At 72.7% G+C, this 56,168-nt stretch carries 54 protein-coding genes (1 of these 54 cut by a window edge); 37 read left to right on the forward strand and 17 right to left on the reverse strand.

The window, feature by feature from the left end:
* On the forward strand, positions 1-623 hold the 3' portion of the coding sequence (gene whiG, locus AC1DWH_RS09675) for an RNA polymerase sigma factor WhiG (protein ID WP_456845531.1). The gene continues 316 nt to the left of window position 1, outside the view; only the last 623 of its 939 coding nucleotides appear in the window; the start codon falls outside the window, past its left edge; its stop codon occupies positions 621-623.
* Positions 624-771: 148 nt separating this feature from the next.
* Here whiG and AC1DWH_RS09680 read toward each other — a convergent pair whose 3' ends face one another.
* Complete coding sequence (locus AC1DWH_RS09680) at positions 772-1,548, reverse strand: murein hydrolase activator EnvC family protein (protein ID WP_477093486.1); 777 nt, start codon at positions 1,546-1,548, stop codon at positions 772-774.
* Positions 1,549-1,940: 392 nt separating this feature from the next.
* Here AC1DWH_RS09680 and rpsB point away from each other — a divergent pair, with 392 nt between their 5' ends.
* From rpsB to AC1DWH_RS09715, 7 genes are all read left to right on the forward strand, one after another.
* Complete coding sequence (gene rpsB, locus AC1DWH_RS09685; RefSeq protein WP_477093487.1) at positions 1,941-2,966, forward strand: 30S ribosomal protein S2; 1,026 nt, start codon at positions 1,941-1,943, stop codon at positions 2,964-2,966.
* Positions 2,967-3,076: 110 nt separating this feature from the next.
* A complete protein-coding gene (tsf, locus tag AC1DWH_RS09690; RefSeq protein WP_477093488.1) occupies positions 3,077-3,922 on the forward strand; it encodes a translation elongation factor Ts in 846 nt (281 codons plus the stop codon).
* A gap of 112 nt (positions 3,923-4,034) precedes the next feature.
* On the forward strand, positions 4,035-4,778 hold the full coding sequence (gene pyrH, locus AC1DWH_RS09695; RefSeq protein ID WP_477093489.1) for a UMP kinase: 744 nt from the start codon (positions 4,035-4,037) through the stop codon (positions 4,776-4,778).
* A gap of 51 nt (positions 4,779-4,829) precedes the next feature.
* Entirely contained in the window at positions 4,830-5,387 is a 558-nt protein-coding gene (frr, locus tag AC1DWH_RS09700; RefSeq protein ID WP_456846770.1) for a ribosome recycling factor, read from the forward strand.
* Positions 5,387-6,229, forward strand: a complete 843-nt coding sequence (locus tag AC1DWH_RS09705) for a phosphatidate cytidylyltransferase (RefSeq protein ID WP_477093490.1) — start codon at positions 5,387-5,389, stop codon at positions 6,227-6,229. The genes frr and AC1DWH_RS09705 overlap by 1 nt, the downstream gene beginning before the upstream one ends.
* A gap of 44 nt (positions 6,230-6,273) precedes the next feature.
* A complete protein-coding gene (gene rlmN, locus AC1DWH_RS09710; protein WP_456846772.1) occupies positions 6,274-7,401 on the forward strand; it encodes a dual-specificity RNA methyltransferase RlmN in 1,128 nt (375 codons plus the stop codon).
* The gene (locus tag AC1DWH_RS09715; protein WP_456846773.1) at positions 7,398-7,952 is read left to right on the forward strand and encodes a DivIVA domain-containing protein; all 555 of its coding nucleotides are present in this window, start codon (positions 7,398-7,400) and stop codon (positions 7,950-7,952) included. Before rlmN ends, AC1DWH_RS09715 begins: the two co-directional genes overlap by 4 nt.
* An 86-nt stretch (positions 7,953-8,038) precedes the next feature.
* On the opposite strand, the gene AC1DWH_RS09720 is transcribed toward AC1DWH_RS09715, so the two are convergent.
* From AC1DWH_RS09720 to AC1DWH_RS09730, 3 genes are all read right to left on the reverse strand, one after another.
* Positions 8,039-8,854, reverse strand: coding sequence for an ABC transporter permease (locus AC1DWH_RS09720; RefSeq protein WP_456846774.1), 816 nt, complete (start codon positions 8,852-8,854; stop codon positions 8,039-8,041).
* Entirely contained in the window at positions 8,851-9,843 is a 993-nt protein-coding gene (locus AC1DWH_RS09725) for an ATP-binding cassette domain-containing protein (RefSeq protein ID WP_477093491.1), read from the reverse strand. Before AC1DWH_RS09725 ends, AC1DWH_RS09720 begins: the two co-directional genes overlap by 4 nt.
* A gap of 64 nt (positions 9,844-9,907) precedes the next feature.
* Positions 9,908-10,585, reverse strand: a complete 678-nt coding sequence (locus tag AC1DWH_RS09730) for a PadR family transcriptional regulator (RefSeq protein WP_477093492.1) — start codon at positions 10,583-10,585, stop codon at positions 9,908-9,910.
* Between the two features lie 31 nt (positions 10,586-10,616).
* Here AC1DWH_RS09730 and dxr point away from each other — a divergent pair, with 31 nt between their 5' ends.
* Positions 10,617-11,786 (forward strand): 1-deoxy-D-xylulose-5-phosphate reductoisomerase, encoded by a 1,170-nt coding sequence (dxr, locus tag AC1DWH_RS09735; protein WP_477093493.1) that lies wholly within the window; start codon positions 10,617-10,619, stop codon positions 11,784-11,786.
* A 13-nt stretch (positions 11,787-11,799) separates the two neighbouring features.
* On the opposite strand, the gene AC1DWH_RS09740 is transcribed toward dxr, so the two are convergent.
* The 3 genes from AC1DWH_RS09740 to AC1DWH_RS09750 are packed head-to-tail and all read right to left on the reverse strand — an operon-like array spanning position 11,800 to position 15,019.
* The gene (locus tag AC1DWH_RS09740; RefSeq protein ID WP_477093494.1) at positions 11,800-13,164 is read right to left on the reverse strand and encodes an NAD(P)/FAD-dependent oxidoreductase; all 1,365 of its coding nucleotides are present in this window, start codon (positions 13,162-13,164) and stop codon (positions 11,800-11,802) included.
* Complete coding sequence (locus tag AC1DWH_RS09745; protein WP_477093495.1) at positions 13,161-14,546, reverse strand: aspartate aminotransferase family protein; 1,386 nt, start codon at positions 14,544-14,546, stop codon at positions 13,161-13,163. The genes AC1DWH_RS09740 and AC1DWH_RS09745 overlap by 4 nt, the downstream gene beginning before the upstream one ends.
* Positions 14,543-15,019, reverse strand: a complete 477-nt coding sequence (locus tag AC1DWH_RS09750; RefSeq protein WP_370505240.1) for an Lrp/AsnC family transcriptional regulator — start codon at positions 15,017-15,019, stop codon at positions 14,543-14,545. The genes AC1DWH_RS09745 and AC1DWH_RS09750 overlap by 4 nt, the downstream gene beginning before the upstream one ends.
* A gap of 173 nt (positions 15,020-15,192) precedes the next feature.
* Here AC1DWH_RS09750 and AC1DWH_RS09755 point away from each other — a divergent pair, with 173 nt between their 5' ends.
* The 7 genes from AC1DWH_RS09755 (at position 15,193) to AC1DWH_RS09785 (ending at position 23,879) form a co-directional block, all read left to right on the forward strand.
* A complete protein-coding gene (locus tag AC1DWH_RS09755) occupies positions 15,193-16,641 on the forward strand; it encodes a gamma-aminobutyraldehyde dehydrogenase (protein WP_477093496.1) in 1,449 nt (482 codons plus the stop codon).
* 155 nt (positions 16,642-16,796) lie between these two features.
* Positions 16,797-18,020 (forward strand): ABC transporter substrate-binding protein, encoded by a 1,224-nt coding sequence (locus tag AC1DWH_RS09760; RefSeq protein WP_477093497.1) that lies wholly within the window; start codon positions 16,797-16,799, stop codon positions 18,018-18,020.
* Positions 18,017-19,192, forward strand: coding sequence for an ABC transporter ATP-binding protein (locus AC1DWH_RS09765; RefSeq protein WP_477093498.1), 1,176 nt, complete (start codon positions 18,017-18,019; stop codon positions 19,190-19,192). Before AC1DWH_RS09760 ends, AC1DWH_RS09765 begins: the two co-directional genes overlap by 4 nt.
* Positions 19,189-20,112, forward strand: a complete 924-nt coding sequence (locus AC1DWH_RS09770) for an ABC transporter permease (protein ID WP_477093499.1) — start codon at positions 19,189-19,191, stop codon at positions 20,110-20,112. The genes AC1DWH_RS09765 and AC1DWH_RS09770 overlap by 4 nt, the downstream gene beginning before the upstream one ends.
* Positions 20,113-20,195: 83 nt before the next feature.
* Entirely contained in the window at positions 20,196-20,972 is a 777-nt protein-coding gene (locus AC1DWH_RS09775) for an ABC transporter permease (protein ID WP_477093625.1), read from the forward strand.
* A gap of 29 nt (positions 20,973-21,001) precedes the next feature.
* Entirely contained in the window at positions 21,002-22,285 is a 1,284-nt protein-coding gene (locus tag AC1DWH_RS09780) for a saccharopine dehydrogenase family protein (RefSeq protein WP_477093626.1), read from the forward strand.
* A 19-nt stretch (positions 22,286-22,304) separates the two neighbouring features.
* A complete protein-coding gene (locus tag AC1DWH_RS09785; protein WP_477093500.1) occupies positions 22,305-23,879 on the forward strand; it encodes a glycoside hydrolase family 43 protein in 1,575 nt (524 codons plus the stop codon).
* On the opposite strand, the gene gabT is transcribed toward AC1DWH_RS09785, so the two are convergent.
* Complete coding sequence (gene gabT, locus AC1DWH_RS09790) at positions 23,876-25,222, reverse strand: 4-aminobutyrate--2-oxoglutarate transaminase (protein WP_477093501.1); 1,347 nt, start codon at positions 25,220-25,222, stop codon at positions 23,876-23,878. The genes AC1DWH_RS09785 and gabT overlap by 4 nt on opposite strands.
* 208 nt (positions 25,223-25,430) lie before the next feature.
* On the opposite strand from gabT, the gene AC1DWH_RS09795 reads away from it, so the two are divergent.
* The 3 genes from AC1DWH_RS09795 to AC1DWH_RS09805 all read left to right on the forward strand — a co-directional run bounded on the left by AC1DWH_RS09795 (position 25,431) and on the right by AC1DWH_RS09805 (position 28,994).
* A complete protein-coding gene (locus AC1DWH_RS09795) occupies positions 25,431-26,741 on the forward strand; it encodes a M50 family metallopeptidase (protein ID WP_477093502.1) in 1,311 nt (436 codons plus the stop codon).
* A 106-nt stretch (positions 26,742-26,847) separates the two neighbouring features.
* The gene (ispG, locus tag AC1DWH_RS09800; RefSeq protein ID WP_456845189.1) at positions 26,848-27,984 is read left to right on the forward strand and encodes a flavodoxin-dependent (E)-4-hydroxy-3-methylbut-2-enyl-diphosphate synthase; all 1,137 of its coding nucleotides are present in this window, start codon (positions 26,848-26,850) and stop codon (positions 27,982-27,984) included.
* Positions 27,985-28,064: 80 nt separating this feature from the next.
* Positions 28,065-28,994 (forward strand): GNAT family N-acetyltransferase, encoded by a 930-nt coding sequence (locus AC1DWH_RS09805; RefSeq protein WP_477093503.1) that lies wholly within the window; start codon positions 28,065-28,067, stop codon positions 28,992-28,994.
* Positions 28,995-29,012: 18 nt separating this feature from the next.
* On the opposite strand, the gene AC1DWH_RS09810 is transcribed toward AC1DWH_RS09805, so the two are convergent.
* Entirely contained in the window at positions 29,013-29,903 is an 891-nt protein-coding gene (locus AC1DWH_RS09810) for an Fpg/Nei family DNA glycosylase (protein WP_477093504.1), read from the reverse strand.
* Positions 29,904-29,968: 65 nt separating this feature from the next.
* On the opposite strand from AC1DWH_RS09810, the gene AC1DWH_RS09815 reads away from it, so the two are divergent.
* The gene (locus tag AC1DWH_RS09815) at positions 29,969-31,765 is read left to right on the forward strand and encodes a proline--tRNA ligase (protein WP_456845182.1); all 1,797 of its coding nucleotides are present in this window, start codon (positions 29,969-29,971) and stop codon (positions 31,763-31,765) included.
* A 60-nt stretch (positions 31,766-31,825) separates the two neighbouring features.
* On the opposite strand, the gene AC1DWH_RS09820 is transcribed toward AC1DWH_RS09815, so the two are convergent.
* Positions 31,826-32,851 carry a DUF4439 domain-containing protein gene (locus AC1DWH_RS09820; RefSeq protein ID WP_477093505.1) on the reverse strand — a complete coding sequence of 342 codons (1,026 nt, stop codon included), beginning with the start codon at positions 32,849-32,851 and terminating at the stop codon, positions 31,826-31,828.
* Between the two features lie 129 nt (positions 32,852-32,980).
* Here AC1DWH_RS09820 and AC1DWH_RS09825 point away from each other — a divergent pair, with 129 nt between their 5' ends.
* The 5 genes from AC1DWH_RS09825 (at position 32,981) to rbfA (ending at position 38,563) form a co-directional block, all read left to right on the forward strand.
* Positions 32,981-33,559 carry a ribosome maturation factor RimP gene (locus AC1DWH_RS09825; RefSeq protein WP_477093506.1) on the forward strand — a complete coding sequence of 193 codons (579 nt, stop codon included), beginning with the start codon at positions 32,981-32,983 and terminating at the stop codon, positions 33,557-33,559.
* Between the two features lie 2 nt (positions 33,560-33,561).
* Positions 33,562-34,623, forward strand: coding sequence for a transcription termination factor NusA (nusA, locus tag AC1DWH_RS09830; protein WP_456845185.1), 1,062 nt, complete (start codon positions 33,562-33,564; stop codon positions 34,621-34,623).
* Positions 34,624-34,739: 116 nt separating this feature from the next.
* Complete coding sequence (locus AC1DWH_RS09835) at positions 34,740-35,015, forward strand: YlxR family protein (RefSeq protein ID WP_477093507.1); 276 nt, start codon at positions 34,740-34,742, stop codon at positions 35,013-35,015.
* A 148-nt stretch (positions 35,016-35,163) separates the two neighbouring features.
* Positions 35,164-38,037 (forward strand): translation initiation factor IF-2, encoded by a 2,874-nt coding sequence (gene infB, locus AC1DWH_RS09840; RefSeq protein WP_477093508.1) that lies wholly within the window; start codon positions 35,164-35,166, stop codon positions 38,035-38,037.
* Between the two features lie 82 nt (positions 38,038-38,119).
* The gene (gene rbfA, locus AC1DWH_RS09845) at positions 38,120-38,563 is read left to right on the forward strand and encodes a 30S ribosome-binding factor RbfA (RefSeq protein ID WP_456846688.1); all 444 of its coding nucleotides are present in this window, start codon (positions 38,120-38,122) and stop codon (positions 38,561-38,563) included.
* Positions 38,564-38,613: 50 nt separating this feature from the next.
* Here the strand turns inward: rbfA and AC1DWH_RS09850 are convergent, their stop codons facing one another.
* A complete protein-coding gene (locus AC1DWH_RS09850; RefSeq protein WP_477093627.1) occupies positions 38,614-40,035 on the reverse strand; it encodes an MFS transporter in 1,422 nt (473 codons plus the stop codon).
* Between the two features lie 86 nt (positions 40,036-40,121).
* On the opposite strand from AC1DWH_RS09850, the gene AC1DWH_RS09855 reads away from it, so the two are divergent.
* The 6 genes from AC1DWH_RS09855 (at position 40,122) to AC1DWH_RS09880 (ending at position 46,982) form a co-directional block, all read left to right on the forward strand.
* On the forward strand, positions 40,122-40,715 hold the full coding sequence (locus AC1DWH_RS09855) for a TetR/AcrR family transcriptional regulator (RefSeq protein ID WP_477093509.1): 594 nt from the start codon (positions 40,122-40,124) through the stop codon (positions 40,713-40,715).
* Positions 40,712-41,656 carry a tRNA pseudouridine(55) synthase TruB gene (gene truB, locus AC1DWH_RS09860; protein ID WP_477093510.1) on the forward strand — a complete coding sequence of 315 codons (945 nt, stop codon included), beginning with the start codon at positions 40,712-40,714 and terminating at the stop codon, positions 41,654-41,656. Before AC1DWH_RS09855 ends, truB begins: the two co-directional genes overlap by 4 nt.
* Positions 41,657-41,750: 94 nt before the next feature.
* Entirely contained in the window at positions 41,751-42,809 is a 1,059-nt protein-coding gene (locus tag AC1DWH_RS09865; protein WP_477093511.1) for a bifunctional riboflavin kinase/FAD synthetase, read from the forward strand.
* A 92-nt stretch (positions 42,810-42,901) separates the two neighbouring features.
* Positions 42,902-43,171, forward strand: a complete 270-nt coding sequence (gene rpsO / locus AC1DWH_RS09870) for a 30S ribosomal protein S15 (RefSeq protein WP_028049909.1) — start codon at positions 42,902-42,904, stop codon at positions 43,169-43,171.
* A 215-nt stretch (positions 43,172-43,386) separates the two neighbouring features.
* On the forward strand, positions 43,387-45,633 hold the full coding sequence (locus AC1DWH_RS09875) for a polyribonucleotide nucleotidyltransferase (protein ID WP_477093512.1): 2,247 nt from the start codon (positions 43,387-43,389) through the stop codon (positions 45,631-45,633).
* A gap of 2 nt (positions 45,634-45,635) precedes the next feature.
* Positions 45,636-46,982 carry a M16 family metallopeptidase gene (locus AC1DWH_RS09880; protein ID WP_477093513.1) on the forward strand — a complete coding sequence of 449 codons (1,347 nt, stop codon included), beginning with the start codon at positions 45,636-45,638 and terminating at the stop codon, positions 46,980-46,982.
* Here AC1DWH_RS09880 and AC1DWH_RS09885 read toward each other — a convergent pair.
* The gene (locus AC1DWH_RS09885) at positions 46,938-47,909 is read right to left on the reverse strand and encodes a hypothetical protein (protein ID WP_477093514.1); all 972 of its coding nucleotides are present in this window, start codon (positions 47,907-47,909) and stop codon (positions 46,938-46,940) included. The two genes, AC1DWH_RS09880 and AC1DWH_RS09885, sit on opposite strands and share 45 nt — an antisense overlap.
* Positions 47,910-47,976: 67 nt before the next feature.
* Between AC1DWH_RS09885 and AC1DWH_RS09890 the strand changes: the two genes are divergently transcribed.
* From AC1DWH_RS09890 to AC1DWH_RS09900, 3 genes are read left to right on the forward strand one after another with little or no spacing between them, the layout of a single operon-like run.
* Positions 47,977-48,804: a hypothetical protein gene (locus AC1DWH_RS09890; RefSeq protein WP_477093515.1), complete on the forward strand. Its 828-nt coding sequence runs from the start codon at positions 47,977-47,979 to the stop codon at positions 48,802-48,804.
* Positions 48,805-48,821: 17 nt separating this feature from the next.
* On the forward strand, positions 48,822-49,577 hold the full coding sequence (dapB, locus tag AC1DWH_RS09895) for a 4-hydroxy-tetrahydrodipicolinate reductase (protein WP_477093516.1): 756 nt from the start codon (positions 48,822-48,824) through the stop codon (positions 49,575-49,577).
* 2 nt (positions 49,578-49,579) lie between these two features.
* Positions 49,580-50,044: a hypothetical protein gene (locus AC1DWH_RS09900; protein ID WP_477093628.1), complete on the forward strand. Its 465-nt coding sequence runs from the start codon at positions 49,580-49,582 to the stop codon at positions 50,042-50,044.
* Between the two features lie 10 nt (positions 50,045-50,054).
* Here AC1DWH_RS09900 and AC1DWH_RS09905 read toward each other — a convergent pair whose 3' ends face one another.
* The 5 genes from AC1DWH_RS09905 to AC1DWH_RS09925 all read right to left on the reverse strand — a co-directional run bounded on the left by AC1DWH_RS09905 (position 50,055) and on the right by AC1DWH_RS09925 (position 53,808).
* Positions 50,055-50,618, reverse strand: a complete 564-nt coding sequence (locus AC1DWH_RS09905) for an N-acetyltransferase family protein (protein WP_477093517.1) — start codon at positions 50,616-50,618, stop codon at positions 50,055-50,057.
* Positions 50,618-51,193 (reverse strand): TIGR00645 family protein, encoded by a 576-nt coding sequence (locus AC1DWH_RS09910; protein ID WP_456844854.1) that lies wholly within the window; start codon positions 51,191-51,193, stop codon positions 50,618-50,620. Before AC1DWH_RS09910 ends, AC1DWH_RS09905 begins: the two co-directional genes overlap by 1 nt.
* 103 nt (positions 51,194-51,296) lie before the next feature.
* Complete coding sequence (locus AC1DWH_RS09915; RefSeq protein WP_477093518.1) at positions 51,297-51,617, reverse strand: AzlD domain-containing protein; 321 nt, start codon at positions 51,615-51,617, stop codon at positions 51,297-51,299.
* Entirely contained in the window at positions 51,614-52,306 is a 693-nt protein-coding gene (locus AC1DWH_RS09920) for an AzlC family ABC transporter permease (RefSeq protein WP_477093519.1), read from the reverse strand. The genes AC1DWH_RS09915 and AC1DWH_RS09920 overlap by 4 nt, the downstream gene beginning before the upstream one ends.
* A 29-nt stretch (positions 52,307-52,335) precedes the next feature.
* Entirely contained in the window at positions 52,336-53,808 is a 1,473-nt protein-coding gene (locus AC1DWH_RS09925; RefSeq protein WP_477093520.1) for an NAD-dependent succinate-semialdehyde dehydrogenase, read from the reverse strand.
* An 85-nt stretch (positions 53,809-53,893) separates the two neighbouring features.
* Between AC1DWH_RS09925 and AC1DWH_RS09930 the strand changes: the two genes are divergently transcribed.
* Genes AC1DWH_RS09930 through dapA form a run of 3 tightly spaced genes read left to right on the forward strand, consistent with a single transcriptional unit; the run spans position 53,894 to position 56,168 of the window.
* Positions 53,894-54,703, forward strand: coding sequence for a thymidylate synthase (locus tag AC1DWH_RS09930; protein WP_456844850.1), 810 nt, complete (start codon positions 53,894-53,896; stop codon positions 54,701-54,703).
* The gene (locus AC1DWH_RS09935; protein ID WP_477093521.1) at positions 54,700-55,200 is read left to right on the forward strand and encodes a dihydrofolate reductase; all 501 of its coding nucleotides are present in this window, start codon (positions 54,700-54,702) and stop codon (positions 55,198-55,200) included. Before AC1DWH_RS09930 ends, AC1DWH_RS09935 begins: the two co-directional genes overlap by 4 nt.
* Positions 55,201-55,250: 50 nt before the next feature.
* Positions 55,251-56,168: a 4-hydroxy-tetrahydrodipicolinate synthase gene (dapA, locus tag AC1DWH_RS09940; protein WP_477093522.1), complete on the forward strand. Its 918-nt coding sequence runs from the start codon at positions 55,251-55,253 to the stop codon at positions 56,166-56,168.

The raw sequence follows: 56,168 nt of genomic DNA on the forward strand, positions 1-56,168 counted from the left end.
AGGCCGACCTCGTCTCCTACGGCATGTTCGGTCTCATCGACGCCATCGAGAAGTACCAGACCGACCGTGCGGTGAAGTTCGAGTCCTACGCGTCGTCCCGCATCCGCGGCGCGATCATCGACGAGCTGCGCGCGATGGACTGGGTCCCGCGCTCGGTCCGCACGAAGGCTCGTTCGGTCGACCGCGCGTATGCCGAGCTCGAGGCCAAGCTGCACCGGACCCCGACCGAGGACGAGGTCGCCCGCCACCTCGAGATGCCGGTCGAGGACCTCCGCGCCATCTACTCCCAGCTCTCGACGGTGAACGTGGCCGCCCTGGACGAGCTGCTCGGCGGCGGCGACGACCGCCCCGGCGGCGTCTCGCTGGTCGACACCCTCGGCGACGAGCGCACGCTCGACCCCGCCGGCTCGATCGAGGCCGCCGAGACGAAGTTCCTGCTGGCCCGCGCGATCGAGTGCCTGGGCGAGCGCGAGCGCATCGTCGTCGTCCTCTACTACTACGAGGGCATGACCCTCGCCGAGATCGGCCGCGTGCTCGGTGTCACCGAGTCGCGCATCTCCCAGATGCACACCGCCGCCATGATCCGGCTCCGCACCCGCCTGCTCGAGGCCGAGCGCGTCTGACCGCGCCCGGCGGGCTCGGCCCGCCGGCGTCGGACCCGTTCGTCGCCCGTCCTGGACGGGCGGCGGCGTCTCTCGGATCGGTCAGCGTCCGAGAGGCGTCGCACCAGGTCGTGGTCGAGTCGCCGCACCAGGCCTCGACCGCGCTGTCTCACTGGGACCCGCGCGGTCCAGCGGTCCCGTCGACGCGACGAGCGTCCAGGGGCAGCAGCACCGCCGGGCCCGCGCCCGGCAGCAGCGTGAACGGGTCGACGTACTCGTCGCCCACCCGCACGCCCCAGTGCAGGCACGTGCCCGGCGCGCAGTGCGACCCCTCGGGTGTCACGAGACCGAGCGGCTCGCCGCCCTCGACGGCGTCGCCCGCCCGCACTGCGGCCAGCACCGGCTCGATGCTCGACCGGCGACCGCGCGCGTCGGTCACCGTGACGACGCCCCGACCGGCGACGGTGCCCGCGAACGAGACGACTCCGGCGACGGGGGAGAGGACAGGGGCTCCGGGAGTCGTGCGCAGGTCCACGCCACGATGGCCGACCGCCCAGGGCTGCGGCGGAGCCTCGAACGCGCGCGCAACCTGCGGCGGTCCGGGAAGCGGGAGGCGGTAGGTGCCGGCCGTCGTGGCCGGCGGGTCGGGCGGACCGGCGGAGCCCGTCGACGCGAGCCCCGCGACCGCCAGGGCGACCAGCAGCGCGATCGCACCGAGCGAGGCGACCGGGCGGGTGACGCGGGCGGGGGCGGGGGCGGCCGAGCGGCCGAGGCCGCGGCGAACGGGGGCGCCTGGGCGGGCGGTGCCGCGGAGGGCATGAGCGACCGGGCCGGCGATGCCGCGGCGGGCCGGGGCAGCCGAGCGGGCGGTGCTGCGGCGGGCCGGGGCCGCCGGGGAGAGGGCCGGTCCGGGGTCGTGCGGGCGGGAGGCGGGAGCTGGCGTCATGGCGCCGATCGTCGGGTCTCGCGGGCGCGCCGCCGTGGGCTCGGCACGATCGTGTGGACGCCCAAGGCGGCGCCAGGGGCTGTGGGCGGGCCGCTGGTCGGGACCAGTCCCGGCGATCGGCTAAACTTCTGGTGCGACCGGTCCGTACCGGTCGACTTCGCGCGTCATCCACCCGATCAGGGCACTCGACGGCCATCGTGCCGGCGAGGACCAGGACGGGGTCGATCGCCGCAGCGGTCCGGGCTCCTGCACCAGTGGCAGTCCCCGGAGCGGACGACGACATGACGCCAGGGGCGCCGACCTTGCGGTCGGAGCCGACAACCGAGATGCGGGCCCGCAGACGGGTCCGCCTTGACGCGTGCACCCTGCGGTGCGCGCCGGAAGGACGTGCCATGGCCGTCGTGACCATGCGCCAGCTGCTCGAGAGCGGTGTCCACTTCGGGCACCAGACTCGCCGCTGGAACCCCAAGATGAAGCGCTTCATCTTCACCGAGCGCAACGGCATCTACATCGTCGACCTGCAGCAGTCGCTGTCGTACATCGACAACGCCTACGACTTCGTGAGCCAGACCGTCGCGCACGGCGGCACCATCCTCTTCGTCGGCACGAAGAAGCAGGCGCAGGAGCCGGTCGCCGACCAGGCCGCGCGTGTCGGGATGCCGTACGTGAACCAGCGCTGGCTCGGTGGAATGCTCACCAACTTCAGCACGGTGCACAAGCGTCTCCAGCGCCTCAAGGAGCTGGAGCAGATCGACTTCGACGACGTGGCGGGCTCGAACCTCACGAAGAAGGAGCTGCTCGTCCTGCGCCGCGAGAAGGACAAGCTCGCGAAGACGCTGGGCGGCATCCGCGACATGGCCAAGGTTCCCTCGGCCGTGTGGATCGTCGACACGAACAAGGAGCACCTCGCCGTCAACGAGGCGCGCAAGCTCGGCATCCCGGTCGTCGCGATCCTCGACACCAACTGCGACCCGGACGTCGTCGACTACCCGATCCCGGGCAACGACGACGCCATCCGCGCCGTGCAGCTGCTGACCCGCGTCATCGCGGACGCCGCGGCCGACGGTCTGCTGAAGCGTCACTCGGGTCGCACCGCGGCCGCCGAGGGCACCGAGGCCGACGCCGAGCCGCTGGCCGAGTGGGAGCGCGAGCTGCTCGCCGGCGCCGAGGCCGACCTGGCCGCCGAGGCTGTGGCCGAGGAGGTCGTGGCCGAGGCCGTGGCCGAGGAGATCGCCGAGGAGGTCGTGGCCGAGGCTGTGGCCGAGGAGGTCGTGGCTGAGGTCATCGCCGAGGAGATCGCCGAGGAGGTCGTGGCCGAGGCCGTGGCCGAGGAGATCGCCGAGGAGGCCGTGGCCGAGGTCATCGCCGAGGAGATCGCCGACGAGGCTGCCGCCGAGGGCGACGCCGACTCCAAGTGACCGTGCCGGTGCCGGTGGCCCCCTGACGGGCCACCGGCACCGCAGCACGTCACCGGACCCCCAGGGGTCCCGCACGACACGTCACGACACACGAGGAACGGACACGACTGATGGCGAACTACTCGCTCGCAGACATCAAGGCGCTGCGCGAGAAGACCGGTGCCGGAATGATGGACGTCAAGAAGGCGCTCGAGGAGGCCGAGGGCGACTCCGACAAGGCGCTCGAGCTCATCCGCGTCAAGGGCCTCAAGGGCGTCGGCAAGCGTGAGGGCCGCGCGGCCTCCGACGGCCTCGTCGTCGCTCACGTCGGCCCGACGGCCGATGGCGAGGGCCAGACCGGCGTCCTGGTCGAGATCAACTCGGAGACCGACTTCGTCGCCAAGAGCCCGAACTTCGTGGGCCTCGCGGCGCGCGTCCTCGCGGCCGCCGTCGACTCGCCCGCCCGCGACGCGGACGCGCTGCTGGCCACCGAGGCCGAGGGCTCGACCGTGCAGAACATCGTCGACGAGACGGCCGCCACCCTGGGTGAGCGCGTCGTCGTGCGTCGTCTGGCCGTGCTCGCCGGCGMGCACGTCGAGGTCTACCTGCACAAGGTCAGCAAGGACCTGCCCCCGCAGGTCGGCGTCCTCGTCGCCACCGACGCCGCGGGCGCCGGCGTGGCCCGGGACATCGCGACGCACATCGCGGCGTTCTCGCCCACGTACCTGTCGCGCGAGGAGGTCTCGGCCGACGTCGTCGCCAACGAGCGTCACATCGCCGAGGAGACGGCCCGCAACGAGGGCAAGCCCGAGGCTGCGCTGCCGAAGATCATCGAGGGCCGCCTGAACGGCTTCTTCAAGGAGAACGTCCTGCTCGAGCAGGCGTTCGCCAAGGACAACAAGAAGACGGTCGCCCAGGTCCTCTCCGAGGCCGGCGGCACGCTGACGGGCTTCGTGCGTTACCGCGTGGGAGCCTGACCCCATGTGATCGACGGTGGCCCCGGCCCTACGGGGTCGGGGCCACCGTCGCTACCAGCTCGATCCGGGCGTCCTGACCAGGCCGCGCGGACCACTCTCTTCTGGAGGCGCCGTGACCCAGCACCCGGACTCGACTCGCGGGGCTGTGCCGGAGCGGCGTGTCCTGCTCAAGTTGTCGGGCGAGACGTTCGGCGGCGGTGACGTCGGCCTGGCCGCCGACGTCGTCCAGCGCGTCGCGGCCGAGATCGCGGTGGCCGTACGGGCGGGCGTGCAGGTGGCGATCGTCGTCGGCGGGGGCAACTTCTTCCGCGGCGCCGAGCTGTCGCAGCGCGGCCTCGACCGGGCGCGTGCCGACTACATGGGCATGCTCGGCACGGTCATGAACTGCCTGGCGCTGCAGGACTTCCTCGAGCAGGCCGGGGTGAGCACGCGTGTGCAGACCGCGATCGCGATGGGCCAGGTGGCCGAGCCGTACATCCCGCTGCGCGCCATCCGGCACCTCGAGAAGGGCCGCGTCGTGATCTTCGGCGCCGGCGCGGGCATGCCGTACTTCTCCACCGACACGGTGAGCGTCCAGCGCGCGCTGGAGACCCACTGCCACGAGGTGCTGATGGGCAAGAACGGCGTCGACGGCGTCTACTCGGCGGACCCGCGCACGGACCCCGACGCGGTGAAGCTGGACCACCTGACCTACACGGACGCGCTGGTCAACGACCTGGGCGTCATGGACGGCTCGGCGCTCAGCCTCTGCCGCGACAACGACGTGCGGATGCGCGTGTTCGGCCTGGAAGAGGCCGGCAACGTCACGCGCGCGCTGCAGGGTGAGAAGATCGGCACGCTGATCACGGCAAGCTGAGCACCACCCGCTCGACGACCTGACCATGACGAACCGCACGAAGGAGCTCCGGTGATCGACGAGACCCTCTTCGAGGCTGAAGAGAAGATGGACAAGGCCGTCGAGGTCGCCAAGGAGGACTTCTCGACGATCCGCACGGGCCGCGCCAACGCTGCGATGTTCTCGAAGGTGTTCGTCGACTACTACGGCAGCCCGACCGCGCTGCAGCAGCTGGCGTCGTTCAACGTGACCGAGGCGCGCACCATCCTCGTCTCGCCGTTCGACAAGTCGTCGACCGCGGCCATCGAGAAGGCGCTGCGCGACTCGGACCTCGGGGTGAACCCGACGAACGACGGCAACGTCATCCGCATCGTCCTGCCGGCCCTGACGCAGGAGCGACGCAAGGACTTCGTGAAGCTCGCCCGGAGCAAGGCCGAGGACGCGCGCATCTCGGTGCGCAACGTGCGCCGCCGCGCCAAGGAGGAGCTGGACCGCATCGTGAAGGACGGCGAGGCGGGCGAGGACGAGGTCGGTCGTGCCGAGAAGGAGCTCGAGTCCCTGACGAAGAAGCACGTCGACCTCATCGACCACCTGCTCTCGTCCAAGGAGAGCGAGCTCCTCGAGGTCTGATGAGCCAGACAGCCATCGCCGCCACCCGGACCCCACGCCCCGGTCGCGACCTGCCGGTCGCGATCGTCGTCGGCGTCGCCATGCTCCTGGCGGTGGTCGCCTCCCTGTTCATCCGCAAGGAGGCCTTCGCCGTCGTCGCGGTGCTCGCCGTGTGCGCCGGGCTCTGGGAGCTGGCGCAGGCGTTCACGCGGCGGGCGATCCACCTGCCGCTGCTACCGCTGCTGGTCGGCGCGATCGGCATCCTGGTGTCGGCGTACACGGCCGGGCCGGAGGCGCTGTTCGTCGCGTTCATGCTGACGGTCGGCGGTGTCGTCGTCTGGCGCGTGCTCGACGGGAGCGGCCAGCCCGCGTTGCGGGACGCCACGGCGGGAGCGTTCGCCGCCGCGTACCTGCCGTTCCTCGGCGGGTTCGTCATGCTCATGCTCGCGGAGCCCGACGGGCCGTCCCGCGTGATGCTCTTCATCCTGCTCTGCGTCGCCAACGACGTCGGTGGGTACACCGTCGGCGTGCTGCTCGGCCGGCACCCGCTCGCCCCCTCGGTCAGCCCGAAGAAGACATGGGAGGGCCTGGCCGGCTCCGTCGTGCTGGCCTGCGTGGTCGGCGTCGTCGGCGTGCAGGTCGCGTTCGGCGGCGAGCCGCTGGTCGGGGTGTTCCTCGGCGCGGCCACGGTCGTGACGGCCACGCTCGGCGACCTGGCCGAGTCCATGCTCAAGCGCGACCTCGAGCTCAAGGACATGGGCCGGCTCGTGCCGGGACACGGCGGGCTCCTGGACCGGCTCGACTCGCTCGTCCTGACCGCCCCCGCCGTGTACGTCGTCCTCACGGTCCTCCAGCCCGCCTGACCTCTGCTCCTCTGCGCAGCCCGACCTGAGAGGGGGTACCTGCAATGACCGGTACACCCGTCCGCCTCGACCTGTCCTCGCCCAGCCGTGGACCTCGCGGCAAGCCGCCCAAGCACTTCGTCGACCTCACGCCCGAGCAGCGGATCGACGCCGTGACGGAGCTGGGGGAGAAGCCGTTCCGCGCCAAGCAGCTGGCGACCCACTACTTCACGCACCTGACCAACGACCCCGCGCAGATGACGGACCTGCCCAAGGCGACCCGCGACAAGCTGGTCGAGGGGCTCTTCCCGCAGCTGCTCACGGCGCACCGGACGCAGACCGCGGACAAGGGCACCACGGTCAAGACGCTGTGGCACCTGTTCGACGGCGCCAAGGTCGAGTCGGTCCTCATGCGCTACGCCAATCGCACGACCCTGTGCGTGTCCAGCCAGGCGGGCTGCGGCCTGGCCTGCTCGTTCTGCGCGACCGGCCAGCTGGGCCTGACCCGCAACCTGTCGACCGCGGAGATCGTCGAGCAGGTGCGCGCGGCGGCCCGGTCGCTCGCCGACGGTGAGGTCCCCGGCGGCCCGACGCGCCTGAGCAACGTCGTGTTCATGGGCATGGGCGAGCCGCTGGCCAACTACAAGTCGGTCATGGAGACGGTCCGCCGCCTCGTGGCGCCGACGCCGGACGGCCTCGGCATGTCCGCGCGCAACGTGACGGTCTCGACCGTCGGCATGGTGCCGGCCATGGACCGGCTGGCCAAGGAGGGCATCCCGGTCACGCTCGCCCTGTCGCTGCACGCGCCCGACGACGAGCTGCGCAGCGAGCTCGTGCCGGTGAACACGCGGTGGAGCGTCGACGAGGCGCTCGACTCCGCGCACCGCTACTTCGAGGTCACGGGCCGCCGGGTCTCCATCGAGTACGCGCTCATCCGGGACATCAACGACCACGCCTGGCGCGCGGACCTGCTGGGCGAGAAGCTCAACGCCCGCGGCCGCGGCTGGGTGCACTGCAACCCGATCCCGCTGAACCCGACGCCCGGCTCCAAGTGGACGGCGAGCGATCCCCGGGTCGAGCAGGAGTTCGTGGCACGCTTGCGTGCGCACGGGATCCCGACCACGATCCGAGACACCCGCGGCAGTGAGATCGACGGCGCCTGCGGCCAGCTCGCAGCGGAGGAGGACGAGTGAGCGACGGGATGTTCCGGACCGTCTCGGGTCTGAAGCAGGGGTACGACCCGGACGAGGTCGACGACTTCTTCTCGCACGCCCGGTCGGTCTACGAGCAGGGCCCCGCCGGTGGCCTGGCCAGCAAGGACGTGCGCGGCGTCGCGTTCGACATGGTGCGCGGCGGCTACGTCACCGCGGCCGTCGACGCGGCCCTGGACCGGCTCGAGGCGGCGTTCGTGGCGCGGTCGCGGGCGGAGTACATCGCCACCCAGGGCCAGCAGGCGTGGATGGGCCGCCTGAGCGAGCAGGCCCGCACCCTCTACGGGCGGCTCGGCCGTCCGGACGGGGACCGGTTCGCGGCGCCCGACGGCCGGCACCAGGGCTACGAGCCCGCGGACGTCGACGAGCTCTGCCAGCGGTTGGTCGCCTACTTCGACAAGGGCACGCCGCTGTCGGCCGCCGAGGTCCGGTCGGCCACGTTCCGCCGCCGCAAGGGCCGCAACGCGTACGCCGAGGGACCGGTCGACGCGTTCCTCGCACGCGCGGTCGAGGTGCTGCTCGGCGTCGAGTGAGACGTCGAGTGAGACCTCGACCCACCTGAGACGAACGAACGGCCGCGCCCCGACGAAGGGGTGCGGCCGTTCGCGTAGCCGAAGGGTCAGCCGTCCTCGCGCTTGAACGTGCGCGTGCCGAACCAGATGCCCAGCGCGGCGAGCACGAGGGTCAGCGCGGAGCCCCACAGCGCGGTCGGCGTGCCGATGTCGCCGGCGAACTGGGCGCGGATGCCCGAGACCACGTGCTTGACCGGGTTGAGGTTGGACAGCGTGTTCAGCCACGCCGGCGCGGACGCCGCGGTGATCGGCAGGAGGATGCCGGACAGCAGCAGGAGCGGCAGCGCGATGCCGTTCATCAGCGGTGCGAGGGCGTCCTCGCTCTTGAGCGTGAGCGCGACGGCGTAGGACGCCGAGGCGAACGCGGCGGCGAGCAGCGCGGCCGTGACGATGCCGAGGACGATGCCCCAGAACGGCGCCTCGAGGCCGAACAGGAACGCCACCGACACGAGGACGACGCCCTGCACGGCCACGACGATCACGTCGCGCAGCACGCGGCCGAGCACCAGCGCGGACCGGGGCGCGGGGCTGACCCGCTCCGCCTCGATGACGCCGTCACGCCACTCGCCGATGAGCCCGAAGCCGACGAACAGCGCGCCGAACATGCCGAGCTGCACCAGCAGGCCGGGCACGAACAGCTGGTAGGCGTTCGTCGCCCCGAGCTGCGGGGCCAGCGGCTCGAGCAGCGGGCCGAACAGCGTCAGGTACAGCACCGGCTGGAGCAGGCCCATGACGGACCAGACCGGGTTGCGCAGGGAGATCCGCATGGCGCGGCGGAAGACGGTGAGCGTGTCGCGGACGAACGTGCTGCGGCCGCGCTGCTCGTCGGCGAACGTGCGGGGAGTGGCGGTGGTGGCGGTCATGCTGCTGCTCCGTCGGTCTGGTCGGTCCCGCGCGGGCTCTCGCCGTCGCGCAGGGACCTGCCGGTCAGGGTGAGGAAGACGTCGTCGAGGGTCGGGCGGCGCAGCTCGACGCCGTCGAGCTCGAGGCCCTCGGCGTCGAGCGAGCGCAGCAGGCCCGCGAGCAGGGTGCGGCCGGCGGGGACGCGGACCTCGACCAGCGTGCCGTCGACCGTGGGCGTGTCGGCGCCGGGCAGCTGAGCGGCGACGGCGGCGATGCGGGCGACGTCGGCGGGCTGGGCCGCGGTGAGCAGGACGGCGTCGCCGCTCACGCGCTGCTTGAGCTCCTCGGGGGAGCCCTGGGCGACGATCTGGCCGTGGTCGATGACGAGGATGCGGTCGCACAGGGCGTCGGCCTCGTCGAGGTAGTGCGTGGTGAGGAACACGGTGCTGCCGCGCTCGTCGCGCAGCCCGCGGACGTGCGTCCAGAGGTTGGCGCGCGCCTGCGGGTCGAGGCCCGTCGTCGGCTCGTCGAGGAACACCAGCCGGGGCGTGTGGATCAGGCCCATCGCGATGTCGAGGCGGCGGCGCTGACCGCCGGACAGCGAGGAGCACTTGCGCTCCCAGAGCCCGTCGAGCTCGAGCTGGTCGAAGAGCTCGCGGCCGCGGGCGGCAGCGGTGGAGCGCTCGACGCCGTAGAGCAGCGCGTGGTCGATGACCTCCTCGCCGGCACGGGCCTCGCCCGAGGTGGAGCCGGACTGGGCGACGTAGCCGATGCGTCGGCGGACGGCGCCGGGGTCGCGCAGCAGGTCGGCGCCGGCCACCGTCGCCTCGCCGCGGGTGGGCCGCAGGAGGGTGGTGAGCATGCGCAGCGTGGTCGTCTTGCCGGCCCCGTTCGGGCCGAGGAAGCCGACGATCTCGCCGGCGTCGACGTCGAGGTCCACGCCGCGCACGGCGTCGACGTCCCCTCGACGGGTCTTGTAGGTGCGGGCCAGGCCGCGGGCGTGGATCATGCGGGGTCTCCTTCGGGTGGAGACCCAGTATTCAAGATGAACTATTACTCGTCAACCTTGACTATTACGTGTCTTCGTCCGCCATCGCGTAGACGACCCAGGGACCGACGCCCGCGGCACGGGCGACCTCGAGCTGCTCCGGCGTCGGGTTCCACAGCGGCGGCTCGCCCTGGAACGCGTACGCACCGCCGCGCACGCGGTCGAGATACCCCCGCGCCCAGTCGAGCTCGCCGCGGGTCCGGGCGGTGATGAGCCGGGCCACCTCGGTCGCCGTGTCGGGCGTGTCCTTGGCCGCGAGGATCTCCTCGATCTGCGTCGCCAGCTCCGTGACCAGGTCCTCCATCATGCCGACGCGCTTCTCGATCGCCTGGACGACCTCGTCCCGGGGGAGCGCGAAGGCCATGTTGACCGCCGTGAGGAACAGCGTGGGCTCGTCCGTCGTGAGCAGGCCCGTGCGGACCAGGGAGAGGAACTCGTCCTCGCCCGCCGAGGTCAGGCGGTACGTGGTCCGGGGCGGCCGCGGGCCCTCGGCCACCACGCCCACCTCCTCGAGGAGGCCGGCCCTGGTCAACGACTTGAGCGCGTTGTAGATCGACCCCGGGTGCACGTGCGCCCACCGGTCGACCTCCCAGCTGACCAGCTCGCGGCGCAGGAAGTAGCCGTGCACGGGCTGGAAGATCCGCACGCACCCCAGCACGAGCAGGCGGGTCGAGGAGCCCTGGGGCGTCGCGGGAGCGGGCATGCGGCGATCCTGCCACGGGGGATGCACGAAGATGGGCAGCGTGACACAGCGCAGCGTCGTCCTCCTCGGGTCCACCGGGTCGATCGGCACCCAGGCCGTCGACGTCATCACGCGCCACCCGGACCGGTTCCGCGTGACCGGGCTGAGCGCCGGCGGCGGGCACGTCGGGCTGCTGGCCCGGCAGGCCCGCGAGCTCGGGGTGTCCGCGGTGGCGGTCGCCGACCCGAGCGTCGAGGGGCCGCTGCGCGAGGCGCTCCCCGCGGGCGTCGAGGTCCTCGTCGGCCCGCGGGCGTCCACCGAGCTGGCGGGGCGCGGGGCGGACGTCGTGCTCAACGGCGTCACGGGCTCGGTCGGACTGGGCCCGACGCTCGCCGCGCTCCGGGCCGGCAGCACGCTCGCGCTGGCCAACAAGGAGTCGCTGGTCGTCGGCGGTCGGCTGGTGCACGCTGCGCGGCAGCGACCCGACCAGATCGTGCCGGTGGACTCCGAGCACTCGGCCATCGCCCAGGCTTTGCGCGGCGGCACGCACGCCGAGGTCCGTCGCCTGATCCTGACGGCGTCCGGCGGGCCGTTCCGGGGGTGGACGCACGACGACGTCAAGGCGGTGACTCCCCAGCAGGCGCTCGCGCACCCGACGTGGTCGATGGGTCCCGTGGTGACCATCAACTCCTCGACGCTGATGAACAAGGGGCTCGAGCTCATCGAGGCGCACCTGCTGTTCGACGTCCCCGTCGAGGACATCACCGTGGTCGTGCACCCGCAGTCGGTCGTGCACTCGATGGTGGAGTTCGTCGACGGGTCGACGCTTGCGCAGGCCTCCCCGCCCGACATGCGGCTGCCGATCGCGCTCGGGCTCTCCTGGCCGGACCGGCTCGGCGACGTCGCGCCGCCGTGCGACTGGACCCGGTCGACCGCGTGGACCTTCGAGCCCCTCGACGAGCAGGTCTTCGGCGCCGTCCGGCTGGCCCGCGAGGCCGTCGTCGCGTCCGCCACGCACCCGGCGGTCTACAACGCGGCCAACGAGGAGTGCGTCGAGGCGTTCCTCGCCGGCCGCATCGGGTTCCTCGACATCGTCAGCACGGTCGAGCGGGTGCTGGGCGAGCACGACGGCACGGCACCGGACGCCCTGAGCCTCGGCGCCGTGCTGGCCGCCGAGACCTGGGCCCGGGCCCGCGCCCAGGAGCTCCTCGCGCGGGTCTGAACGCCGACCGGGGTCAGTGCCCCAGCACGTGGCTCAGCAGGTCGCCCACCCGGCTCGGACGACCCGTGCGGTTCTCGGTGCGGTCCGCCCACGCGGTCGCCCGGCGGGTCACCGTGATGCCCGCCCAGCGGATCGGCTCGGGCTCCCACGCGGGGGAGCGGTGGTCCACCCACGGCAGGCGCACCAGGTCGCTGTCCGCGCCCGTGATCAGGTCGGCGAGCGTCCGGCCGGCCAGGTTGGTCAGCGCGACGCCGTCGCCCACGTAGCCACCGGCCCAGGCGATGCCGGTCTCCGGGTCGAGGCCCACCGAGGGGTGCCAGTCCCGGTGGACGCCGAGCGGGCCGCCCCAGTGGTGGGTGATCTCCGCGCGGTCGAGCACGGGGAACAGGTCGACGAGCTCGCGATGCAGGTGCGCCGCGGTCGACCGGGTCCGGTCGTACGACGGCTCGATTGCCGAGCCCAGGTGGTACGGCGCGCCGCGGCCCCCGAAGGCGAGCCGGTCGTCGGTGGTCCGCTGGCCGTACACGATGAGGTGCCGCGCGTCGGTGAACGTCTGGGCGCGGGCCAGCCCGATCTGCGCCCAGACCTCGGGCGGCAGGGGCTCGGTCGCGATCATGTGCGAGTACACGGGGGCGACGTCGCGGCGCGAACCCGGCAGGTGTGCCGCCCACGCCTCGGTCGCGCGGACCACGAACCGGGCACGCACGATCCCGTGGTCGGTCACGACCGCCCGGGGCGACAGGCGCAGGGCCCGTGTCCCCTCGACCACGCGCGCCCCGCGGGAGAGCACGACGTCGAGCAGGCCCCGGACCAGCCGGACGGGCTGGATCCGCGCGCAGTCCGGTGTGTACGAGCCGCCCACCACGCCGGCGGCGCGGACGTGCTGCTCGACCCCGGCGGCGTCGAGCAGCTGCGACTCGTCGCCCCACGTCGCGTCGGCGGCGACGTCCGAGGCCACGCGCTCCAGCTGCGGCGCGTTCCGGGCCAGGGTGACGGTGCCCCCGAACGCGAAGCCGCAGTCGATCTGCTCGGCGGCCGCGACGCCACCCACCTCCACGACGGTGTCCCGCATCGCGGCGCGCATGGCCGCGGCGGCGTCGTGCCCGTGCCGGCGGGCCAGCTCGTCGCCGGAGACGGGCAGGAGCGCGGAGCACCAGCCGCCGTTGCGCCCGCTGGCGCCGAACCCGGCGACCTCGGCCTCGACCAGCAGCACGTCCAGCGACGGGTCCGCCTCGAGCAGGTAGTACGCCGTCCACAGACCGGTGAGCCCGGCGCCGACGATGACGACGTCCGCCTCGGCGTCACCGTCGAGCGGGTCGAGCGGGGTCCGGTCCGGGACCTGGTCGAACCAGAGGGAACCGGGGCCGGCAGGGCTCACAGGCGCGCCCAGGCCTCGGTCAGCACGCCCCGCAGGATCCCCGTGATCTCGTCGAACTCGGCCTGCCCGCAGGTCAGGGGCGGGGCGAGCTGGATGACGGGGTCGCCGCGGTCGTCGGCGCGGCAGTACAGGCCCGCGTCGTACAGCGCGCCCGAGAGGAACCCGCGCAGCAGGCGCTCGCTCTCGTCGTCGTCGAACGTCTCGCGGGTGGCCTTGTCCTTGACCAGCTCGATCCCGTAGAAGAAGCCCTCGCCGCGCACGTCGCCGACGATCGGCAGGTCCAGCAGGCCCTCGAGCGTGCGCCGGAACGCGGGGGCGGTCTCCTTGACGTGCTGGTTGAGGCCCTCTCGCTCGAAGAGGTCGAGGTTCGCGTTGGCGACGGCGGCCGAGACGGGGTGCCCGCCGAACGTGTAGCCGTGCGCGAACGACGCGTTGCCCTTGGCGAACGGCTCGTACAGGCGGTCGGAGGCGATGAGCGCGCCGATGGGGGAGTACCCCGACGTCAGGCCCTTGGCGCAGGTGATCATGTCCGGGACGTAGCCGAAGTCGTCGCACGCGAACATCGACCCGATGCGCCCGAACGCGCAGATGACCTCGTCGGACACCAGCAGCACGTCGTACTGGTCGCAGATCTCGCGCACGCGCTCGAAGTACCCGGGAGGCGGCGGGAAGCACCCGCCGGCGTTCTGCACGGGCTCGAGGAAGACGGCCGCGACGGAGTCGGGGCCCTCCATCTCGATGGCCTCGCCGATGCGGTCCGCGGCCCAGCGCCCGAACGCCTTCGGGTCGTCGCGCAGGTGCTCGGGCGCGCGGTACTCGTTGGTGTTCGGCACCTTGTGCGCGCCCGGGACGAGGGGCTCGAACTGCTCCTTGAGCGCCGGCAGCCCGGTGATCGACAGGGCGCCGTGCGGGGTGCCGTGGTACGCGATCGACCGCGAGATCACCTTGTACTTGTTCGGCTTGCCGGTGAGCTTGAAGTAGTTCTTGGCCAGCTTCCAGGCGGTCTCGACGGCCTCGCCGCCCCCCGTCGTGAAGAAGACGTGGTTCAGGGTGCCGGGCGCGTAGGTGGCCAGCCGCTCCGCGAGGTCGATGGCCTGCGGGTGCGCGTAGGACCACAGCGGAAAGAACGCGAGCTTCTCGGCCTGCACGCGTGCGGCCTCGGCCAGCTCGGCGCGCCCGTGGCCGGCCTGCACGACGAACAGGCCCGAGAGCCCGTCGATGTACTTGCGGCCCTGGTCGTCCCAGATGTGGTGGCCCTCGCCGCGCACGATCGTCGGGACGCCGCGGTCCCAGCTGCTCTGCCGAGTGAAGTGGCCCCAGAGGTGGGCCTTGGCCGCCTCGGAGCGGTCGGTGCCGAGTGGCGTCTGAGATGTGGTGCTCATCTGGTCCCCCAGTTGTAGAGCTGCTTGCGCAGCCGCAGGTACACGAACGTCTCGGTGGTCCGGACGCCGGGCAGCGTGCGGATCTTCTGGTTGAGAACCTCGAGCAGGTGGTCGTCGTCCTCGCAGACGACCTCGCAGAGCAGGTCGAAGCCGCCGGCGGTGACGACGACGTAGTCGACCTCGGGCAGCGCGGCCAGGGCGTCCGCGACGAGCGAGAGGTCGCCCTCGCACTTGAGCCCGATCATCGCCTGGCGGGTGAAGCCGACCTGCAGCGGGTCGGTGACGGCGACGATCTGCATCACGCCCGAGTCGGTGAGGCGCTGGACCCGCTGCCGCACCGCGGCCTCGGACAGGCCGATCGCCTTGCCGATCGCGGCGTAGGGTCGCCGGCCGTCCTCCTGGAGCTGTTCGACGATGGCCTTGGAGACGTCGTCGAGTGCCGGGTGCCCCGGTGCTGGTCTGCGTGTGCCCACCCGCCGATGGTGGTCGGCAACGGCCCTCAATGCAAGGAATCCGTCGTGACAGGCCGTGCGAACTTCTGATTTCGGCGTTGACCGCCCTCCGATTGGCCGAATGCCCCCTCTTGGGCTCCCGTCGGCGCCCCGACCGGCGTAGCGTGCGGCCCACCGACCGTGAGGAGATTGCCGTGAGCCAGGCCCCCGACCAGACGCTCGAGCTGCTGAACGTGATCGGGGGCGCCCAGCGTCCCGCCGCGGACGGCCGCACGACGTCGGTGATCGACCCGTCGACCGGGCAGGAGTACGCCCGGGCGCCGCTGAGTGGCGCGGACGACGTCGACGCCGCGTACGGCGCCGCCTCGGAGGCGTTCACGACGTGGGGCCGCACGACGCCCGCGGAGCGTCAGCTCGCGCTCCTGCGGCTGGCCGACGCGGTCGAGGCGCGCGCCGACGAGTTCGTCGCCGTCGAGTCCCGCAACACCGGCAAGCCGCTGCACCTGACCGCCACGGACGAGGTGCCGCCGTGCGTCGACCAGCTGCGGTTCTTCGCCGGCGCCGCGCGCGTGCTCGACGGGCTGAGCGCGGGGGAGTACATGGCGGGCCACACGTCGTGGGTGCGCCGCGAGCCGGTCGGCGTCGTCGGCCAGGTCACGCCGTGGAACTACCCGCTGATGATGGCCATCTGGAAGATCGCGCCCGCGCTCGCGGCCGGCAACACCATCGTGCTCAAGCCGTCCGACACGACGCCGGCCTCGACGCTGCTGCTCGGCCAGGTCGCGGCCGAGGTGCTGCCCCCGGGCGTCCTCAACGTGATCTGCGGCGACCGCGACTCGGGCAGGGCGCTGGTCTCGCACCAGCGCCCGGACATGGTCGCCATCACCGGCTCGGTCCGGGCCGGCTCCCAGGTGGCGGAGGCCGCCGCGGCCAACGTCAAGCGCGTGCACCTCGAGCTCGGCGGCAAGGCACCCGTGATCGTCTTCGCCGACGCCGACATCGCCGCGGCCGCCGAGGGGATCGCCGGCGCCGGGTACTACAACGCCGGCCAGGACTGCACGGCGGCCACCCGTGTGCTGGTGCACGCCTCCGTCCGCGCCGACTTCGTCGCGGCCCTCGCCGAGGCGGCGAAGGGCCAGCGCACGGGCATGCCGGACGACCCGGACGTCGCGTTCGGCCCGGTCAACAACGCCCTGCAGCTGGAGCGGGTCACCGGCTTCCTCGACCGGCTGCCGGACCACGCGTCGATCGTCGCCGGCGGCCACCGGGTGGGCGACACCGGCTACTTCGTCGAGGCGACCGTCGTCGACGGCCTGCGCCAGGACGACGAGGCCGTGCAGGACGAGATCTTCGGCCCGGTCATCACCGTCCAGACGTTCACGGACGAGGACGAGGCGATCGCGCTGGCCAACGGGGTCCGGTACGGGCTGTCGAGCTCGGTGTGGACCCAGAACCACGGCCGGGCGCTGCGGATGTCCCGGGCGCTCGACTTCGGGGTGGTCTGGATCAACACCCATATCCCGTTCGTCGCGGAGATGCCGCACGGCGGCTTCAAGCACTCCGGGTACGGCAAGGACCTCTCGATGTACGGCTTCGAGGACTACACCCGGATCAAGCACGTCATGTCGGCTTTTGACGCCTAGGTCGACGGATCCAGGACCCCTGTGTTCCATCCGTGCAACATTTTCGTTGCGTACGGGTGTTTCGACGACGGATTCCTTGCTGGACGGTCGTCTGTTTGCGATGATCCACCGACCCCGCCGTCACCGGCGGCCCCCTCCGGCACCCTAGGAGCCTCATGAGCCCCCTCCGCCGACCTGCCCCCGCAGACCCGCGCGTCCGTGCGCTCGTCGCGCAGGCGCAACGGGCCAACCTCTCGCGGCGGTCCTTCCTGATCGGTGCCCTCGGCACGGCCGGCGCCGGCGCGCTGCTCGCCGCGTGCGGCACGGGATCGCCGTCCGGGACGACGGAGACGGCCAAGGACGTCTCGGGCAGCGACAAGATCGTGCGCTGGGCCAACTGGACGCAGTACCTCGACCAGGACGACGACGGCACGACGTACCCGACCCTCGTCGAGTTCGAGAAGCAGTCGGGCCTCAAGGTCACGTACGCCGAGGACATCGACGACAACGACTCGTTCTACGGCAAGGTCTCCGGCCAGCTGAAGAACGGCCAGGACATCGGCTACGACATCGTCACGCTCACCGACTGGATGGCCGCGCGGATGATCCGCCTGGGCTACACCCAGGAGCTGGACCGGTCGCGGATCCCGAACGCCGCCAACATCCTGCCCAACCTGGCCAACGTCGACTTCGACCCGGGCCGCACCCACTCGCTGACCTGGCAGTCCGGGTTCGCGGGCTTCGCGTGGGACAAGGAGAAGGTGCCCAGCGGCGTGCACACGCTCAGCGACCTGTGGGCGCCCGAGCTGGCCGGCCGCGTCGAGGTCCTCTCGGAGATGCGCGACACGATGGGCATCATCATGCTCGACCAGGGCATCGACCCCTCGGGCGACTGGACCGACGACGACTTCTACGGCGCGCTGGACATCCTCAAGGAGAAGATCGACTCGGGCCACATCCGGCAGGTCCGCGGCAACGCGTACACGCAGGACCTGGCCTCGGGCGACGCGATCGCGGTCATCGGCTGGTCGGGCGACATCACGTCGCTCAACTATGAGGCGGACGACAAGTTCGAGTTCGCCATCCCCGAGGCGGGCGGCACGCTCTGGAGCGACAACATGATGGTGCCGATCGGCTCACCGCACCTGGGCAACGCCGAGGACCTCATGAACTACTACTACGACCCCGCCGTCGCGGCGCAGGTCGCGGCGTGGGTCAACTACATCACCCCCGTGGAGGGGGCCCGCGAGGAGATGGAGAAGATCGACCCCGACCTCGCGGAGAACCCGTACATCTTCCCGACGGAGGAGATCCTGTCCAAGGTCAGCGTGTTCCGGACGCTGACGCCCGACGAGGAGGAGCGCTACAACGGCGAGTTCCTCACCGTGATCGGCGCATGACGAGCACGGCCACCGCCGTCCCGGCGGAGACCGTCGGCCCGGGGGGCGCGGCGCTCGAGATCGTGGGTGTCACCAAGGCGTTCGGCTCGTTCGTGGCGGTCGACGACCTCACGCTCACCGTCCCGTCGGGCTCGTTCTTCGCCCTGCTCGGGCCGTCGGGCTGCGGCAAGACGACGACCCTGCGGATGGTCGCCGGACTCGAGCAGCCGACGTCGGGCACGCTGTCGATCGGCGGCCGGGACGTCACCGGCACCCGCGCGCACCAGCGGCCGGTCAACACGGTGTTCCAGAGCTACGCGCTGTTCCCGCACCTGAGCGTGGGGGAGAACGTCGCGTTCGGGCTCAAGCGGTCCCGGGCGAGCGACGTGGCCCAGCGCGTGGCCGACGGGCTCGCCCTGGTCGAGCTCGGTCACCTGGCCGACCGCAAGCCCGCGCAGCTCTCGGGCGGGCAGCAGCAGCGCGTCGCGCTGGCCCGGGCCCTGGTGAACCGTCCCGCGCTCCTGCTCCTGGACGAGCCCCTCGGCGCGCTCGACCTCAAGCTCCGGCGCCAGATGCAGCTCGAGCTCAAGCGGATCCAGACCGAGGTCGGGCTCACCTTCGTGCACGTCACGCACGACCAGGAGGAGGCCATGACCATGGCCGACACGGTCGCCGTGATGAACCACGGCCGCATCGAGCAGATGGGCTCGCCGGCCGACCTGTACGAGCTGCCGCGCACCGCGTTCGTCGCCAACTTCCTCGGCCAGTCCAACCTCGTGGCCGGGACCGTGACCGAGCGGCTGACCAAGCGGGGCCTGCTCGGCGTCGACATCGGCGGCACGCGGATCCTGGTGCCGGAGTCGCGCGCCGTGCGGACCGAGGGCGCCGTGCTCGTCGGCGCCCGGCCGGAGAAGATGCGGCTGCTCGTCGGTGACCAGGAGCCGGGCCGGGGCGAGAACGTCCTCGGGCCGGGCATCGTCACCGACGTGTCGTTCATGGGCGTGAGCACGCAGTACCAGGTGGAGGTCCCGGGGCTGGGCACCTTCGGCGTCTTCGCGCAGAACCTGCTGGGCGGCGCCAGCGTCGCCGTGGGCTCGTCCGTGAGCCTCGCGTGGGGCGTCGACTTCACGTTCGGGCTGGACGGCGCGCAGGCCGCCGACGAGGGCACGGTCGACCTGGACGACGAGCTGTGAGCATCGCGGCCGCGCTCGGCGACAGCGTCGCCAGCGGCCCGGACGCCCCGCTGCCGCGGCGCACCGCGCAGCGGGCGCACCTGGTCCTGCTCGGACCCGGGCTCATCTACCTGGTGCTCTTCTTCGTGGTGCCCGTCGGCGCGCTGCTGGCGACGTCGTTGTACGTCCCGGTGCCCGGGGGGGACGTCGGCCAGTACCAGCCGGCCTTCCACTGGCAGAACTACGTGGACGCCATCGCGCAGTTCTGGCCGACGATCCTGCGCTCGTTCTGGTTCGCGCTCCTGGCCACGGTCGCGGCGCTGGTGATCGGCTACCCGATGGCCTATGTGATCGCCGTCCGGGCGCGCGGGCGCAAGCTGCTGCAGGGGTTCCTGCTCGTGCTGGTCGTCGCGCCGTTCTTCACCAGCTTCATCCTGCGGACCATCGCGTGGAAGCAGATCCTCGCCGACGACTCCCTGGTGGTCGCGGTCCTGCACTGGCTGCACGTGCTGCCGCCGGACGCCCGGCTCACCGCGACGCCGTTCGCCGTGGTCTGCGGCCTGACGTACAACTTCCTGCCGTTCATGGTGCTGCCGATCTTCGCGGCGCTGGAGCGGCTGGACTCCCGCCTGCTCGAGGCCGGCGCGGACCTGTACGCCTCGCCCACGACCACGTTCCGCACGGTGACCTGGCCGCTGTCCATGCCGGGCGTCGTCGCCGGCACGCTGCTCACGTTCATCCCCGCCGCGGGCGACTACGTGAACGCCTCCCTGCTGGGCAACAACACGAACACGACGATGGTCGGGCAGGTGATCGACGCGCGGTTCTTCAAGGTGCTCGACTACCCGACCGCCGCGTCCCTGTCGGTGATCCTCATGGTGGCGATCCTGCTGCTGGTCGGGGCGTACATCCGGCACGCCGGGACGGAGGACCTGCTGTGACCGCGGTGCTCGAGCCGGTCTCGACGGCGACCCGGAGAGCCGTCGCCCCGGCACCGCGCCGGCCGCGCCGCCGGCTCGGGGACATGATCGTCCCGATCTTCGCCGGGCTCGCGTTCGTGTACCTGCTGGTCCCGGTGGCCTACACGGTCGTGTTCTCGTTCAACGACGCCGGCAAGACGAACCTCGTGTGGCGCGGCTTCACGCTGGACAACTGGCAGAACCCCTGCGGTGCGCCCCAGGTGTGCGAGGCGTTCGGCAACTCGCTGCAGGTCGGGCTGGTCTCGACGCTCGTGGCGACGGCGATCGGCACGCTCATGGCCATCGCCCTGGTCCGGTTCCGGTTCCGCGGGCGCGCGCTGACCAACCTGCTGATCTTCCTGCCGATGTCCACGCCGGAGGTCGTGCTCGGTGCCGCGCTGCTGGCGCAGTTCCTCTCGGTGCGCGTGCCCCTCGGCTTCGGCACGGTGGTGACCGCGCACGTGATGTTCTGCATCAGCTTCGTGGTGGTCACCGTGAAGGCCCGCGTGTCCAGCCTGGACCCCGCGCTCGAGGAGGCCGCCGCCGACCTGTACGCCTCCCCGTGGCAGGCGTTCTGGCGGGTGACGTTCCCGCTGCTGCTGCCGGGGATCGCCGCGGCTGCGCTGCTCGCGTTCAGCCTGAGCTTCGACGACTTCATCGTCACCAACTTCACGTCGGGCTCGTTCACCACGTTCCCGAAGTTCGTCTACGTCAGCGCGACCCGCGGCATCCCGCCGCAGGCCAACGTCATCAGCTCGTTCATGTTCGTCCTGGCCCTCGCGATCGTCGTGCTGGTCCAGGTGCTCGGCTACGCCCGGAGCAAGCGGCTCCTGGCTCGGTGAACGACATAGTGGGTTCGGAGGCGGGTCTCGTGCGGATCTTGGTGGTCGGCAGTGGCGGGGTCGGCGACGCGGTCGCCCGGATCGCCGCGCGCCGGCAGTTCTTCGAGCTGCTGGTGGTGGCCGACGTGGACCTGGGGCGGTCGCAGCGCACGGTCGAGGCGGCGAGCGCGCACGACGTGGTGGGCGGCCGGTTCGTCGCGGCGGTCGTCGACGCGTCGAGCGCGGGGGCCGTGGAGGCGCTGGTCCGGGAGCACGGCGCGACGCACGTGCTCAACGCCGTCGACCCGCGGTTCGTCCTGCCGATCTTCGAGGGCGTGCGTGCCGCGGGCGCGCACTACCTCGACATGGCGATGTCCCTGTCGCACGCGCACCCCGAGCGTCCGTACGAGCTGCCGGGCGTGAAGCTGGGCGACGAGCAGTTCGCGCAGGGCACCGACTGGTCGGACGCGGGGCAGCTGGCCCTGGTCGGCATCGGCGTGGAGCCCGGGCTGTCGGACGTGTTCGCCCGGTACGCGGCGGACCACCTGTTCAGCGCCATCGACGAGCTGGGCGTGCGGGACGGCGCCAACCTCGAGGTCGTCGGCGACGACGGAGAGCCGATCTTCGCCCCGTCGTTCTCCATCTGGACCACGATCGAGGAGTGCCTCAACCCGCCGGTGATCTGGTCGGCCGACCGGGCCGAGGCGGGCGCGGGGCTGGAGGACGGCTGGTTCACGGTCGCCCCGTTCCACGAGCCGGAGGTGTTCCGCTTCCCGGAGCCGATCGGCGACGTCGAGTGCGTGCACGTCGAGCACGAGGAGGTCCTCCTCATGCCGCGCTGGGTGGACGCCCGGAAGGTGACGTTCAAGTACGGGCTGGGCGAGGAGTTCATCGGCGTGCTGCAGACCCTGCACCGCCTGGGCCTCGACCGGACCGAGCCGGTCACCGTGCGCGGCGTCCCCGTCAGCCCGCGTGACGTCGTCGCCGCCGCGCTGCCCGACCCCGCGACGATCGGCCCGCGGATGACCGGCTCGACGTGCGCCGGCCTGCTGGTCACGGGCACCGGCAAGGACGGCGCTCCGCGCGAGGTGTACCTGCACCACCTCGTCGACAACGCGTGGTCGATGGCCGAGTACGGCGCGCAGTGCGTCGTGTGGCAGACGGCGGTGAACCCCGTGGTCGCGCTCGAGCTGCTCGCGGCGGGGACGTGGAGCGGGACCGGGGTGCTGGGGCCCGAGGCGTTCGACGCCGTGCCGTTCCTCGAGCTCCTCGCCGCGCCGACGCCCGAGGGCTACGGCTCGCCGTGGGGCCTGGAGGAGCGGGTCCCGTCCTGAGGTCCGTGAGGATGGAGGCATGACGGTCCGCAACCCCATCCTGCGCGGGTCGCACCCCGACCCGTCCGTCGTGCGCGTCGGCGACGAGTACGTCGTCGCGACGTCGACGTTCGAGTGGTACCCCGGGGTGCGCCTGCACCGGTCCCGGGACCTCGCGAGCTGGCAGGACCTGGGCGGCGCGCTGCGGGACTCGCGCCTGCTCGACCTGACGGGTGTGCCGGACTCGGGCGGCGTCTGGGCGCCGAACCTGTCCTACGTCGACGGGCTGTTCCACCTCGTCTACAGCAACGTCTCGACGTACACCGGTGGCTTCACCGACGCCCCGAGCTACGTCGTGACGGCGCCCTCGATCGACGGCCCGTGGTCCGACCCGGTGCTCCTGCACGCGCGCGGCTTCGACGCGTCGCTGTTCCACGACGGGCCCGACAGCTGGCTGGTCAACCTGGTCCACGACTGGCGGCCCGGTCGCGGGGGCTCGGCGGGCCTGGAGGCGACCCCGTACGACCGCCGGACCCGCACCCTGGTCGGTCCGCCCGTGCGCCTCGACCTGCCGCCGTCCGACTCGTGGATCGAGGGGCCCAACGTCTACCGCCGGGGGGACTGGTACTACCTGGTCACGGCCGACGGCGGCACGGGGTACGAGCACCAGGTCACGGTGGCCCGGTCGAGGTCGCTGGCCGGTCCGTACGAGCGCGACCCGCGTGGGCCGCTCGTCACCGCGAAGCACCGGCCCGACTGGCCGCTGCAGAAGGCGGGGCACGGGAGCCTCGTCGCGACTCCCGACGACGAGTGGTTCCTCGCGTTCCTCGTCGCGCGGCCGCACGGGGAACGTGGCCCGTGCGTCCTCGGCCGTGAGACCGCGCTCGCCCGGGTCGACTGGGTCGACGGCTGGCCGAGCGTGACCGACCCCCTCCCGCCGCTCGAGGTGGAGGTCGGCGCGCAGGCCCAGGCGGAGGTCGACGAGGAGGACGACTTCGACCTCGACCGACTCGGCCCCCAGTGGTCCACGCTCCGCCGGCCACCGACCGACGACTGGCTGGACCTGACGTCGCGACCCTCGCACCTGCGGATCCACGGCGGCAGGTCCCCGCAGAGCGCCGTCGGCGCGAGCCTCGTCGCGCGTCGCGTCACCGAGCAGCGCTGCGGCTTCGAGGCGACGATCGAGCTCGAGCCGACGACGTTCCAGCACGCGGCGGGCATCACGGCGTACTACAACACGCGCTCCTGGTCCTTCCTGCACGTCACGGCCGCTGACGACGGGTCGACCGTCCTGCGGGTCGCGCACTCCGACCGCGGCGTGGTCCGCCTCGACCCGGCGGTCGTCGCGCTTCCGCCCGGTGCGCCCGTGCGCCTGGGCCTCGACCTCGACGGCGACCGGCTCGCGTTCCGGTACGCCACGGGAGCGGTGTGGCAGCCCGTCGGCGCGGCGGTCGACGCGGCGGTGCTCTCCGACGAGCACGCCGTCGAGCTCGACGCCGCCGGCCAGGTCCGCGCGATGGGGTTCACGGGCGCCTTCGTCGGCCTCTGGGTCTGGGACCTGACCGGGCACGGGCACCACGCCGACGTCGATGCCGCCCGCTACACGACACGCTAGAGCGAGCGGAGGGCGTCCTCCAGGACGGTCAGCGCTTCGTCCAGCAGGTCGAGCCCAATGACCAGCGGCGGGAGCAGGCGCAGGACGTTGCCCCACGTGCCGCAGGTGAGCACCAGCACGCCCTGCGCCGCGCACGCCGCAGCGACCTTCTGCGCCGCGGCCTTGTCGGGCTCGAGCGTGCCCGGCACGACGAGCTCGACGGCCAGCATCGCGCCGCGCCCGCGCACGTCGGCGAGCGCGGGCACCTCGCCCTGCAGCGCCCGGAGCCGGGGGAGCACGGCCGCCTCGATCGCCCGCGCGGCGCCGGCCAGGTCGTCGCGCTCGTAGATCTCGAGGGAGGCCAGCGCGGCCGCGCACGCGATCGGGTTGCCGCCGAACGTGCCGCCGAGGCCGCCCGCGTGCACGGCGTCGAGCAGCTCGGCGCGGCCCGTCACGGCGCCGAGCGGCAGCCCGCCGGCGATGCCCTTGGCCAGCGCGATCAGGTCGGGGACGACGCCCTCGTGCTCGCTGGCGAACATGGCCCCCGTGCGCGCGAACCCGGTCTGCACCTCGTCGGCGACGAACACGATCCCCTTCTCTGCGGCCCACGCGGCGAGGGTCGGCAGGAAGCCCGGGGCCGGCACGACGAACCCGCCCTCGCCCAGGATCGGCTCGACCACCAGGGCGGCCACCTGGTCGGCGCCCACCTGGCGCTCGGCCACGTCGATCGCCCGCTGCGCCGCCTGCTCGCCCGTCATCCCCTCGGGGTCGCGCAGCGGGTACGACGCCGGCACGCGGTAGACCTCGCCGGCGAACGGTCCGAAGCCCGTCTTGTAGGGCATGGCCCGCGCGGTCATCGCCATCGTGAGGTTGGTGCGCCCGTGGTACGCGTGGTCCAGCACCAGCACGGCCTCCCGGCCGGTCGCGCGGCGGGCGATCTTCACCGCGTTCTCGACGGCCTCGGCACCCGAGTTGACCAGGACCGACCGCTTCTCGTGGGTGCCGGGCGTGACCCGGGCCAGCCCCTCGCACACGGCGACGTACTCCTCGTACGGGCTGATCATGAAGCAGGTGTGCGTGAAGTCGAGCACCTGCGCGGCCACGGCCGCCGCGACCTCCGGCGCGCTGGCCCCGACCGACGTCACCGCGATGCCCGAACCCAGGTCGACCAGCACGTTCCCGTCGACGTCCTCGATGACCGCGCCCGCTGCCCGCGCCACGTAGACGGGCAGCGTCGAGGACACCCCCGCCGCGACCGCCGCACGACGCCGCTCGCCGAGGGCGACGGAGCGGGGTCCGGGGATCGCCGTGCGCAGGACGCGGCGCTGCTCGAGGGGGGAGGCGGGGGCGGAAACAGTGGTCATGAGGGGACGCTAATGCGGATCTCGTGCTCCGGGAAGGATCTGGCCGACGAAATCCGCCGCGCGCCCGCTCGGCGGTACCGGAGCGCCGATCGGGTGACCCGAGCACGCTGTCAGGGGGTTCCCAGCGTCTCGGGGGAAGATGGGCCGGCGCGGGTCGATCGAGACCCCGCTCTCGTGCGTGCGTGCGGGGACGTGGACGGAGGGGTCGATGGAGTACCTGGGCGCTGTTCTGGTCGTGGTCGTGGTGCTTCTGCTCTCCATCGGGCTGCACGAGGTCGGGCACATGGTCCCCGCGAAGCGCTTCGGCGTCCGGGTGAGCCACTACATGATCGGCTTCGGGCCCACCCTGTGGTCGCGCACCAAGGGCGAGACGGAGTACGGCCTCAAGGCGATCCCGCTGGGCGGCTACGTCCGCCTGGTCGGCATGTACCCGCCCGACGCCGCGGTGGGCAACCCGCCGGCGAAGTCGTGGACCGGCCGGCTCGCGCGCGACGCCCGTCAGGCGAGCGCCGAGGAGATCCGGCCCGGCGAGGACTCCCGGGCGTTCTACCACCTGTCCACGCCCAAGAAGCTGGTCGTGATGCTGGGCGGGCCGGTGATGAACCTCGTCATCGCGTTCGTGCTCATGGCGATCGTGCTCATCGGCTTCGGCCTGCCGACGTACACGCCGCACCTGGCGGGGGTCTCGCAGTGCGTGCTGCCCGCGGACGCACCCGCGACGCAGCAGTGCACGTCGTCCGACGTCGCCGCCCCGTCGGCCGCGGCGGGCATCGAGCCGGGCGACACGATCGTGTCGTACGACGGCACGGAGATCACCTCGTGGGAGCAGCTCTCCGGGCTGATCAAGGCCTCGAGCGCCGACCCCGTCCCGGTCGTCGTCGAGCGCGACGGCACGACCGTCGACCTCACGATCACGCCGATCGTCGCCGACCGCCCGGTGTACGACGCCAACGACCAGCCCGTCCTCGACAGCTCCGGCCAGCAGGTGACCAAGCCCGTCGGGTTCCTGGGCATCACGCCGTCGCGCGAGATGGTCCGGCAGCCGGTGCTGTCGGTGCCGCGCGTGGTCGCCGACACGACGTGGCAGACCGTCACGGTCGTCGCGACGCTGCCGGCCCGCGTCGTCGACCTGGTCCGCTCGGAGGTCAACGACACGCCGCGGGACGCCAACAGCATCGTCGGAATCGTCGGCATCGGCCGGTTCGCCGGCGAGATCGCCTCGACCGACGGCCTCGACTGGCAGATCAAGGCCGCGTCCCTGCTGCAGATGCTCGCCGCGCTGAACATCGCGCTGTTCGTCTTCAACCTCATCCCGCTGCCGCCGCTCGACGGCGGTCACGTGGCTGCGGCGCTCTGGGAGGGCGGACGCCGTCAGGTCGCCCGCCTGCGTGGCCTGCCGCGGCCGGGGCCGTTCGACTCCGCCAAGCTGGTCCCGCTGGCGTACTCCGTGTTCGTGGTGCTCGGCGCGGTCGGGCTCCTGCTGATCTACGCCGACATCGTGAACCCGGTGCAGATCTGATCCGTGAGGGCTCCGGGGTGATCTCGTGCACAGCGGGCCCTCCGGGACCGACGCGAGTCGTGCCGGGTGCGATGATGACGAGGTGACCATCCCGATCAGCCTCGGCATGCCGGAGGCACCCCCCCTCGTCCTTGCCCCGCGGCGCAAGACCCGCAAGATCAAGGTCGGCAAGATCGAGGTCGGCGGGGACGCGCCCGTCAGCGTGCAGTCGATGTGCACCACGCAGACCACGGACATCAACGCGACCCTGCAGCAGATCGCGGAGCTGACGGCGGCCGGCTGCGACATCGTGCGCGTCGCGGTGCCCACCCAGGACGACGCCGACGCCCTCCCGGCGATCGCGCACAAGTCGCAGATCCCCGTGATCGCGGACATCCACTTCCAGCCGAAGTACGTGTTCGCCGCCATCGACGCCGGTTGCGCGGCGGTCCGCGTCAACCCCGGCAACATCCGCAAGTTCGACGACCAGGTCAAGGAGATCGCCCGGGCCGCCACCGACGCCGGCACCTCGATCCGGATCGGCGTCAACGCCGGCTCGCTGGACCCGCGCCTGCTGGCCAAGTACGGCAAGGCCACCCCCGAGGCCCTCGTCGAGTCGGCCGTGTGGGAGGCCTCGCTGTTCGAGGAGCACGGGTTCCGCGACTTCAAGATCTCGGTCAAGCACAACGACCCGGTGGTCATGGTCCGCGCCTACGAGCTCCTCTCCGAGCGGGGCGACTGGCCCCTGCACCTCGGCGTCACCGAGGCGGGACCGGCGTTCCAGGGCACCATCAAGTCCGCGACCGCGTTCGGCGCGCTGCTGAGCAAGGGCATCGGCGACACCATCCGCGTGTCCCTGTCCGCGCCCCCGGTCGAGGAGGTCAAGGTCGGCATCCAGATCCTGCAGTCGCTCAACCTGCGGCCGCGCAAGCTCGAGATCGTGTCCTGCCCGTCCTGCGGCCGCGCCCAGGTCGACGTGTACTCGCTGGCCGAGCGCGTCACGGCCGGTCTCGAGGGCATGGAGGTGCCGCTGCGGGTGGCCGTCATGGGCTGCGTCGTCAACGGGCCCGGCGAGGCGCGCGAGGCCGACCTCGGTGTCGCGTCCGGCAACGGCAAGGGGCAGATCTTCGTCCGCGGCGAGGTCATCAAGACGGTCCCCGAGGCGCTCATCGTCGAGACCCTGATCGAGGAGGCCATGCGCCTCGCCGAGAGCATGGACCCGGTCGAGTCCGGCGACGGTTCCCCGGTGGTCACCGTCGGCTGAGGGGTGCTGGCGCCCAACGTTCACTCGATCGACGTGTCGGATCTCGGGTGAAGTACAAGCAGGTGGTGCAGGATCAACCCATGGTGCAACGCCGCGCTGCTCTGCTCGACGGTCGGGCCGGGGGTCGAGTCCTCGGGGACGTCGACCTCGAGAGCGCCCTGGCGGTCTGCGCCCGGGATGCTGTCGGTTCCGTCCTGGCGACAGCGCGGCTCGAACAGGCAGTGGGCAAGTCGCTCCGGGTCGCCGGTGGGGCGCTGTGGGGCTACGAGGAGGATGGCGAGCTCCTCGCCATCTGCTTCGCGGGCGCCAACATGGTCCCCGTCGTCCCGGTGGACGACCCCCGCACGGTCAGCCGCGCGCTCGACGCGTTCGCCGGGCTGGCCCGCGGCCAGGGCAGGCGTTGCTCCTCGATCGTCGGACCCGCGGACGCGGTGCTCGGCCTGTGGGGCCGCCTGAGGTACTTCTGGCCCGCCGCCCGGGAGGTCCGCGACGACCAGCCGTCGATGGTCCTCGAGCACGCCCCCTTGGTGGCGCCCGACCCGCGCGTACGCCGGTCGCGCCCCGAGGAGTTCGACGTCGTCCTGCCCGCGTGCGTGCGCATGTTCACCGAGGAGGTCGGCTACTCGCCGGTCAGCGGTCCGGGCGGACCGTACGAGACGCGGGTGCACGGCCTCATCGCGCAGGGCCGCTCGTTCGTCCGGATCGACCCGTCCGGACCCGTCGTGGAGGACCGCCGGCTCACCCGGCGTCCCGCGGGGGACGTCGTGTTCAAGGCGGAGCTCGGGGCCGTCGCCGGGGGAGTCGCGCAGGTGCAGGGCGTGTGGGTGGCCCCGGACCGGCGTGGCGAGCGCATCTCCGAGGCCGGGATGGCCGCGGTCGTGCAGATCGCCCGCGGGGAGGTCGCGCCGCTGGTGTCCCTCTACGTCAACAGCTACAACGCGCGAGCGCTCGCGTCGTACCGCGCGGTGGGGTTCCGGCAGGTCGGCACGTACGCGACCGTCCTGTTCTGACGCTCGCTCCCAGGCCCGTCAGCGCAGCAGCCGGGACATCCGTCGGTCCGCCAGCGGCTTGCCGCCCGTCTGGCACGTGGGGCAGTACTGCAGCGACGAGTCTGCGAACGAGACCTCGTGCACCGTGTCCCCGCACGGCACGTCGTTCCACCCCGGGCAGGGTTCGCCCGTGCGCCCGTGCACCTTCATGCCGCGCCGCTTGGCGTCCTTGAGCTCCGCCGCCGGCTTGCCCGACGCCGACGCCACGGCGCCTGTGAGCACGTCGCGGATCGCCTCCCAGAGGACCCGGGTGCGGTCCGCGTCGAACGACTTCGTCATCGCGAACGGGCTCATCCGCGCGGCGAGCAGGATCTCGTCCGAGTAGGCGTTGCCGATGCCCGCGATCGTCCCCTGGTCGCGCAGCAGGCCCTTGACCTGCTGGTTCCGTGCCGCGAGCAGCTCGGCCAGCCGGTCCTCGGTGAACTCGTCCGACAACGGCTCGACACCCAGCGTGGCGATCTGCGGCACGTCGGAGGGCTCCTCGACGACGTGCACGGCGAGGCGCTTGCGCGTCCCCGCCTCGGTCAGGTCGAAGCCCGACCCGTCGTCGATGCGGACGCGCAGCGCCAGCGGGGACTTGCCGGGGCGCACCGGGTTGGTCGACAGCTGCTCCGACCAGCGCACCCAGCCGGCGCGCGACAGGTGCCAGATCAGGTGCAGGGGCTCGCCGGTCGGCGTGGCGACCATGAGGTCGAGCCACTTGCCGTGCCGCTGGACGTCCACGACGGTGCCGCCGACGATCGCGTCCGGCGGCGGGCGGAACGTCTTGAGCGCGCTGATGGCGCCGATCGAGACCTCGGTCACGGCGTGGCCGTCCGTCCGCCCGCGCAGGAACTGCGCGAGCGCCTCGACCTCGGGCAGCTCCGGCACAGGCCCCATCCAACCCCACGGAAACCCGTACGGGGCGGCCATCCGGGAGAACTACGCTTCCTCCCATGCTCATCCGCCTCTCCCAGCTCTTCTTCCGCACCCTGCGCGAGGACCCGGTCGACGCCGAGGTCGCCAGCCACCGGCTGCTCGTGCGCGCGGGCTACATCCGTCGCGCAGCCCCCGGCATCTACACCTGGCTGCCGCTGGGTCTTCGCGTGCTGGCCAAGGTGGAGCAGGTCGTCCGCGAGGAGATGGCCGCGGCCGGCGCCCAGGAGGTGCACTTCCCGGCGCTGCTGCCCAAGGAGCCCTACGAGGCGACCGGGCGCTGGACGGAGTACGGGCCGAACATCTTCCGGCTCAAGGACCGCAAGGGCGGTGACTACCTTCTCGCGCCGACGCACGAGGAGATGTTCACGCTGCTGGTCAAGGACCTGTACTCGTCGTACAAGGACCTGCCGCTCGCTCTCTTCCAGATCCAGACGAAGTACCGCGACGAGGCGCGCCCGCGCGCCGGGCTCATCCGCGGCCGCGAGTTCATCATGAAGGACGCCTACTCGTTCGACGTCGACGACGCCGGCCTCGAGGTGTCCTACCAGGCGCAGCGCGACGCCTACCAGCGCATCTTCGACCGCCTCGGCCTCGAGTACGTCATCGTCGCCGCCACGTCGGGGGCCATGGGCGGGTCGCGCTCGGAGGAGTTCCTCACGCCGACGCCCATCGGCGAGGACACGTTCGTGCGCTCGCCGGGCGGCTACGCCGCGAACGTCGAGGCCGTCACCACGGTCGTGCCGGACGCCGTGCCGTTCGACGACGCCCCGGCGGCCCACGTCGAGGACACCCCCGACACGCCGACCATCGACACGCTCGTGGCCGTCGCCAACGAGCGGTTCGCGCGTCCCGACCGAGCCTGGACGGCGGCGGACACGCTGAAGAACGTCGTGCTGGCCCTGGTGCACCCGACCGGCGAGCGCGAGCTCCTCGTCGTCGGCCTGCCCGGCGACCGCGACGTCGACCTCAAGCGCCTCGAGGCGTCCGTGGCGCCCGCCGAGGTCGAGGCCGCCGGCGACGCCGACTTCGCGGCGCACCCCGAGCTCGTCCGCGGGTACATCGGCCCCGGGTCGATGGGCCCGAACGTCCCCGTCGCCGAGGGTGCCGAGCGCACCGCGGTCCGCTACCTGCTCGACCCCCGGGTCGTCGCCGGGACGCGCTGGATCACGGGCGCGAACGAGCCGGGTCGGCACGTGTTCGATCTCGTGGCCGGTCGCGACTTCACGGCGGACGGCACCGTCGAGGCGGCCGAGGTGCGCGCGGGCGACCCGGCCCCCGACGGCTCCGGCCCGCTCGAGCTGGCGCGCGGCATCGAGATCGGCCACATCTTCGCCCTCGGCCGCAAGTACGCCCAGGCGCTCGGCCTGACGGTCCTGGACCAGAACGGCAAGGCGCAGGTCGTCACCATGGGCTCCTACGGCGTCGGCGTCACCCGCGTGCTCGCGGCGCTCGCCGAGGCCAACAACGACGAGCGCGGGCTGGCCTGGCCTGCGCACGTGGCCCCAGCCCACGTGCACGTGGTGGCCACCGGCAAGGACCCCGCGGTCTTCGAGGCCGCGGAGGCGCTGGCCACCGAGCTCTCGGGTCGAGGTGTCGAGGTGCTCTACGACGACCGTCCCGGCAAGGTCTCGCCCGGCGTGAAGTTCGCCGACGCCGAGCTGCTGGGGGTCCCGCTCGTCGTCGTCGTCGGCCGCGGGCTGGCCGAGGGCGTGGTCGAGGTGCGCCCGCGCGTCGGCGGCACCACCGAGCAGGTCCCGGTCGCCGAGGCCGCGGACCGCGTCTCCGCGCTGGTCACGGAGCTGCTCACCGCGTAGGGCAGTGCACGACGACGTCCGAGCAGCCGGCTGCTCGGACGTCGTCGTGCTGTCCGGCGGTCAGCCGACCGGCTGCTGGGCGCGCTCCGGGAGGCCCGGGAACGGCACCGGGGTGGCGCCCCAGGCCGCGGCGGCGTCCGTCGCGGCCCGCAGGCCGTCGATGAGCGGTGCCCGGCTGCCGGGGGCGGCCTGCGCGACCGCGTCGGCGTAGGCGTCGGCGACGGAGGTCTCGAGGGTGCGCGCGAGGGCGGTGGCGACCGTCGGGTCGTCCAACCCGGCGGGCAGCGTGTAGGAGGCCCGACGGGGGTCCTGCGCCGTGCCGTCGATGCCTGCCGCGCCGGCCCAGTCCTCGCTGCGGGCCCGGTGCACCGCCGACGAGCTCGAGGCCGCGGTGCGCTGGTCGCCGGAGAGCTTGGCCGCGATCACCTCGAACCCGTAGCCGGCCTGGTCGTGCACGAGCGCGAGCGTGCCCGCCTCCTCGGTCGTCACGCCGTCGACGCCGGTCGGGCTGGGCGACGGGGAGGCCGCCGCCTCGTCGGGGACCAGCGACGGCACCTCGGCGCCGGTGGCGTGCGCCAGCCGGGTGGCCAGCTCGCCGCGAGACGTCGCGACCGAGGCGACGAGCCGGGCCAGCGGCCCGTCGCTCACCGCGTCGGCGTCGGCGAGCGCGGTCCGGGTCGCGGTCGCCAGCTCGTCCAGCACCTCGGCCACGGTGGCCGTGCTGGTGGTGGGCGTGCTGCTCGGGCTCTCGGTCGGCGCCGGGAGGCCGGAGACGTAGACGCCGCCGAGCTGCTCGGCGTGCTGGCCGGAGAACCCGGTCACGTCCGCCAGCACCGGGGCGACGAGGTCCACCGCACCGTCGGGGAGCAGCGCGGCCGCGGTCGCCGCCTCGGCGAGGGCGAGGGAGTCGGCGACGGTCCGGGCGCGCACCTGCTCGACGGCGTCCGGGCTGGGCTCGACCGGAGGGGGTGTCTCGGCGCGCAGGCCGCACGCCGCGAGCGTGAGAACCATCACGGCCGCGGCGAGCCCGCGGACCCACGGGCGCGGGAGATCCCGCGGTGCTGCAGGGTCCTGGCGCGCGCTCATCGCCGGTGATCCTGCCACGCCGCACGGCCGCGGCGGTCGGGCACGCCCGGACTCGTTACTCTGGACCCACAACATCACAGGGTCGCTACGTCGCTCGCCGACGACCCGCTGGACCGACAGGAGGCTGACATGGTCGCGCCAGCACACGCAGAGCGGGTCCGCCACGTCGTGGAGCCCGCCGTCGTGGCCGGGGGTCTCGTGCTCGAGGACGTCACGGTGCGCAAGGCCGGGACGCGATCTGTCGTCGAGGTGGTCGTCGACCTGACCGAGGACGACGAGGGTGACCTGGACCTCGAGCGCGTGGCGGAGGCGACCCGTGCGGTCTCCGACGCCCTCGACGCGGCCGACGTCATCGTCGGCGAATACACGCTCGACGTGATGAGCCCCGGGGTCTACCGCCCGCTGACCGAGCGCCGCCACTTCACGCGCGCGGTCAGCCGCATGGTCACGGTGACGCTGACGGACGGGTCCAAGCTGGCGGGTCGGTTGACCGAGGTCGACCGGACCGGTGCGGACGGCGACGCGATCGTCGTCGTGCCCGTGACGCCGGGCCGCAAGGGACGCAAGCCGGTCGTGAGCGACCCGGTCCGCGTGCTCCTGACCGACGTGCGCGAGGCGCACGTCGAGGTGGACCTGTCGGGCATCGGCCCTGTGGACGTGGACCAAGACGAGAGAGTCGGCCGCGACGCCGCCGGCAAGGAGAGCTGACGATGGACATCGACATGCAGGCGCTGAGGCTGCTCGAGCGCGAACGGGAGATCAGCCTCGACGTGCTGGTCTCCGCGATCGAGCAGGCGCTGCTGTCCGCCTACCACCGCACCCCGGGCGCCCAGACGCGCGCGCGGGTGGAGGTGGACCGCAAGACCGGGCACGTGACGGTGTGGGCGCGCGAGGCGGCCCCGCTGGGCGAGCCCGACGACGAGGGCATCATGCCCCCGCCCGGACCCGACGGCCCGGAGTACGACGACACCCCCGACGGCTTCGGGCGCATCGCGACCGCGACGGCCCGCCAGGTCATCGTGCAGCGGCTGCGCGACGCCGAGGACGACCAGGTGCTCGGTGCGTTCCGCGGCAAGGAGGGCGAGGTCCTCGGCGGCGTCATCCAGCAGGGCCGCGACCCCCGGACCGTGCTCATCGACGTGGGCGGGACCGAGGCCGTGCTGCCCGCGCACGAGCAGGTGCCGGGCGAGGAGTACGTGCACGGGGACCGCATCCGCGGCTACGTGCTCGAGGTGGCGCGCGGCCAGCGCGGACCGCAGGTCACCCTGTCGCGCACCCACCCGAACCTCGTGCGCAAGCTGTTCGCGCTCGAGGTCCCCGAGGTCGCCGACGGCACCGTCGAGATCACCGCGATGGCCCGCGAGGCCGGCCACCGCACCAAGATGGCCGTCCGCGCCACCGTGCCCGGCGTCAACGCCAAGGGCGCCTGCATCGGCCCGATGGGCGGCCGGGTGCGCGCCGTGATGGCGGAGCTGCACGGCGAGAAGATCGACATCGTCGACCACGCGGACGACCCGGCCGAGATGATCGCGCACGCTCTGTCGCCCGCGCGTGTGCTGTCCGTCACGGTGGTCGACCCCGAGGCGCGCGCCGCCCGGGTGATCGTTCCCGACTACCAGCTGTCCCTGGCCATCGGCAAGGAGGGCCAGAACGCGCGGCTCGCCGCGAAGCTGACCGGGTGGCGGATCGACATCCGGTCCGACGCCGAGGTCCCGGGGGAGCGGGAGGCCGCCTCGCAGGGCGCCCGCGACGGTGGGGACGGCAGTGAGTGACCTCACGAGTGACGCCGTCCGCGGCGCAGCGCGGTAGACTGACCGCGGCTGGGCCGGATGTCCGGCTCCTCCCGTCGAGCCGGCGGATCCCTCAGACACTCAACGATGTCTCAGGCATGGGTCCGGTGCGCACGTGCGTGGGGTGCCGAGCCACCGGCCCGAGGTCAGCCCTGCTGAGGGTGGTCGCCGATCACGACGGAGCTCGTCTCCTCGTGGACGTCGGTCGCCGGATGCCGGGCAGGGGGGCATGGCTGCACCCCGATCCTGGATGTCTCGAGAAGGCCGAACGCCGCCGTGCGTTCGGGCGGGCCCTGCGTGTTGCGGGCCAGCCCGATGCGGGTGCGGTGCACAGGCACCTCGAGGAGCAGCAGGAGCAGGACGTCGTCGGGTAGTTCCCGGTGGCGAGGCCGATCGTCGATACGGAAAGCGGGTTGGAAGCCGATGGCTGCCCGATGAGCACGCACCGATGAGTACCCAGCGATGAGTACCCAGCACTAACGACGGTCCGACCCTGTCCGGGCGGACCGAGACAGGAGAGATGTGGCCAAGGTCCGCGTCTACGAGCTCGCCAAAGAGCTCGGGGTCGACAGCAAGACCATCATGACCAAGCTGAACGAGCTCGGTGAGTTCGTTCGCTCGGCGTCCTCGACCATCGAGCCGCCGGTCGTGCGCAAGCTTCGTGACACCTACCCCGTGGGTGGTGGCGGCACGTCCGCCGCGCCCGCCCCCAAGGCACCGGCACGTCCGGCGCCTGCCCCCGCACCTGCGGCTGCACCGGTCGCCGAGGCCTCGCGCCCGGCTCCCGTGGCGACCGCGCCGGCCGCCCCCGCGGCGCCGGCTCCCGCAGCTGCTGCACCCGCCCCGGCTCCGGCCCGGCCGGCTCCCGCGCGTCCGGCCCCGGCCGCCGCGCCGGCTGCCGCTGCGCCGGCTCCTGCCGCCGCTGCTGCTGCCGCTGCCCCGGCGGTGCGCCCCGGCCCGCGTCAGGCCGCGCCTGCCGCACGTCCGGGCAACAACCCGTTCGCGCCGTCCCAGGGCATGCCCCGCCAGGGCGAGCGCCCCGGCGGTCCGCGTCCCGGTGGCCCGCGTCCGGGCAACAACCCGTTCGCCCCCTCGCAGGGCATGCCGCGTCCGGGCGACCGTGACCGTCGTCCCGCCGCCACCGAGGGTGCTCCGGCCGCCTCGGCCGGTGAGCGTCCGGGCGGTCCCCGTCCCGGCGGTCCCCGTCCGGGCGGTCCGCGCCCCAACCCCGGCATGATGCCGGGTCGTACCCAGAGCGGCGTCGGTCGTCCCGGCGAGCGCCCGGCCGGCCCCGGTGGCCGTGCGGGTGGTCCCGGTGGCGGTGGCGCGCGCGGCGGCTACGCCGGTCGTCCCGGCGGTGCCGGTGGCGGCGCGCCCGGCGGCGCTCCTGGCGGCGGCGGCGGTTTCGCCGGTCGTCCCGGTGGCGGCGGCGGTCGTCCCGGCGGTGCCGGTCGTGGCAGCACGCAGGGTGCCTTCGGTCGCGCGGGCGGTCGTCCCGTCCGTGGCCGCAAGTCGAAGCGTGCGAAGCGTCAAGAGTTCGAGCAGATGCAGGCCCCCTCGCTGGGTGGCGTGCAGGTTCCTCGCGGCAACGGCAAGACCGTCGTCCGCCTGCGCCACGGATCGTCGCTCAACGACTTCGCCGACAAGATCGACGCCAACCCGGCCGCGCTGGTCACCGTGCTGTTCCACCTCGGTGAGATGGCCACGGCGACCCAGTCGCTCGACGAGGACACCTTCGGGACCCTCGCCGTCGAGCTCGGCTACGTCATCGAGATGGTGTCGGCCGAGGAGGAGGACCGCGAGCTGCTCGGGGCCTTCGACATCGACCTGGACGCCGAGCTCGAGGCCGAGGGCGACGACGACCTGACGGCGCGGCCCCCGGTCGTCACCGTCATGGGTCACGTCGACCACGGCAAGACCAAGCTCCTCGACGCCATCCGCCAGACGGACGTCGTCGCGGGCGAGGCCGGCGGGATCACCCAGCACATCGGTGCCTACCAGGTGCACACGACGCACGAGGGCCTCGACCGTGCCGTCACGTTCATCGACACCCCGGGCCACGAGGCGTTCACCGCCATGCGTGCCCGTGGTGCGCAGGTGACCGACATCGCGATCCTCGTGGTCGCGGCCGACGACGGCGTGATGCCTCAGACGATCGAGGCGCTCAACCACGCCCAGGCGGCCGGCGTGCCGATCGTGGTCGCGGTCAACAAGGTGGACAAGGAGGGGGCCAACCCCGCCAAGATCCGCCAGCAGCTCACCGAGTACAACCTGGTGGCCGAGGAGTACGGCGGCGACACGATGTTCGTCGACGTCTCCGCCAAGCAGAACCAGGGCATCGACCAGCTGCTCGAGGCCGTCCTCCTCACGGCGGACGCCGCGCTCGACCTGCGGGCCAACGCCGACAAGGACGCACGTGGTGTGGCCATCGAGGCGAACCTCGACAAGGGCCGCGGTGCGGTTGCGACCGTGCTGGTCCAGTCGGGCACGCTCGAGGTCGGCGACGCGATCGTTGCCGGGACGGCCTACGGCCGCGTCCGTGCGATGTTCGACGAGCACGGCGAGCCGGTCCTCGTGGCCGGGCCGTCGCGTCCGGTCCAGGTGCTCGGCCTGACCTCGGTGCCCCGCGCCGGCGACACGTTCATCGTGGCGCCGGACGACCGCACCGCGCGTCAGATCGGCGAGAAGCGCGAGGCGGCCGAGCGTGCCGCCCTCCTGGCCAAGCGTCGCAAGCGCATCAGCCTCGAGGACTTCACGCAGGCGCTCCAGCAGGGCAAGGTCGAGACCCTCAACCTGGTCCTCAAGGGCGACGTGTCGGGTGCCGTCGAGGCACTCGAGGACGCGCTGCTCAAGATCGACGTGGGCGAGGAGGTCGAGCTGCGGGTCATCCACCGTGGGGTGGGTGCCATCACGCAGAACGACGTCAACCTGGCCACGGTCGACTCGGCCATCATCATCGGCTTCAACGTCAAGTACGCGGAGCGCGTCGAGGAGCTGGCTGACCGCGAGGGCGTCGACGTGCGCTTCTACTCGGTCATCTACCAGGCGATCGACGACGTCGAGGCGGCCCTCAAGGGCATGCTCAAGCCGGAGTACGAGGAGGTGCAGCTCGGTTCCGCCGAGGTGCGCGAGGTCTTCCGTTCGTCGAAGTTCGGCAACATCGCCGGCTCGATCGTCCGGTCGGGCCTCATCCGACGGAACACGAAGGCGCGCGTCACGCGTGGCGGCAAGATCATCGGGGACAACCTGACGATCGAGTCGCTCAAGCGGTTCAAGGACGACGCCACCGAGGTCCGCGAGGGCTTCGAGTGCGGCATCGGCCTCGGCTCGTTCAACGACGTCGAGATCGGCGACACCATCGAGACCTGGGAGATGCGCGAGAAGCCTCGCGCCTGACCCCGGTGATCAACGCCCGCAGGGCGGGCGAGGAATCCTCCTCGCCCGCCCTGCGGTCTCTCAGGAGGAAAGGAACGTTCCGATGGCGGACACCGCCCGCGCCCGCAAGCTCAGCGAGCGCATCCAGCAGGTCGTCGCGCAGATGCTCGACACCCGGATCAAGGACCCGCGCCTGGGCTTCGTGACGGTCACCGACGTGCGCGTCACGGGTGACCTCCAGCACGCCGACGTCTTCTACACCGTGCTCGGCGACGACGCCGCACGCACCGACACGGCCGCCGCGCTCGAGAGCGCGAAGGGCATCATCCGCTCCGAGGTGGGCAAGCAGACCGGGATCCGGCTGACCCCGTCGCTCGACTTCCACCTCGACGCGCTGCCCGACACGTCGGCCCAGCTCGACGCCGCGTTGCTCGAGGCTGCTCGCCGCGACCGCGAGGTGGCCGCGCTGGCCGCCCAGGCGAGCTTCGCGGGCGACTCGGACCCGTACAAGAAGGCGGACGCGGACGACGAGGCCGCGGACGACTGACACCGGCACGCACGAACGGCGCCCCCGGCTCGGGGCGCCGTTCTGTGCGTTCAGGCCCGGACCCGCCCGGTGTCGCGCGGCATCCAGACCAGCACGACCAGCGCGCCGAGGGCGACGACGAGGGCGGCGACCAGCGCGGCCGGCTGCAGCCCGGCGACGTACCCCCCGGGCGTCAGGGTGCCGTCGGAGGCGGTGAACACGGCGACCAGCGACGCGACGCCCAGCGCTCCGCCGATCTCCCGGATCGTCGAGTTCACCGAGCTCGCGGTGCCGTGGTCGTCGGGAGCCATGTCGAACAGGACGGCCGTGGCGCTGGGCGCGAACGTCAGGCCCATGCCGATGCCCGCCAGGGCGAGCCCGGGCACCAGGTCGGCGTACGTGAGCGTGTCGCTGGTGACGATGAGCCCCTGCCAGGCCAGCCCGGCGGCCTGGAGGGCCAGTCCCGTCGTGAGCAGCGGCCGGACCCCGATGCGGGGCGCCAGCATGCCGGCGATGGGCGCGAAGATCATCGGCGCCGCCGTCCACGGGAGCGTGCGGATGCCGGCCTGCAGGGGCGTGTAGCCCATCCCGATCTGCAGGTACTGCGCGAGCAGGAACACCAGCCCGAACACCCCGAACGAGAACGCCAGCGCGCTCGCGTTGGCCACGGAGAACGACCGCACCCGGAACAGCCGCAGGGGCACCAGCGGGTGGTCGGTGCGCGACTCCCGGAACAGGAACGCGCCGATCAGCAGCACGCCCAGTACCAGGCCGCCGACCACCGTGGTGGAACCCCACCCGTCGTCGTTGCCGCGGATGATCGCCCAGACCAGGGAGAGGATGCCGGACCCGGCGAGCGCGAGGCCCGCGAGGTCGAGGGGCTGCCGCCGGCCGAACGACTCGGGCAGCGCCCAGAACACCAGCGGGACGGCGATCAGCGCGACGGGCACGTTGATCCAGAAGATCGCCTGCCACGAGATGCCGTCGACGACGGCGCCGCCGATGACCGGACCGAGCGCGACCCCGAGGCCGGACACCCCGCCCCAGACGCCGATGGCCATGGCGCGGCGGGAGGCGGGGACGGCGCCGGCGAGCAGCGTGAGCGACAGCGGCATGATCGCGGCGGCCCCGGCACCCTGCAGGGCCCGGGCGGCGATGAGCATCTCGGCGCTGGTCGAGAGCGCCGACGCGATCGAGGCGAGCCCGAACAGGGTGATGCCGGCGACGAACACCCGGCGGCGCCCCCAGCGGTCGCCCAGGGTCGCGGCGGCGATCATCAGGGTCGCGAAGCTCAGCGTGTAGGCGTTCACCATCCACTGCAGCTGCTCGAGCGACGCGGAGAGCTCGGTGCGCAGGACGGGGAGCGCGGTCGTCATGACGAGGTTGTCGAGGGTCGCCATGAACATGGGGACGGACGCGGCGATCAGCGCGATCGCGGTGCCACGGCGGCGCGCGGTCGACGGCGCTGCGGCTGGCCGGGGCGGTGCCGGCATCGTGACGGTCACGGGAGGCTCCCTTGTTGGCATTGACTGATTACTAACAAGGACGACCGTAGGCATCCGCTGATAACATGTCAACCATGTCTCTCGACCAGACCCGCGACTGGGCCGCGAAGAAGCCCGCCCAGCGCATGAGCGGCGCCCAGCGCCGCGAGGAGATCCTCGTCGCGGCGCGCGTCGTGTTCGCCGAGCGCGGCTACGCCGCGAGCACCGACGAGGTGGCGCGCGCCGCGGGCGTCTCGCAGCCCTACGTGGTCCGGCTGTTCGGCACCAAGCGCGAGCTGTTCCTCGAGGCCTACAAGGTGGCCAGCGCGGAGATCATCGCGGCGCTCTCGAGCGTTCCCGCAGGTCCGGACGCCGGGATGCTCATGGGCGACGCGTACGTCGGCTTGCTGGCCGACCGCAACCTGCTGCGTCTGGTCATGCACGGCTTCATCGCCGGCGCCGACGAGGAGGTGGGCCGCGTCGCCCGCCACACGCTGGGGGAGGCGTTCCGGCTGTTCCGCGAGCGGTCGGGCGCCGACGAGAACGTCGCCCGCCAGTTCGTGGCGCAGGGCATGCTCATCAACGTGCTGCTCGCGGTCGACGCGCCCGCGCACCGCGCCGAGGACGCCGGTCTGGACGCCCTCGTACAGTGCGTGCAGGACGGGATCGCCGAGCGGCGCACCGCGTGAACCGGACGCACCCGTCGGGGGAGCGCAGGCCCACCGCGGCCGACGGCGTGGTCGTCGTCGACAAGCCCGCCGACTGGACCAGCCACGACGTCGTCGCGCGCATGCGTCGCCTGGCGAGCACCCGCAAGGTCGGTCACGCGGGCACCCTGGACCCGATGGCGACCGGCGTGCTCGTGATCGGCATCGGCCGCGCGACGCGCCTGCTCACGTACATCGTGGGGGCGGACAAGGAGTACACGGCGACGATCCGGCTCGGGGTCTCGACCACGACGGACGACGCCGAGGGGGAGCCCCTCACGGTGACCGACGCCTCGGCGATCTCGCCGGCGGACATCGAGGCCGGCGTCGCCGGGCTGACGGGCCCCATCCAGCAGGTGCCCAGCGCGGTCTCGGCGATCAAGGTCGACGGCCAGCGGGCCTACGCGCGGGTGCGGGCCGGCGAGGACGTCGAGCTGGCCGCCCGTCCCGTGACGGTCAGCCGGTTCGACGTGCACGGGGTGCGACCGGCGCGGACCGACGAGGGATCGGCCGCGTTCGACGTCGACGTCACCGTCGTCGTCTCCTCGGGCACGTACGTCCGCGCGCTCGCCCGGGACCTCGGCGCGCGGCTCGGCGTCGGCGGCCACCTGACCGCCCTGCGGCGGACCCGGGTGGGTGGCTACGGGCTCGACGTGGCGCGCTCGCTGGACGAGCTCGGCGCCCTGCCGATGGACGTGCCGATCGACGTCGTGCCGCTCGCGGACGCCGCCCGCGCCACGTTCCCGGTGCGCGACCTCAGCGACGACGAGGCCCGCGCGCTGTCGTACGGCCAGTCGATCGGCGTCGTCGAGGGCCAGGCCGGCGCGACCGTCGCGGGCATCCGGGCCGACGGGGAGCTGGTCGCGCTGCTCGAGGAGCGGGGCGGCAAGGTCCGCCCAGCGCTGGTGTTCGCACCCGCTTGAGGCACCGCCTGGCGGGCGCCGGCCCCGCGGGGTGGCAGGCTTGTCGGTCGGGCCCCGGATCTCCACCCCCGGGCACGGACGACGAGGAGCAGGCGTGCAGGTCTGGAGGGAGCTGTCCGACGTGCCCGCGGACTTCGGTCCGTCGGTGGTGACGATCGGCAACTTCGACGGGGTCCACCGCGGCCACGTCAGCGTGCTGCGGCGGATGTGCGCCGACGCCGCCGCGGCGGGAGCGCAGGCGGTCGCCGTGACCTTCAGCCCGCACCCGCAGCAGGTGCACCGGCCCGACACCGCGCCGCCGCTGCTCACGGGCGACGCCGACCGCCTCGAGCTGCTCGAGCAGACCGGCCTCGACGCCGTCCTGCTGCTCGAGTACACGCTCGAGTTCGCGCGGCAGTCCCCGCAGGAGTTCGTCCAGCGGTACCTGGTGGACGTGCTGCACGCGCAGACCGTGGTGGTCGGGCGGGACGTGCGGTTCGGCTGGAACAACTCCGGCGACCTGTCGACCATGGTCGAGCTGGGCCGCGAGCACGGGTTCGACGTCGAGGTCATCGAGGACGTGACGCCCGCCGAGTCGGCCGACCCCGGCAGCGCCGAGGACCTCGCGGCCGACCCGCTGCGCCGGCGCTGGTCGTCGACGTGGGTGCGCGAGCTGCTCGACGCCGGCGACGTCGTGCAGGCCGGGCGGGTGCTCGGCCGGCCGCACCGGGTGCGCGGCGTGGTCGTGCACGGCGACGCCCGGGGGCGCGACCTGGGGTTCCCGACCGCCAATTTGTCGCAGGACGCGGAGGGCATGGTGCCCGCCGACGGCGTCTACGCGGGCTGGCTGCGCCGCGTGCTGGACGCGGACGGGAGCGCGGTCGACGCGGCGGACCCGGACCGGGTGCTCCCGGCGGCGGTGTCCATCGGCACCAACCCGACGTTCGACGGCGTGCAGCGGCGGGTCGAGGCGTACGTGCTCGACCGCACGGACCTCGACCTCTACGACGAGGTGGTCGTCCTGGAGCTGGTGGAGCGCCTGCGGCCGACGCTGCGGTTCGACTCGATCGACGAGCTGCTGGTGCAGATGAGGGACGACGTCGACCGCGTGCGCGAGATCCTCGACGGGGCCGGGGTCACACCGGCCGATGCGGGGAGCGAGCCCGCAGCCTGATAGTCTATGGGCGCCGTACGAACGGCCGCGGAACGAGAGAGCCCGGGTGGACATGCCCCGGCGCACCGCGCAACGAGACAACCTGGAGAACCGTGCCGCTCGAAAGTGCCGTCAAGCAGTCCATCATGACCGAGTACGCCACCCACGAGGGTGACACCGGTTCCCCCGAGGTCCAGATCGCGATGCTCACGCAGCGCATCAAGGACCTCACGGAGCACCTCAAGACCCACAAGCACGACCACCACAGCCGCCGCGGCCTGCTGCTGCTCGTCGGTCAGCGTCGTCGCCTTCTCGGCTACCTGCAGAAGGTCGACATCAACCGCTACCGCAGCATCATCGAGCGGCTCGGCCTGCGCCGATAACGCCTCGCACCAGCCCGGACCCGCTCAGGGTCCGGGCTGGTGTGGCGTAACGGCACGTCGTTCCACCACGCATCACCTGCACCACCACACCGCGTCGGTCCGCTCGGTCCGGTCCTCGGTAGTGGCTTCCGGAAGCTCCGCAAGGGGACGTCCGGTGGCCTCGATCGAAGATCGCTCGCGGACGGCCGGCGCCTTCACCAAAGAGGAGGGCACCCGTGGAGGGTCCCGAGATCCAGTTCGCTGAGGCACTGATCGACAACGGTCGCTTCGGCACCCGCACCGTCCGCTTCGAGACCGGCCGCATCGCCAAGCAGGCCGCCGGTGCCGCTGTCGCCTACCTGGACGGCGAGACGACGCTGCTCGCCGCCACGACGGCCGGCAAGCACCCGAAGGAGCAGTTCGACTTCTTCCCCCTGACGATCGACGTCGAGGAGCGGTCGTACGCGGCCGGCAAGATCCCCGGCTCGTTCTTCCGCCGTGAGGGTCGCCCGTCCACCGAGGCCATCCTCGCGTGCCGCCTGATCGACCGCCCGCTGCGCCCCCTGTTCGTCAAGGGCCTGCGCAACGAGGTCCAGGTCGTCATCACCGTGCTGTCGATCCACCCGGACGACTCCTACGACACGCTGGCCATCAACGCGGCGTCCATCTCGACGCAGCTGTCGGGCCTGCCGTTCTCCGGCCCCGTCGCCGGTGTGCGCATCGCGCTCATCGACAACCAGTGGGTCGCGTTCCCGCGGTACTCCGAGCGCGAGCGCGCCACCTTCGACATGGTCGTCGCCGGCCGGGTCGTCGGAGACGACGTCGCGATCGCCATGATCGAGGCCGAGGCGCCCGAGAAGTCCTGGAACCTCATCAAGTTCGAGGGTGGCACCGCCCCCACGGAGGAGATCGTCTCCCAGGGCATCGAGGCGGCCAAGCCGTTCATCAAGGTGCTCGTCCAGGCCCAGCAGGAGCTGGCGTCGAAGGCCGCCAAGGAGACCCAGGCGTTCCCGACGTTCCCCGACTACCAGGACGACGCCTACGCCGCCGTCGAGTCCGCCTCGACGCAGTCGCTGAGCGACGCGCTGGGGATCGCGGACAAGCAGACCCGCGAGAACCGCCTCGACGAGATCAAGGCCGAGGTCGTCGCGCAGCTGTCCGAGCAGTTCGAGGGTCGCGAGAAGGAGCTCTCCGCCGCGTACCGCTCGGTGCAGAAGAAGCTCATCCGCCAGCGCATCCTCACGGACGGCTTCCGCATCGACGGTCGCGGGCTGCGGGACATCCGCACGCTCTCGGCCGAGGTCGAGGTCCTGCCCCGCGTGCACGGCTCGGCGATCTTCGAGCGCGGCGAGACCCAGATCCTGGGTGTCACCACGCTGAACATGCTCCGCATGGAGCAGCAGCTCGACACGCTCTCCCCGGAGACGCGCAAGCGCTACATGCACAACTACAACTTCCCGCCCTACTCCACGGGCGAGACGGGTCGCGTCGGTTCGCCGAAGCGTCGCGAGATCGGCCACGGGGCGCTCGCCGAGCGCGCGCTCATGCCGGTCCTGCCCAGCCGCGAGGAGTTCCCGTACGCCATCCGCCAGGTCTCCGAGGCGCTGAGCTCCAACGGCTCGACGTCCATGGGCTCGGTGTGCGCGTCCACCCTGTCGCTGCTCAACGCCGGTGTGCCGCTGCGCGCGCCGGTCGCCGGCATCGCGATGGGCCTCGTGTCCGACACGGTGAACGGTGAGACCCGCTACGCGGCGCTCACCGACATCCTGGGCGCCGAGGACGCGTTCGGTGACATGGACTTCAAGGTCGCCGGTACCCGTGAGTTCGTCACGGCCATCCAGCTCGACACCAAGCTCGAGGGCATCCCCGCCTCGGTGCTGGCCGGCGCGCTGACGCAGGCCAAGGAGGCTCGCCTGGCGATCCTCGACGTCATCGCCGAGGCGATCGACGTGCCCGACGAGATGAGCCCGTTCGCTCCTCGCGTCATCACGGTGAAGGTCCCCGTCGACAAGATCGGCGAGGTCATCGGGCCGAAGGGCAAGATGATCAACCAGATCCAGGAGGAGACCGGCGCCGACATCTCGATCGAGGACGACGGCACGGTCTACATCGGCGCCACCGACGGTCCGTCGGCGGAGGCCGCGCGTGCGGCGATCAACGCGATCGCCAACCCGCACATGCCCGAGATCGGGGAGCGCTTCGTCGGGACGGTCGTCAAGACCACGACGTTCGGCGCGTTCATCTCCCTCTCGCCGGGCAAGGACGGTCTGCTGCACATCTCGCAGATCCGCAAGCTCGTCGGTGGTCGTCGCGTCGAGAACGTCGAGGACGTCCTGGCCGTGGGCCAGAAGGTCCAGGTCGAGATCGGCGAGATCGACCCGCGCGGCAAGCTGTCGCTGCACGCAGTGATCGAAGAGGGCACTGAGGGCGCCGAGCAGACCGAGGCTCCTGCCGAGGGCACGGCCGAGCCGGTCGACGCCTGACGATGCCGCTGGACCTCCCGCTCGTCCGCCCGGGTCAGCCCGGGGCCGAGCAGTCCGTCGGGCAGGACGGCGACGCCATCGTGCGTCGTTCCGTCCTGCCCGGCGGGGTCCGCGTGCTCACCGAGCACATGCCGGGCCTGCGCTCGGCGACCGTCGGCGCCTGGGTGGGTGTGGGCTCGCGCGACGAGTCCGACGGCCACCACGGCTCCACGCACTTCCTCGAGCACCTGCTGTTCAAGGGCACCGCGCGCCGTACCGCGATGGACATCGCGGAGGCGTTCGACGCCGTCGGTGGTGAGGCCAACGCCGCCACCGGCAAGGAGCACACCTGCTACTACGCGCGGGTGCTCGACACGGACCTCCCGATGGCGGTCGACGTCATCGCGGACATGGTCACCTCCGCGCGCCTGGACTCCGACGAGCTCGAGACCGAGCGCGGCGTGATCCTCGAAGAGCTCGCGATGAACGACGACGACCCCAGCGACGTCGTCCACGAGCAGTTCGCCGCCGCCGTCCTGGGCGCCCACGCGCTGGGCCGGCCGATCGGCGGCACCCCCGACACCATCCGCGCGGTGCCGCGCGACGCGGTGTGGGAGCACTACCGGGAGCACTACCGACCCTCGACGCTCGTCGTGACCGCCGCGGGCGGCGTCGACCACGACGTGCTGTGCGCGCAGGTCACCGAGGCTCTGGGCACGGGCGGCTGGTCGCTCGACGCCGGCGCCGAGCCGCGCAGCCGTCGCGTCCCGACCGACGTCGCCGTGCAGGCCGGACAGGGCGGCATCCCGGCGCAGGGCGTCGAGCTGACCATTCGCCGGCACACCGAGCAGGCCAACGTCATCATCGGCGGCACGTCGCTCACGGCCACGGACCCGAAGCGGTTCACGCTCTCGGTCCTCAACGCGGTGCTCGGCGGCGGGATGTCGTCGCGCCTGTTCCAGGAGATCCGCGAGCGCCGCGGCCTGGCCTACTCCACGTACTCGTTCGCCTCCGGGCACGCCGACACGGGCATCTTCGGCCTGTACGCGGGCTGCACCCCGGGCAAGGTCGACGAGGTCGTCGCCCTGATGGTCGCCGAGTGGGAGCGGATGGCGGACGCCCCGATCACGCAGGCCGAGCTCGAGCGGTCCAAGGGCCAGCTGGCGGGCGGCCTCGTGCTCGGCATGGAGGACTCGGGCTCACGCATGAGCCGGCTGGGCAAGTCCGAGCTGGTGCACGGCTCCCTGCTGAGCATCGACGAGTCGCTCGACCTGATCCGCGCGGTCACCGTGCAGGACGTGCAGGACCTCGCCGCGGACCTGGCGTCACGCCCGCGCTCGGTCGTCCGCGTCGGCCCGTTCGGGGACTAGCAGCAGGTCGGGCACCCACGGCTCGGGATCGTCGAGCCGGGACATCGCCGTCGCGGCGGGGTGGACGGCGGCGGCCAGCACGACGGCCAGCGTGCCCAGAGCCGCCGTGGCCAGGAGGTTGTCCGCCTCGCCCGACCACCATCGGCCGACGATCGGGCCGACGACGGCGAGCCCGACCACGCCGAGCAGCACCCAGCCGGCCCGCCCGGTGCCACCGAGCGCGAGCGCCGCGACGACGGCGGCGACGAGCGCGGATCCAGGGCTGACCAGCACGTCGACCGTGCGCTGCAGCGTCGTGTAGTACGGGTCCGCATCCACCTGGAGCAGGGTCGCGGCCGCGACGGCAGCGACGATCGGCGGTCCGAGGACGCCGAGCACGACGGCGTGCCTGCGCCGCCGCACGGGTTCCACCGCCGGGGTGCTGCGGGCGTGGCGGCGGCCCGACCAGCCGACGGCCAGGACGGCGGCCGCGAGGATCACCGGTGTCAGCGCGCCGGGCCGGACGGCGAGAACGGTCGAGAGCGGGTCCGTCGGGTCGGTGACGTACGCCGTGACGGGGACCGGCCCGGGCCAGGGCACGTACCACCCGTCGACCAGGTAGCTCACGTGGAGCGAGCCCCACGCGGCGAGCGACCACACGGCGATGCCGACGATGGCGGTCGCCGGCACGCGCCAGGGGCGCCCGATGCCCGACTGCCGTGCCGTGGCGACCCACGTGACCGCGCACACCAGCACGACGGCGAGCGTCCACCCGACCGAGGAGCGCACGACCTCGGACGGGTCGAGCGGCCACGGGTAGTCGCCGGCCGCCGCCTGGTCGAGGGCGTCGTTCCAGGACATCAACGCGTAGGTCGAGGTCAGCACGCCGAGCGCGACGGCGGTGAGGACGGCGGCCGGGGTCGGCGACCGGCGTGCGGGGCGATCCATGGGGATCCATCGGAAGGCGGGAGCACGGTCTTGACATCAGGCGGCGCCAGGCGCGCGATGATGGGGCATGGCTCTCGACCAGGTCGTCTACCGGCGTTATCCGCCGCCGCCCGCCGCCCACGGGATCGTCGAGCACCTCTGGGTGGTGCGCGTGCCCGACGGCGTCGTCGAGCGCGAGGTGCTGCTGCCGGACGGCCACGGCCTGGTGACCGTCGCCGTGGGTGCCGCGGGCGAGCACATCGATCCGCTGGACCAGCTGCGGACCCCCGACGGCAGCGGTGTCCGCGGGCTCGCGGAACGCGCGTTCGTGCGTGAGCAGCGCGGCCCGTCGGTCCGGCTGGGCGCCCAGCTCGACCCCGTCGCGCTGGCGCGGATGGGCGTCGGCGCTCCGTCGTACGACGCGGTCGCGCTCCACACGTTCCTCGGCGCCGGTGTCGAGCAGGAGTGCGCCGAGGCGCTGGGGCAGCGCAGGGACGCCGACGCCGCCGCCGCGCTCGGGTCGGCGCTGGCCGTCCGTGCGACCCCGGTGATCGTCGGCTCGCCGCTCGAGGCGCTCGCGCCGGTGCTGCGCAGCGTGATCGAGCAGCGGGGGCTCGTGCGGGCCTCCGACCTCGCGCGGCAGGCCGACCTCGCGGTGGGCGTCGTGTACCGCGAGGTCGTGCAGACGATCGGGATCACCCCGGAGGCGTTCCTGGCGGCGGTCCGGTTCTCGGCCTTCGTGCGCGACGCGGTCGGACCCGGCCCGGTCCGTCCGGGCGACGTGCTGGCGGTCCTGCAGTGGTACCTGCGCGCCGGCTACCCGCCGCGGGAGGTCGAGCGGTTCACCGGGCTGAGCCAGGTGGCGCTGCGGCGGCTCGAGGTCGGCATCGCGGCGGCGCTCGGGGTCGCGGCCTGACGTTAGGGTTGCTGGTCGTGAGCGAGCGCATCAGGGTGGCCGTGCTGGGTGCGGCGGGCCGCATGGGATCGACCGTGGTGGCAGCCGTCGAGGCAGCCCCCGACCTCGAGCTGGTCGCCGCGCTCGACGCCGATGCGGACCTGCAGGCCGTCGTCGACGCGGGCGCCCAGGTGGCGGTCGACTTCACGGTCCCGTCGGCCACCGAGGGCAACGTGCACGCGCTCGTCGACGCCGGCGTGCACCTGGTGGTCGGGACGACCGGCTGGACCGACGAGTCGCTGGCCCGCGTGCACGACCACCTGGCCGACCGCCCCGGCGTCGGCGTGCTGGTCGCCCCGAACTTCGCGCTCGGCGCGGTGCTGGCCATGGCGTTCGCCGCTCGGGCCGCTCGCTGGTTCGAGTCGGTCGAGGTGATCGAGCTGCACCACCCGGACAAGGTCGACGCCCCGTCGGGGACGGCCCGGCACACCGCCTCGGCCATCGCCGCCGCGCGGGCCGCGGCCGGTGTCGGTCCGGTGCCGGACGCCACCACCCAGGCGCTGGAGGGGGCTCGCGGCGCGGACGTCGACGGCATCCGCGTGCACTCGGTCCGGCTGCGCGGCCTCGTCGCGCACGAGGAGATCCTGCTGGGCAACGCGGGCGAGCAGCTCACCATCCGGCACGACTCGTTCGACCGCGTCAGCTTCATGCCCGGGGTGCTGCTGGCCGTGCGGCAGGTGGGCTCGCGACCGGGCCTGACGGTCGGGCTCGACCAGCTGCTCGACCTGGCGTGAGCGTGGCGACCTCGTCGAGCCGCGTCCGCTGGACCTCCGTGGCCGGAGCCGTCGCGCTCACCGGCCTGCTCGGCCTCTACGTGTGGATCGTGGCCACGCGCGCGACGGCTCTGATCCAGACCGGCGAGCCCGTCGCGATCGTGCTGGGCATCGCGTTCTGGATCCTGCCGCCCCTGGTCATCTGGCTGGTCGCGCGCGAGTGGCGGCTGGCCATCGACGTGCAGCGCATGGCGGACGAGCTCGCCGCCGCCGACGAGCTGCCCCTCGACGACCTGCCCCGCTCGCCCGGCGGCCGGATCGACCGGGCGGCCGCGCGCGAGGCGTTCGAGCCCGCCCGGGAGCTGGCCGAGGCGGAGCCCGACGACTGGCGGTCCTGGTACCACCTGGCCTTCGCGTACGACGCGGCGGGGGACCGGCGCCGTGCCCGGGAGTCGCTGCGCAAGGCCAGCAGGCTGCACCGGTCCTAGCAGCGGCGACCTAGATCGAGGCGGACCAGCGGTGCTCGGTGACCGTCCGCACCGACCCGTCCGGCATCCGTCCCGACACGAGCTCGCGCGCGACGTCGTCGGGACCCAGCCCGGCCGAGGCGAGGAACCGCGCGCGGGCCTCGTCGCCGTCGAGCACCCACGTGTGCACCTGGTCGGCGCCGTCCTCGCGCAGGGTGTCGACCGCGGCCGCGAGGAGCCGTGAGCCGTGGCCGATGCGCTGCCGGGCCGGCTCGACCTCGAGCGCGAGGATCGCGCCGCCGGGGGCGTCGAACGGCCGGTCCTCGGGCGCCGGGACGGGCGCGACGGACACCACACCGACCACGGTCGGGCCGTCGCAGGCCACCAGCACCCGGAAGCCGGAGGGTGGGGCGACGACGGCAGCGGCCCACTGGGCCTCGATCGCCTGCTCGTCGAGCAGGTCCAGGGCGCCCTGGCCGAGCACCTCGGCGTGCGAGGTGCGCCACGCCTCGACCTGCACGCGGGTGATGGCGTGCTCGTCGCCGCGGACCGCGGGGCGGACCGAGACGTCGGCGTTGTCGGTGAACAGCGGCATCAGACCTCGACGGGTTCGGGGGTGGTCTCGTGCACCACGGCCTTGGGCGGGTGCTTGACCGACATCTTGTCGATCCACGCTAGCGCCACGGCGGACACGATGAAGGCCAGGTGGATCACGGTCTGCCAGAGCAGCACGTCGGTCCCGCTCGAGTCGATGATGGTGCGGGCCTCGATGAAGCTGCGCAGCAGGTGGATCGAGGAGATGCCGATGATCGACATGGCGAGCTTGGTCTTGAGCACGTTCGCGTTGACGTGCGAGAGCCACTCGGGCTGGTCGGGGTGGCCGTCGAGCCGGATGCGGGAGACGAACGTCTCGTAGCCGCCGACGATCACCATGATCAGCAGGTTCGCGATCATGACGACGTCCACCAGCCCGAGGACGCCCAGCATGATGGCCTCCTCCGAGAGGCCGCCGTGCAGGAAGACCTCCTCGGCGATGTGCCAGAGCTCGAGCATGAACTGCCACACGTAGATGGCCTGGGCCACGATGAGCCCGAGGTACAGGGGCACCTGGAGCCAGCGGGAGAAGAAGATCAGCGAGCCGAGGCGGTTGCGATGGACGGGAGCGGCCATGGGGTCCTCCGAGGGGTGACGGGTGCCGGGCACGAGGTCGCGCCACGCGGCAGGGCGTTCGGGGAGCCCAACGGCCGGGGCGTGCAGATGGTGCCCGGCTCTCTCAGGGCATCCCGATCGCCCGCAGGACCGCCGCGGTGACGGCGGCGAGGATGACGACGACGACGAAGGGTGCCTTGAGGACGAGGGCGATCGCGGCCACCACCAGCGCCGGCAGCCGGGCGTCGAGCACGATCTCGTTCCCGCGGGTGGCCGCCTGCACGGCGACGAGCGCGGACAGCAGCGCCACGGTCACCAGCGCGGCGGTGCGAGCGACCCGGGGCTCGGCCAGCCAGTGCTTGGGCACCAGGTGGCCGGCGAGCTTGAGCGCGAAGCAGACGGCGCTGGCGATCAGCAGCGCGACCCACGTGACGGCGGCGCTCACGTCGCCGGCTCCGGGTCCCTGGCCAGGAACCCCGCCACGATCGCGACGCCCGCGGCCAGCAGGACCGGGATGCCGGCCGGCGCGACGGGCGTGAGCGCGAGGGCGACGACGACGGCGCCCCCCGCGACCATCCGGGCGAGGCCCGTCCCCGGGCCGGTGATCCGGGGCCACACGAGCGCGAGGAACGCGGCCGCCGCGGCGGCGTCGAGACCGTACTTGCGGGGGTCGCCCAGGCGGTCGCCTACGAGCGCACCGGCGAGCGTGAACAGGTTCCAGAGCACGAAGACGCCGACCCCGGTCCACCAGAACCCGAGCTTGGCGGCGTGCGGCGCCTTGTGGACGGTCGCGACGGCGGTCGACTCGTCGATGGTCAGGTGCGCGGCCAGCGGACGGCGCCAGCCTCGGACGTCGATCAGCGGGGACACCTGCGGGCCGTACAGCCCGTTGCGCACGCCGAGCAGCCCCGAGGTCGCGATGGCGGCGGCGGCCAGACCACCCGCGCCGACCACGCCGATGAACGCGAACTGCGAGCCGCCCGAGAACATCAGCAGGCTGAGCGCCATTGCCTGCGGCACCGAGAGGCCCGCCGCCACGGCGAGCGCGCCGAACGACACCCCGTACAGGCCCGTGGCCAGCGCGACGGAGACGGCCTGCCGGATGGCGGCCCGTCCTTCGGCGTCCTGCGTCACGCGGGCAACTGTGGCACAGCGGTGAGGGGTCAGATCGCGACGTACACGCTGTCGAGATACTCCTCGATGCCGGCCTCGCCGCCCTCGCGCCCGAGCCCGGAGGACTTCACGCCGCCGAAGGGGGCGCTCGCGTCCGAGACCAGCCCGCGGTTGATGCCGAGCATGCCGGTCTCGACGGACTCGGCCAGGCGCATCGCCCGCCCGATGTCGCGCGTGTAGGCGTACGCGACCAGGCCGAAGGGGGTGGAGTTGGCGAGCGCGACGCCCTCGTCCTCGGAGCCGAACGTCACCACCGGTGCCACGGGGCCGAACGTCTCCTCGGTGATGACGCGCAGGTCCGCCGACACGCGGTCGAGAACGGTGGGGGCGTAGAAGTACCCGGGACGGTCCGGTCGGTCGCCGCCGATGCGCACCCGCGCGCCGCCGTCGACCGCCTCGGCGACGACCTCCTCGACGCGGTCCACGGCCGACTTCTCGATGAGCGGGCCGACCGTCGTGCCCTCGTCGGCGCCGTGCCCGACGACGAGCTTGTCGAACGCGGCGGTCAAGCCGGCGGTGAACTCCTCGGCCACGGACGCGTGCACGAGGAAGCGGTTCGCCGCGACGCACGTCTGTCCGGCGTTGCGCATCTTGGCCTGCACGGCGCCCTGCACCGCGGCCGGGACGTCGGCGTCCTCGAACACCAGGAACGGGGCGTTCCCGCCGAGCTCCATGGACGTGCGCAGGATGTTGTCGGCCGACGCCTTGAGCAGCGCCGCGCCCACCTCGGTCGAGCCGGTGAACGACAGCTTGCGCAGCCGCGGGTCGGCCAGCAGGGGCCCGGAGATCGAGCGCGCCGACGCCGACGGGACGACGTTGATCACGCCGGTGGGCAAGCCGCGGCCCTCGAGCTCCTCGCGGATGATCTCCGCGACGTACGCGGTGGTCAGCGGCGTCAGCTGCGCGGGCTTGATGACGACCGTGCACCCGGCCGCCAGCGCCGGGGCCACCTTGCGCGCGATCATCGCGATCGGGAAGTTCCACGGGGTGATCAGCAGGGCGGGTCCCACCGGGCGGCGGAGCACCAGCTGGTGGTTGGTGCCCGACGGCGCGCGGCGCGCGAGGCCGTCGAAACGCACGGCCTGCTCGGAGTACCAGCGGACGTAGTCGGCGCCGTAGGCCACCTCGGCGCGGGACTCCGCGAGCGGCTTGCCGCCCTCGGCCGTGACCAGCGAGGCGATGTCCTCCGTGCGCGCGGTGAGCGTGTCGAACACGGCCCGCAGCAGCTCGGCCCGGACGCGGGGGGCGGTGGACCGCCACTCGGGGAACGACTCGTGTGCCGAGGTCAGGGCGTCGAGGGCGTCCTGCTCGCCGCCGTCCGCGACGTCGAAGAGCGTCTCGGTGGTTGCCGGGTCCGCGACCTCGAACGTGCGCCCGGTGCTGGCGGGGCGCCACGAGCCGCCGACGAGGACCCCGGTGGGGACGTGGGCGGCGACGGTGGGGGGCAGGGACGACGGCGTCATACCGTGGAGTATGTCTCCCGGAGGGCGCCGACGCACGGGTGGACGTGCACCCGGCCTGTCGGCGGCCAGACCTACGATGACCACCATGACGGACGCGCCTGTGCCATCCCCGTACGAGGACCTCCTGCGGCTCGTCCTCGAGACCGGGACCCCCAAGGCGGACCGCACGGGGACGGGCACCCGCAGCGTGTTCGGCCACCAGATGCGGTTCGACCTGTCGGCCGGCTTCCCGCTGGTCACGACGAAGCGGGTGCACCTGCGCTCGATCGTGCACGAGCTGCTCTGGTTCCTGCGCGGCGAGTCCAACGTGGCCTACCTGCACGAGAACAACGTGACCATCTGGGACGAGTGGGCCGGTCCCGACGGCGAGCTCGGTCCGGTGTACGGCGTGCAGTGGCGCAGCTGGCCGACGCCCGACGGCGGGCACATCGACCAGATCACGGAGCTGCTGGCCAACCTGCGCCGTGACCCGGACTCGCGCCGGCACATCGTCTCCGCGTGGAACGTCGCGGACATCCCGTCGATGGCCCTGGCGCCGTGCCACGCGTTCTTCCAGTTCTACGTGGCCGACGGGCGGCTGAGCTGCCAGCTGTACCAGCGGTCCGCGGACCTGTTCCTCGGGGTGCCGTTCAACATCGCCTCGTACGCGCTGCTCACGCACATGGTGGCCCAGCAGGTGGGTCTCGAGGTCGGCGACTTCGTGTGGACCGGCGGCGACTGCCACATCTACGACAACCACGTCGACCAGGTCCGCGAGCAGCTGAGCCGCACGCCGTACCCCGCACCGACCCTGAACCTGCACCGGGCGGCGTCGTTGTTCGACTACACGTTCGACGACGTCGAGGTGGTCGGCTACCAGTACCACCCGGCCATCAAGGCGCCGGTGGCCGTGTGAGCCTCGCGCTCGTCTGGGCCCAGACGCCGACCGGCATCATCGGGCGCGACGGCACGCTGCCGTGGCACGTCCCCGAGGACATGGCGCACTTCCGCGAGCTCACCAGCGGCCACCCGGTGATCATGGGGCGGGCGACCTGGGGCTCGCTGCCCCCGCGCTTCCGGCCCCTGCCGGGTCGGGACAACATCGTGCTCACGCGGACCCCGGGGTTCGAGGCGGCGGGCGCGCTGGTCGCGCACGGCGTCGACGAGGCGCTCCGGCTGGTCGGGGACCGCGACGCCTGGGTGATCGGCGGGGGAGAGGTGTACCGGACCTTCCTGCCGCGGGCCGACCGCGTCGAGGTCACGGTGGTCTCGCTCGACGTCGGCGGCGACACGCGCGCCCCCGCGCTCGACGCGGGGACCTGGCGGCGCCAGGACGCCGACCCGGAGCACGGCTGGCACGTGTCCTCCGCGGGCGGCACGCGGTACCGGTTCGAGACGTACCTGCGCGCCTGAGGCGCGGATCGGGCGGACGACCGGGGTGCCCGGGGCGGTACCGTGGCCCCATGCCGCGCACCTCCACGTCCGCTCGCCCGTTCGGCACCGTGCTCACCGCGATGGTCACGCCGTTCACGGCCGACGGCGCGGTCGACGTCTCCGGCGCCGTCCAGCTGGCGCGGCACCTGGTCGACCACGGCAACGACGGGCTGGTGCTCAACGGGACGACCGGCGAGGCGTCCACGACGCACGCGCCCGAGAAGGCCGAGCTGGTCCGGGCCGTCGTCGACGCCGTGGGTGACCGCGCCTGGGTGATCTCCGGAGCCGGCTCCAACGACACCGCGCACGCCGTCCGGATGGCCGAGCAGGCCGCCGAGGCCGGTGCGCACGGCCTGCTCGTGGTCAGCCCGTACTACTCGCGGCCCTCGCAGGAGGGCGTCCGCCGGCACGTCGAGGCGGTCGCCGACGCGACCCCGCTGCCGGTCATGCTCTACGACGTCCCGGGCCGCACCGGCGTCCGCTTCGCCCCCGAGACCATCGACGCGCTCGCGGAGCACGACCGCGTGATCGCCATGAAGGACGCCGGCGGCGACCCCTACGCGGCCGCCAAGGCGATCGCCCGCACCGGCCTGGCCTGGTACTCGGGCGACGACAGCGCGTTCCTCACGCTGCTGGCCCACGGCGCCGCCGGCATCGTCAGCGTCTCCGGCCACGTCGCCGGCCGCCAGCTGTCCGACATCGGCCGGGCGTTCGACGCCGGCGACCACGTCGAGGCGCTCCGCATCTTCCGATCGATCATCCCCGCGATCGACGCACTCAACGGTGCCGGCTTCCAGGCCGTCGCCGCGAAGGCCGCGCTCCAGGTGCTGGGCGTCCTGCCCGAGCGCACGGTGCGCCTCCCGCTCGTCCCCGCGAACGACGACGAGCTCGCGCTGATCCGCGACGGCCTGCGGGCCGCCGGGCTGCTCGACGTCGCCGTGCGCTGA

The organism is Cellulomonas sp. P2_F12 (assembly GCF_056403775.1).

What these genes read in the sequence shown, in the direction of transcription:
- AC1DWH_RS09680 (WP_477093486.1), bottom strand. Translation starts at nt 1,548, where the DNA reads ATGACGCCAGCTCCCGCCTCCCGCCCGCACGACCCCGGACCGGCCCTC.
- rpsB (WP_477093487.1), top strand. Translation starts at nt 1,941, where the DNA reads ATGGCCGTCGTGACCATGCGCCAGCTGCTCGAGAGCGGTGTCCACTTC.
- AC1DWH_RS09705 (WP_477093490.1), top strand. Translation starts at nt 5,387, where the DNA reads ATGAGCCAGACAGCCATCGCCGCCACCCGGACCCCACGCCCCGGTCGC.
- rlmN (WP_456846772.1), top strand. Translation starts at nt 6,274, where the DNA reads ATGACCGGTACACCCGTCCGCCTCGACCTGTCCTCGCCCAGCCGTGGA.
- AC1DWH_RS09720 (WP_456846774.1), bottom strand. Translation starts at nt 8,854, where the DNA reads ATGACCGCCACCACCGCCACTCCCCGCACGTTCGCCGACGAGCAGCGC.
- AC1DWH_RS09725 (WP_477093491.1), bottom strand. Translation starts at nt 9,843, where the DNA reads ATGATCCACGCCCGCGGCCTGGCCCGCACCTACAAGACCCGTCGAGGG.
- AC1DWH_RS09730 (WP_477093492.1), bottom strand. Translation starts at nt 10,585, where the DNA reads ATGCCCGCTCCCGCGACGCCCCAGGGCTCCTCGACCCGCCTGCTCGTG.
- dxr (WP_477093493.1), top strand. Translation starts at nt 10,617, where the DNA reads ATGGGCAGCGTGACACAGCGCAGCGTCGTCCTCCTCGGGTCCACCGGG.
- AC1DWH_RS09745 (WP_477093495.1), bottom strand. Translation starts at nt 14,546, where the DNA reads ATGAGCACCACATCTCAGACGCCACTCGGCACCGACCGCTCCGAGGCG.
- AC1DWH_RS09760 (WP_477093497.1), top strand. Translation starts at nt 16,797, where the DNA reads ATGAGCCCCCTCCGCCGACCTGCCCCCGCAGACCCGCGCGTCCGTGCG.
- AC1DWH_RS09765 (WP_477093498.1), top strand. Translation starts at nt 18,017, where the DNA reads ATGACGAGCACGGCCACCGCCGTCCCGGCGGAGACCGTCGGCCCGGGG.
- AC1DWH_RS09775 (WP_477093625.1), top strand. Translation starts at nt 20,196, where the DNA reads ATGATCGTCCCGATCTTCGCCGGGCTCGCGTTCGTGTACCTGCTGGTC.
- AC1DWH_RS09785 (WP_477093500.1), top strand. Translation starts at nt 22,305, where the DNA reads ATGACGGTCCGCAACCCCATCCTGCGCGGGTCGCACCCCGACCCGTCC.
- gabT (WP_477093501.1), bottom strand. Translation starts at nt 25,222, where the DNA reads ATGACCACTGTTTCCGCCCCCGCCTCCCCCCTCGAGCAGCGCCGCGTC.
- AC1DWH_RS09795 (WP_477093502.1), top strand. Translation starts at nt 25,431, where the DNA reads ATGGAGTACCTGGGCGCTGTTCTGGTCGTGGTCGTGGTGCTTCTGCTC.
- ispG (WP_456845189.1), top strand. Translation starts at nt 26,848, where the DNA reads ATGCCGGAGGCACCCCCCCTCGTCCTTGCCCCGCGGCGCAAGACCCGC.
- AC1DWH_RS09805 (WP_477093503.1), top strand. Translation starts at nt 28,065, where the DNA reads ATGGTGCAACGCCGCGCTGCTCTGCTCGACGGTCGGGCCGGGGGTCGA.
- AC1DWH_RS09815 (WP_456845182.1), top strand. Translation starts at nt 29,969, where the DNA reads ATGCTCATCCGCCTCTCCCAGCTCTTCTTCCGCACCCTGCGCGAGGAC.
- AC1DWH_RS09820 (WP_477093505.1), bottom strand. Translation starts at nt 32,851, where the DNA reads ATGAGCGCGCGCCAGGACCCTGCAGCACCGCGGGATCTCCCGCGCCCG.
- AC1DWH_RS09825 (WP_477093506.1), top strand. Translation starts at nt 32,981, where the DNA reads ATGGTCGCGCCAGCACACGCAGAGCGGGTCCGCCACGTCGTGGAGCCC.
- nusA (WP_456845185.1), top strand. Translation starts at nt 33,562, where the DNA reads ATGGACATCGACATGCAGGCGCTGAGGCTGCTCGAGCGCGAACGGGAG.
- AC1DWH_RS09835 (WP_477093507.1), top strand. Translation starts at nt 34,740, where the DNA reads ATGGGTCCGGTGCGCACGTGCGTGGGGTGCCGAGCCACCGGCCCGAGG.
- rbfA (WP_456846688.1), top strand. Translation starts at nt 38,120, where the DNA reads ATGGCGGACACCGCCCGCGCCCGCAAGCTCAGCGAGCGCATCCAGCAG.
- AC1DWH_RS09850 (WP_477093627.1), bottom strand. Translation starts at nt 40,035, where the DNA reads ATGCCGGCACCGCCCCGGCCAGCCGCAGCGCCGTCGACCGCGCGCCGC.
- AC1DWH_RS09855 (WP_477093509.1), top strand. Translation starts at nt 40,122, where the DNA reads ATGTCTCTCGACCAGACCCGCGACTGGGCCGCGAAGAAGCCCGCCCAG.
- AC1DWH_RS09880 (WP_477093513.1), top strand. Translation starts at nt 45,636, where the DNA reads ATGCCGCTGGACCTCCCGCTCGTCCGCCCGGGTCAGCCCGGGGCCGAG.
- AC1DWH_RS09885 (WP_477093514.1), bottom strand. Translation starts at nt 47,909, where the DNA reads ATGGATCGCCCCGCACGCCGGTCGCCGACCCCGGCCGCCGTCCTCACC.
- AC1DWH_RS09890 (WP_477093515.1), top strand. Translation starts at nt 47,977, where the DNA reads ATGGCTCTCGACCAGGTCGTCTACCGGCGTTATCCGCCGCCGCCCGCC.
- AC1DWH_RS09905 (WP_477093517.1), bottom strand. Translation starts at nt 50,618, where the DNA reads ATGCCGCTGTTCACCGACAACGCCGACGTCTCGGTCCGCCCCGCGGTC.
- AC1DWH_RS09910 (WP_456844854.1), bottom strand. Translation starts at nt 51,193, where the DNA reads ATGGCCGCTCCCGTCCATCGCAACCGCCTCGGCTCGCTGATCTTCTTC.
- AC1DWH_RS09925 (WP_477093520.1), bottom strand. Translation starts at nt 53,808, where the DNA reads ATGACGCCGTCGTCCCTGCCCCCCACCGTCGCCGCCCACGTCCCCACC.
- AC1DWH_RS09930 (WP_456844850.1), top strand. Translation starts at nt 53,894, where the DNA reads ATGACGGACGCGCCTGTGCCATCCCCGTACGAGGACCTCCTGCGGCTC.
- dapA (WP_477093522.1), top strand. Translation starts at nt 55,251, where the DNA reads ATGCCGCGCACCTCCACGTCCGCTCGCCCGTTCGGCACCGTGCTCACC.